Genomic DNA, 57,214 nt, shown 5'->3' on the forward strand with positions numbered 1-57,214 from the left:
GAAGAAAACAACCCAAACCTCGCCTCAAAACCCCCGCCGTGCCTACAAACCACTCAACCCGTCCGGCAGACACCACGAAAGAGACGCGCATTATAGAGACCCAGAAAAAACCGTCAACAACAACGAACAATAGAAATATTGATCCGCTCATCGGGCTGCAGAATGCCGGGCATACCACCACTACTCCACTACTCCACTACTCCACTACTCCACTACTCCACTACTCCACTACTCCACTACTCCACTACTCCAACACGGGCAGTCGAGCACGGCCTACGAAACTGCCCTCCTGTCCTGCTGCGCCAGGAGCAAGCGCCTTTCGCGTCATGCGATCCGCCAAACACACGGACAGGACACGGGCGCCCCCCATGCTGCTTACCGCCACCAGAGCCACGAAGAGGATGATGGAGGTGATGTACCATCTCCATTTACTTGCCTCCCCTCAAACATGCGACAGTACCTTGACCTCATGCGCCACGTGCTCGAACACGGGGACCACAAAACCGACCGCACCGGCACCGGCACCCTGTCCGTCTTCGGCTGGCAGATGCGTATTCCCCTGAGCGAAGGCTTTCCGCTGCTGACGACCAAGAAGCTCCACACACGCTCGATCATCCACGAGCTGCTGTGGTTTCTGCAGGGCGACACCAACATCCGCTACCTGAAGGACAACGGCGTCTCGATCTGGGACGAGTGGGCGGACGAGAACGGCGACCTCGGCCCGGTCTACGGCAAGCAATGGCGGCGCTGGGAGAACAAGGATGGCACGACCGTCGACCAGATCGCGAAACTGATCGACGCCATCAAGCGCAATCCGGATTCGCGCCGCCACATCGTTTCGGCCTGGAACCCCGGCGAGGTCGACACTATGGCCTTGCCGCCCTGCCATGCGCTGTTCCAGTTCTACGTGGCCAATGGCCGCCTGTCCTGCCAGCTCTACCAGCGCAGCGCGGACATTTTCCTTGGCGTGCCCTTCAACATTGCCTCCTACGCGCTGCTCACACACATGGTGGCGCAGGTGTGCGGGCTGAAAGCCGGCGACTTCATCTGGACCGGCGGTGACTGCCATCTGTACCTGAATCACCTCGAGCAGGCGCACGAACAGCTTTCACGCACGCCGCGCACCCTGCCGACCCTGAAGATGAATCCTGCGGTGAAGGATATCCTCTCCTTCCGTTTCGAAGATTTCGATATCGAAGGCTACGATCCGCACCCTCACATCAAGGCACCCGTGGCGGTATGAGCACTCTCCCCGAAATCACCCTCATCGCAGCCGTGGCGCGCAACGGCGTGATCGGCCGCGACAACGGACTGCCATGGAAGCTCAAGGCCGACATGCAGCATTTCCGCACCCTGACCATGGGCCATCCGGTGATCATGGGGCGCAAGACCTGGGACTCGTTGGGCCGTCCCCTGCCGGGGCGCCGCAACCTGGTCGTCACCCGCGACGTGCACTTCCGGACGGAAGGCGCCGAGATCTTCAACACCCCGGCCGCGGCAGTTTCCGCCGCAGCGAGCGGCGAGCGCATCTTCGTGATCGGTGGTGCACAGCTCTACACCACCCTGCTCCCTCTCGCGGAGCGACTCGAGCTGACCGAGGTCTGGGCCGACGTCGATGGGGATGCCCACTTTCCGCTGTTCGACCGTTCGGATTTCATCGAGGAGCGGCGCGATGCGCGCGTCGCCGACGCCGACAACGACTTCGATTTCGATTTCGTCAGCTACCGACGGCGCTGAAAACGCGAATCCGACTTCATGTGACGAGGGCCGCTTACCGCGGCCCTCGTCGTTTCTCATGCCGGTGACGGCATGTCTACCGCGTCAGTCCTTCACGCAATCCACGTGGTAGCGCCCGTCCTCGCCCTTGACCAGGCCATGGATGTCGGTCTCGAAGCCGGGGAAGCGGGCATTGAAGTCACGCGCGAACTTCAGGTAGCGCACGATCGTGGCGTTGAAGCGCTCCCCCGGGATGAGCAGCGGGATGCCCGGCGGGTAAGGCGTGACCAGCATGGCCGTGACCCGGCCTTCGAGCTCATCCAGCACCACGCGCTCGATCTCCCTGTGCGCCATCTTGGCGAACGCATCGGCCGGCTTCATCGCCGGCACCATGTCCGACAGATACATCTCGGTCGTCAGGCGGGCAATGTCGTGGGCCTTGTAGAAGCTGTGAATCTGATCGCACAGATCCTTCAGCCCGACACGTTCGTAACGCGGGTGCTTGGCGATGAACTCGGGCATCACACGCCACAGCGGCTGGTTGCGATCGTAGTCGTCCTTGAACTGCTGCAGCTCGGTCACCATCGTATTCCAACGGCCCTTGGTGATGCCGATGGTGAACATGATGAAGAACGAGTACAGCCCCGTCTTCTCGACGATGATGCCGTGCTCGGCCAGGTACTTGGTGACGATCGCCGCCGGAATGCCGGTATGTTCGGCAAAGTCGCCGTCCATGTTCAGGCCCGGGGTGATGATCGTGCCCTTGATCGGGTCGAGGATGTTGAAACCCTCCGCGAGATCGCCAAAACCATGCCAGCGCTCGCCGGCCTTCAGCGTCCAGTCCTCGCGGCTGCCGATACCTTCTTCGGCCAGGAACTCCGGCCCCCAGACCTTGAACCACCATTCGTCATCGCCGAACTCGGCATCGACCTTGCGCATTGCCCGGCGGAATTCGACCGCCTCGGACAGCGATTCATTGACAAGTGCCGTTCCGCCCGGTGCCTCCATCATCGCCGCCGCCACGTCGCACGAGGCGATGATCGAGTACTGCGGCGACGTCGAGGTGTGCATCAGATAGGCTTCGTTGAAGATGTCGCGATCAAGCCTGCGCGTCTGCGAATCCTGCACGAGGATCTGCGACGCCTGGCTCAGGCCGGCCAGCAGCTTGTGCGTCGATTGCGTCGAGAAAACCATCGACTCGCGGCAGCGCGGACGGTCGGCGCCAATCGCATGGTAGTCGCCATAGAAATCGTGAAAGGCCGCGTGCGGCAGCCATGCCTCGTCGAAGTGCAGGGTATCGATCTGGCCGTCGAGCATGTCCTTGATCGTCTCGACGTTGTACACCACGCCGTCGTAGGTCGACTGGGTGATGGTCAGGATGCGCGGCTTCTTGCTCTTCGCATTGCGTGCGAAGGGGTTGGCCTCGATCTTTTTCTGGATGTTCTCCATCGAGAACTCTTCCAGCGGGATCGGGCCGATGATGCCGTAGTGGTTGCGTGTCGGCGTCAGGAACACCGGCACCGCACCGGTCATGATGATGGAGTGGAGGATGGACTTGTGGCAGTTGCGGTCGACGACGACGATGTCGCCGGGCGCAACCGTGGTATGCCACACCATCTTGTTCGAGGTCGACGTCCCGTTGGTGACGAAATACAGGTGATCGCAGTTGAAGATGCGTGCCGCATTGCGTTCGCTCGCCGCCACCGGGCCGGTGTGGTCGAGCAACTGCCCCAGCTCATCGACCGCGTTGCAGACGTCGGCACGCAGCATGTTCTCGCCGAAGAACTGATGGAACATCTGCCCCACCGGGCTCTTCAGGAAGGCGACGCCGCCCGAGTGCCCCGGGCAGTGCCAGGAATACGAGCTGTCCGCCGCGTAGTGCACCAGCGCGCGGAAGAACGGCGGCGGCAGCGACTCGAGATAGTTCTTCGCCTCGCGCACGACGTAGCGGGCGATGAACTCGGGCGTGTCCTCGAACATGTGGATGAAGCCGTGCATCTCGCGCAGCACGTCGTTGGGGATGTGGCGCGTGGTGCGCGTCTCGCCGTGCAGGAAGATCGGGATGTCCGCATTGCGGAAGCGGATCTGCTCGACGAAGGCACGCAGATCGGCGATCGCCTTGGCCGAGGCCTCGGGCGACGAAAACTCCTCGTCGTCGATCGACAGGATGAAGGTCGAGCCGCGGCTCTGCTGCTGGGCGAAGGACGTCAGATCGCCATAGCTGGTGACGCCGAGCACTTCCATGCCTTCCTCTTCGATCGCCTTCGCAAGCGCGCGAATCCCCAGGCCCGAGGTGTTTTCCGAGCGGAAATCCTCGTCGATGATGATGATGGGGAAGTGAAATCTCATCCTGGTCGTCTCCAGCGAAGTCCTTGCGGGACGGGAAAAAAAGAAAGTGTAAGCCCCGAATCTTTGCGCGGGCGTTAATGCGATGAAACGGATCGGAAAAAGGACAAGGGGCCGTCAGGCGGCCCCATCATTGCGGTCACGGCGTCAGCGCGATCAGATCTTCGGCAAGGTCACGCCGGTCTGGCCAAGATACTTGCCACCGCGGTCCTTGTACGAGGTCTCGCACACTTCGTCCGACTCGAAGAACAGCATCTGCGCCACGCCTTCGTTGGCATAGATCTTCGCCGGCAGGGGCGTCGTGTTGGAAAACTCCAGTGTCACGTGTCCCTCCCACTCGGGCTCAAGCGGCGTGACATTGACGATGATGCCGCAGCGCGCATAGGTGCTCTTGCCCAGGCACACCGTCAGCACACTGCGCGGGATGCGGAAATACTCGACCGTGCGCGCCAGCGCGAAGGAGTTGGGCGGGATGATGCAGACTTCGCCGGTGAAATCGACGAAGTTGCGCGCATCGAAGTCCTTCGGATCGACGATGGTCGAGTTGATGTTGGTGAAGATCTTGAATTCGTTCGCCACGCGCACGTCGTAGCCGTAGCTCGACGTGCCGTAGGACACGATGCGGCCGCTGTCGTTGCTGCGCACCAGTTCCGGCGCGAACGGCTCGATCATGCCGGCCTCTTGGGCCATGCGGCGGATCCACTTGTCGGACTTGATGGACATGGGCGCGGGTTCCAGCGGGTGCGTTGCGACCGTTGCCGGTCGGAAAAGCCGCGTAGTGTAGGGCAAGCGCCGCAAGGGGAAAAGCCTCTGCCGCACAGTTTCTGCGGCAGTGCAAGATCCCCTCGTGCCCACCCCGCACCGGGCCGGCAGAAACGGGCGGCGCTCAGCTGTTCTTGATGACGATGTTCGGGAACTTGTGCGTCATGTCCTTGGACTTCTCCGCGATGCGCACCGCCACTTTGCGCGCAATCTGCTTGTAGATCGAGGCAATGCGTCCGTCGGGATCGGCGGCCACGGTCGGCGCCCCGCTGTCCGCCTCCGAGCGGATCTGGATGTCCAGCGGCAGCGCGCCGAGGAAGGGGATGTTGTAGTCGCTGCACATCCTCTCGCCGCCGCCCTGGCCGAAGATGTGCTCCTCGTGGCCGCACTTCGAACAGATGTGGATGCTCATGTTCTCCACCACGCCGAGGATGGGCACGCCGACCTTCTCGAACATCTTCAGGCCCTTGCGCGCATCCAGCAGCGCGATGTCCTGCGGTGTGGTGACGATGACCGCCCCCGTCACCGGCACGCTCTGCGACAGCGTCAACTGGATGTCGCCGGTTCCCGGCGGCATGTCGATCAGCAGGTAGTCGAGATCGTTCCAGGCAGTGTCCTTCAGCATCTGGTTCAGCGCCTGTGTCGCCATCGGCCCGCGCCACACCATCGGCGTATCCTGCTCGATCAGGAAGCCGATCGACATCGCCTGGATGCCGTGGGCTTCGAGTGGAATCATCGTCTTGCCGTCCTCCGACACCGGGCGCTGGTTGCCGATGCCCAGCATCTGCGGCTGCGACGGCCCGTAGATGTCGGCATCCAGGATGCCGACGCGCGCGCCCTCGGCCGCCAGCGCCAGCGCCAGGTTCACTGCGGTCGTGCTCTTGCCCACGCCGCCCTTGCCTGACGCCACGGCAATGATGTTGCGCACCCCCGGCAGCAGCTTCACGCCGTGCTGCACCGCATGCGCCACCACCTTGCTGTTCACCTTGATATCGATCCGGCCGATGCCCGGCACCGACGCCAGCGCGTCCGCCAGCAAGGCGCGCACCGGCTCGTGCTGGCTCCTCGCCGGGTAGCCCAGTTCGACCTCGAAGGCGACGTCGGCCCCGTGCACCACCAGATTGCGAATGCTGCGGGCGGACACGAAATCCTTGCCGGTATTCGGGTCGATCACCGACTTGAGCGCCTCGGTTACGGTTTGCTGGTCAAGACTCATTGCGTTTTCCTCGATAATCGGAACGCCCGTCGCGGGGCGGAGACGAGCGAATGATACCGGAGCCTCCGCAAACGCTCACCCGCGCTACCATTGAGGTTTCTCGCCAGAACAGGCCCACAGCGGCGCTGCACGCGCACCGCGACCGCACGCATCCCGCGCCACCACCTGCCTGGACATGGCCCGCCCGATGGCCATGCCGGCCTTCCCGACGTTTATCCAGCACCGCAATGAACACCCGCCCGATCACGACACTCCTCCTCCCTGTGGCCGCCGCCGCGCTGCTCGCGGCCTGCGCCACGCCAGGCACGCCCGATGCGCCGCCCCCCGCCGCAGACGATCCGATCCACCGCCACGCCCTCGTCCGCCAGGCCTCGCCCGCCCCGGACTGGCCACGCCTGCGCCAGGCGCTGGATGACGCCACGCGCGGCACCCATGGCATCACCATCGGTGCGGGCGACGCGCAAGGCTTCAGGATCGAGATTCCCGTCGCCGACGGCTTCGCGTCGGGCAGCACCGCGATCCGCCCCTCGCTCGCCGCCGCCCTCGACGCCATCGCCTCCTCGCTCGCAGCGGAGCCGGGCCTTGCGATCAAGGTCGTCGGCCATACCGACAGCCAGGGCAGCGAAATGGTCAATCTACGCCTGTCGATCGAACGCGCCGAAGCCGTCGTCGCCCATCTCGCCGAGCGCGGCCTGGCTCTCGAGCGGCTGAGCGCCGACGGCCACGGCGAAGCCGACCCGCTCGTCAGCAACGCCACCGAGGAAGGCCGCGCGCGCAACCGGCGCGTCGAACTGCTGCTGCGCGCAGTACGCTGAAGGCCGCGCCGCGCAAGTGGCGGCGCGGCACCCCTCGGGCTTTGTTAAACTTCCATACTTTGATTCACGTTCGACAGACCATGCCCCGCAAGCTTCTCGTCACCAACGCCCTGCCCTACGCCAACGGCGATATCCACCTCGGCCACCTGGTGGGCTACATCCAGGCCGACATCTGGGTGCGCTACCAGCGCATGCGGGGCCATTCGGCGCATTACGTCTGTGCGGACGACACCCACGGCACGCCCGTCATGCTGCGTGCCGAAAAGGAAGGCCTGACGCCCGAGCAACTCATCGACCGCGTGCATGGCGAGCACCTGCGCGACTTCACCGCCTTCGGCGTCGCCTTCGACAACTACCATTCCACGCACAGCCCCGAAAACCGCGACTACGCCGCGGACATCTACGGCAAGCTCCAGGCCGGCGGCCTGATCGACACGCGCGACATCGAGCAGTACTACGACCCGGTCAAGGAAATGTTCCTGCCCGATCGTTTCATCAAGGGCGAATGCCCCAAATGCGGCGTCGCGGACCAGTACGGCGACAACTGCGAAGCCTGTGGCGCCGCCTACGCGCCGACCGAGCTCAAGAACCCCTACTCGGCGGTATCCGGCGCCAAGCCCGTGCTGCGCACTTCCACACACTACTTCTTCCGCCTGTCGGACGAGCGCGCGGTCGCCTTCCTGCGCGAATGGACGCGCGGCACCAACGCCGGCGGCACGCGCCGCCTGCAGACCGAAGCCGCCAACAAGATGAAGGAATGGCTGGGCGAACAAGGCGAGAACAAGCTGTCCGACTGGGACATCTCGCGCGACGCACCCTATTTCGGCTTCGAGATCCCCGGCGCCCCCGGCAAGTACTTCTACGTCTGGCTCGACGCCCCGATCGGCTACCTGGCCAGCTTCCGCAATCTCGCCGCCAAGCGCGGCGACATCGTCGTCGAAGACTACACCGACGGCGAGCGCGCCGCGGCCGCCGGCACCGAGATGGTGCACTTCATCGGCAAGGACATCCTCTACTTCCACGCCCTGTTCTGGCCCGCGATGCTCAAGTTCGCCGGCTATGCCACGCCCAGCCAGCTGTGCGTCAATGGTTTCCTGACCGTCGACGGCGCCAAGATGAGCAAGAGCCGCGGCACCTTCATCACCGCGCACTCCTACATCGCACAGAAGCTCAACCCCGAGTGGCTGCGCTACTACTTTGCCGGCAAGTCGAACGGCACCATGGAAGACGTCGACCTCAACCTCGACGACATGATCGCCAAGGTCAACGCCGACCTCGTCGGCAAGTTCGTCAACATCGCCAGCCGCTGCGCCGGCTTCATCGGCAAGCGCTTCGACGGCAAGCTGGGTGCGGCCGACCCCCAGGCCTGCGCCGAATTCGCCGCCGCCTGGGCCGACGGCGGCATCGCCGCCGCCTACGACGAACGCGACTACAGCCGCGCGCTGCGCGAGATCATGCGCCTGGCCGACGCAGCCAACCAGTACGTCAACGACCACAAACCCTGGGAACTCGCCAGGCAGGACGGCCAGGAGGCCCGCCTGCACACTGTGTGCAGCACCGCGCTAACCATGTTCCGCGACCTCGCCCGCCTGCTGAAACCCGTGCTGCCGGCACTGGCCGCACGGGTCGAAGCCTTCCTGTCGATTCCCGCCATGGACTGGCAGGGCGACTGGGCTCCCTTGCCCGCCGGCCATGCCATCCAGCCCTACGACCACCTGATGACGCGCATCGAGCGCAAGCAGATCGACGCCCTGATCGAAGCCAACCGCGAGTCCCTCGCGCCCATCACCAGCGCCCCCCCGGCCGCGGACGCCAAGGTCGCGTCCTCGCAGCAGCGCCATGCCGAAAAGCAGCAGCATGCCGCGCAAGCCGCGGAGACAGCCTCGCCGCACATCTCCATCGACGACTTCTCCAAGGTCGACCTGCGCATCGCGAAGATCGTCGATGCGCAGCACGTCGAAGGCGCCGACAAGCTGATCCGCCTGCTGCTCGACATCGGCGAGACCGATGAAACCGGCAGCCCCAGGCCGCGCCAGGTCTTTGCTGGCATCAAGTCGGCCTATGACCCGGCTGCGCTGGTCGGCCGCCATACCGTCATGGTCGCCAACCTCGCGCCACGCAAGATGAAGTTCGGCATGAGCGAAGGCATGGTGCTCGCGGCCTCCGGCCCCGAGGGCGGGGCGGGCGGGCTCTACATCCTGTCGCCCGATGCCGGCGCCACGCCCGGCATGCGCGTCAAGTGAAGCGCGCACGCATGTCCTCACGGTAGAGGCAGAACCATGCCGCTGACGCCCTCGAAACGCTGGATCATCCTGCATCACGCAGGTCGAGGGCGCCTGTCTCCGTAATGCCGTCCAAGCGGACGGCCTCGCAAGCCTCGTGCACATTCGAAGCGGAGACGACATGAAGATCCAGTTCCACCCCAAACTCCTCGACACCCTGTCCGGCTACGGCCGCGCGGGGTTCGCACAGGACCTTTCCGCCGGCATCACCGTCGGCGTGCTCGCCCTGCCGCTGGCCATGGCCTTCGCCATCGCCTCCGGCATGTCCCCGGCGGCCGGCATCTGGACCGCGATCGTCGCCGGCCTGCTGATCGCGCTGCTGGGCGGCTCGCGCGTGCAGATCGGCGGCCCGACCGGCGCCTTCATCCCGATCATCTACGCCATCGTCGTCGATCACGGCGTGCAGAACCTGCTCATCGCAACGATGATGTCGGGCATCCTGCTGTTCGCCATGGGCGCGCTGCGGCTCGGCAACATGATCCGCTTCATTCCGCTGTCGGTCGTCATCGGCTTCACCAACGGCATCGCGATCGTCATCTTCATCTCGCAGATCAAGGATTTCCTCGGCCTGAAGATCGACAACCTGCCCGGCGAGTTCTTCGCCAAGATGAGCGCCCTGTGGGCAGCCCTGCCGACCATCGACGGAGCGACCGTCACCGTCGCCGTACTGTCGCTGGTCGTGCTGGTCGCCTGGAACCGCCAGGCGAGGAAAGTCGCCTGGATGGCGCGCCTGCCCGGGCCGCTGGCAGTGCTGATCGTGATGACGGCGGTCAACGCCTTGTTCGCGCTGCCGGTCGACACCATCGGCAGCCGCTTCGGCGGCATCCCGCAGGAGCTGCCCGCCATCGGCCTGCCGGAGCTGAGCCTCGGCACGCTGGGCAAGCTGGTGACGCCCGCCATCACCATCGCCCTGCTCGGCGCCATCGAATCGCTGCTGTCCGCACGCGTCGCCGACAGCCAGATCGACGACCGCCACGACCCCAACCAGGAACTGATGGCCCAGGGCATCGCCAACGTCGCCGCGCCGCTGTTCGGCGGTTTCGCCGCCACCGGCGCCATCGCCCGCACCGCGACCAACATCCGCACCGGCGGCCGCACCCCGGTGGCCGGCATCCTGCATGCGCTGGTGCTGCTGGCGATCGTGCTGGCGCTGGCGCCGCTCGCCAGCCACATCCCGCTCGCCACGCTGTCGGCCATCGTCGTCATGGTGTCGATCAACATGGGCGAATGGCACGCCTTCGCCCCAAAGGAACTCGCACGCTATTCGCTGAACTACCGCACCATCCTGCTCGCCACCTTCTTCGTCACCGTGGTGTTCGACCTGACGCTGGCGGTGGAACTGGGCATGGTGCTGGCCAGCCTGTTCTTCATCTACCGCATGTCGGACCTGACCCGCATCGAACGCGTGCCGCTGGAGGAGTATTACGGCACCGAGGCAATGCAGCGCGAGGACGGCAGCCCACGCATCCTGGCCTACAAGATGTTCGGCAGCCTGTTCTTCGGCGCCGCCAACAAGCTCGAGAACCTGCTGCTGATGCAGCACGGCCATCCGGACGTGGTGATCCTGGATCTGGACAAGGTCATCAACCTGGACACCACCGGGCTGGACATCCTGCAGACCCTGCACCGCAACCTGCAAAAACGCGGCGCACACCTGATCCTGTGCGGGCTGAACTCGCAGCCCGGCTCGCTGGTCTTCCGCTCCGGCTTCATGGAAAGCCTCGGTGACGAAAACGTCACCACCAATATCACCGACGCCCTGCTGCGCGCCCAGTGGCTCAGCGGCAAGGGCCCGGAAGTGGCCTATGCCTGACCGCAAGCGGCCGCGGCCCGGCGACTGAAGCCTGCCGCGGCCCGAATGCCGCAGGTTCACGTTTTCTGCACATTTCGCTGACGTTTCGGCGACGCCGTCCGGCCCATAGTGCCGGCCGATGAACGCCGCCAGCGCCTCCCCCGTGCCCTCCTCCATCGCCGCTTTCCGCCGCCCGGCCCGCTTCGCCGTGGCCGGCGGGGCGGCGACGCTCGTCCATTGGCTGTGCATGAGCGTAATGCTCGCCGCCGGCAGCGGCGCCCATGTCGCCACCACGGCGGGGGCGATGGCGGGCGCCGCGGCCAACTATCCGCTGCAGCATCGCCATGCCTTCGCCAGCAATGCGGCCCACCGCCGTGCCCTGCCGCGCTACCTGGCGAGCTGCGCGCTCGCCTGGCTGGCCAACCTGCTGCTCTTCGCCGTGCTGCACGGCCCCGCCGACTGGCCCCCCGCCCTCGCCCAGGCGGGCACCAGCGGCGCAGTCGCCGCGCTCAACTACCTGCTCTACGCGAGGATGGTCTTCGATGAAGCCACAGATGCTCAAACGCCTGCCTGAACGGTACGCCGAACGGCATGCCCTGCCCACGCTCAGCATCGTCGTGCCGTTCTACAATGAACGCGAGGTGTTGCCAGCCTGCCTGGCGCGGCTGGAACAAATCCTCAATACGCTCGAGCTGGACGCCGAACTGGTGTTCGTCGACGACGGCAGCCACGACGGCTCCGCCGATCTACTGGCCGCCATGCAGCCGCACCGCGCCGATCTCCGCCTGCTCCGCCTGAGCCGCAACTTCGGCAAGGAAGCGGCGATGAGCGCCGGCCTCGCGCATGCGCGCGGCGCAGCGGTAATCGTGCTCGACGCCGATCTGCAGGACCCGCCGGAACTGATCCCCGCCATGCTGGCCGAGTGGCGCGCCGGCGCCGACGTGGTGCAGATGCAGCGCCGCAGCCGTGCCGGCGAAAGCTGGCTCAAGCGCAGCAGCGCCCACGCCTTCTATCGCCTGCTGGCACGGCTGAGCCCGGCGCCGATTCCGCTCGACACCGGCGACTTCCGCCTGATGAGCCGCCGCGCAGTGGATGCGCTGCTGCGCCTGCCCGAGCGCAACCGCTACATGAAGGGCCTGTACGCCTGGATCGGCCTGCCCGCCGCCGTGCTGCAATATGATCGCGCGCCGCGCCAGGCCGGGCGCAGCAAGTGGCGCTACACCGCGCTGGCCGGCCTGGCGCTGGAAGGCATCACCTCGTTCTCCACCGCGCCGCTGCGCCTGGCCACCCTGGCCGGCGCGCTGACCGCGCTGGCCGGCGGGCTCTACTGTCTCTGGATCGTCGCCAAGGCGCTGCTGTTCGGCGATCCTGTGGCCGGCTATCCCTCGCTGGTGGCGCTGCTCGCCTTGCTGGGCGGCATGCAGTTGCTGGGCATCGGCATCGTCGGCGAATACGTCGGCAAGGCCTATCTGGAAGCCAAGCAGCGGCCGCTGTACCTGATACAGGACGAGCGCCTGATCCTCGCCGGCGCCCGGGTGGCCGAATGGAAGACGCGCCGCCATGCCTGATCCGACCCGCCGGCCGACGGCCGGATTCGGCTTGTTCTGGCTGCTGTGCGCGATACTCGGCCTGCGCCTGCTGAGCATGGCGGTACTGCCGATGAGCGACACCACCGAGCCGCGCTATGCCGAAACCGCCCGCCTGATGGCCGAGCGCGGCGACTGGATCACGCCCTGGTTCACCCCGGAGCTGCCCTTCTGGGGCAAGCCGCCGCTCGCGTTCTGGACCCAGGCGGCATCCTTGAAGCTGTTCGGCGTGCATGACTTCGCCGCCCGCCTGCCGAGCTGGCTGGCCATGATCGGCATCCTGTGGCTCACGCAGAAGCTCGCGCGGCAGCAAGGCAACGAACGCCTGGCCTCGTGGTCCGGCCTGGTGCTGGCCAGCATGGCACTGGCCTTCATCAGTGCCGGCGCAGTGCTCACCGACCCGTTCCTGGCCCTCGGCACCACCCTCAGCCTGGTTTCGCTGGCGCTCGCCAGCCGCGGCCGGCGTGTACCGTGGGGCTGGCTGTTCTTCGCCGGCCTGGCGATCGGCCTGCTCGCCAAGGGGCCGCTGGCCCTAGTGCTGGTCGGCCTGCCGGTCGCGCTCTGGCTGCCCGGCGATGGCCGCGCGCGCCATGCGCTGCGGGCCCTGCCGTGGCGGAGCGGCAGCCTGCTGGTGGCCGCGCTGGCGCTGCCCTGGTACGTGGCGGCGGAACTGAAGACGCCCGGATTCCTGGACTACTTCCTGCTCGGCGAACATTTCCGCCGCTTCGTCGATCCGGGCTGGGCCGGCGACCTGTACGGCAACGCCCACCGCGAGACACACGGCACGATCTGGCTGTTCCTGCTGTGGGCGAGCTTTCCCTGGGGCATCGCCGGCCTGGCCCTGCTGGTCCACCGCCTGTGCAGCCGTGCCGGCCGCGCCACGCTGCGCAAGGCACTGGCCGACGACGACGTGCGTCTGCTGCTGGCGGCCGGCTTCGCCCCGGCGGTGTTCTTCAGCTTTGCCGGCAACATCCTGTGGACCTACCTGCTGCCGGGCTTGCCCTTTCTCGCCATCCTGATCACGCGCGGCCTGCTGCCGCTGCTAGATGCGACACCCGTGCGGCGGACGGCACTGGCGTTGGTGCTGGCGGTCCCGCTGATGCTCAGCGTGGCGGGCGCCCATCTTGCCCTGCATCCGCACAAGCTGAAATCTGCCGCGCCGCTGATCGCCGCGCTCGAAGCATTGCCGGGCGGCAGCGTGGAGCGCCTGTACTACCTCGAGGACATGCCGTTTTCCGCACGCTATTATTCGCGCGACGCCGCCCGCCGCATCGGACGCACCGAGCTGCTGGCGGCGCTGGCGCAGGCGGCCGACGGCTCCCCTCCTCTGTTCATCGCCGTCCGTCGACGCGATCTGGACTGGCTGGAACAAGCCGCCGGAACGCAACTGGCGGTACGCTACCGTGGCGCGCAACACATCCTGCTGCAGCACAACCCGCCGACGCCGCGCTGACGGCCAGGCCACTTTTACGAGACTGCCGATGCGTCTGCTGGTCATCGAGGACAACGCCGACATGCTGGCCAACCTGGTCGACTACCTGGGCATGAAAGGCTATGTCGTGGATTGCGCCGCCGACGGCCTCACCGGCCTGCACCTCGCCGCCACCCAGCACTACGACCTCATCGTGCTCGACGTCATGCTGCCCGGCGTGGACGGTTTCAGCCTGTGCGAACGCCTGCGCAGCGGGGAACGCAAGCACGTGCCGGTGATCATGCTGACCGCGCGCGACGCGCTGAACGACCGCCTGCAGGGTTTTCACAGCGGTGCGGACGATTATCTGACCAAGCCTTTCGCCCTGCCGGAGCTGGCCGCGCGCATCGAGGCCGTGCTCAAGCGCAGCCACGGCGGCATGCGCCGCGACTTGTGCGTGGGCGATCTGCGCTACGACCTCGACACGCTGGAAGTCAGCCGCGCCGGTCAGGGCCTGCATCCCGGCCCGATCGGGCTCAAGCTGCTCGCGGTGCTGATGCGCAGGAGTCCGGCGGTCGTCCCCCGCGAAGTGCTGGAGGAAGCCCTGTGGGGGGACAATCCGCCCGACAGCGATGCGCTTCGCAGCCACATCCATGCGTTGCGCCAGCAGATCGACAAGCCATTCTCCCGGCCACTACTGCACACCGTCCACGGCATCGGCTACCGCCTGGCCGATACCTGACCCCCTTTCACATCTTTCTCACTTTCTGCGCACCTTTTCTTGACCGCCGCCTGATTATCTTGCGTGGGCTCTGCACCGAATGGAGTCCACCATGTTCCGCAACACCGCTCCGGCCGACGTCGAACTGCCGTTCAGCGCCAAATACGACGCTGGGCATTCCGAGGCCTACCACGACAAGCACCGCAGCAGCCTGCGCCGCAGGCTGTCGAACCGCCGCGACCTGCAACTGGCGCGCAACGCCCTCGCACTGGCCGGCGATCCGCAATGGGTGCTGGACCTGCCATGCGGCGCGGGCCGCTTCTGGGAAGTGCTGGGCGAGCACCCTGCGCGCCAGATCATCGCGGCCGACAACTCCGCCGCGATGCTGGAAGTCGCGCTGCGCCACTGCCCCGCCGGCCTGGGCGGACGCCTGCGTCCGCTGCATACCTCGGCCTTCGCCATCGACCTGCCCGACCGTTCGGTCGACAGCATCTTCTGCATGCGTCTGCTGCACCATATCGGCGAACCCGGGCACCGCCTGGCCATCCTGCGCGAATTCCACCGCGTCACCCGCGATACGGTGATCCTGTCGCTGTGGGTTGATGGCAATTACCTGGCCTGGCGGCGCAGACGGCAGGAGGCACGGCGCCAGCGGCGCGGCAACACGGCTTACCAGAACCGCTACGTGCTGCCGCGCGCCACTGCGGAAGCCGAATTCGCCGCTGCCGGCTTCGAGATCATCGAGCACCTCGATTTCCTGCCCCTGCATTCAATGTGGCGCATCTATGTTCTGCGCCGCATCTGAACGGCCGACCGGTCCCGAGGCCGCCGGAAAGGATGACTACGACTACTGGTGGACGCTGCCGGGAAGCTGGGTGGAAGAACCCAACGAACGGCGGAGCGGCTGGAGCGGCGTGATCCGCGCCGCAACCGGAAACGGCGTCGCCTACGTCAAGCGCCAGCGCAACCACCTGTTCCGCAGCCTGCGCCACCCGCTGGGCTGGCCCACGGCCAGCCGAGAATGGCATTTCCTGCTGCGGCTGCGCGCGCTGGGCATCGCCGCGCCCACCCCGCTCTTCCATGCAGTCCGGCATACGGCGGCCGGCATCGAAGCAGTGCTGGCAACCGCCGCACTGGAGGACTACCATCCGCTACACGAACTGCAGGCATTGCCGGCGGCCCGGCGCGCCGCCGTCGCCCAGGCGCTGGGCCAGGTACTTGGCCGCCTGCACCGCGCACGCCTGCAACACGGCTGCCTGTATGACAAGCACGTCATGATCCGCCTGCACCACGATGCGCCACCCGATGTCGCGCTGCTGGACCTGGAAAAGATGCACCGCCGCCTGACGCCGGCCCAGGCGGCACGCCACGACCTCACCCAACTGCGCCGCCATCAGGGCCTGTTCGACGATCAGGACTGGACGCGGCTCCTCGCCAGCCACGCGCATGCCCTGGCCCATCACGCCGCTCCATGATCGAACGCTGCCCCATCGATGAAAACATCGCTCTCGCGCCGGCTGTTCCGCACCTTCTTCGCCATCGGCCTGATCAACGTCGCGGTCACGCTGATCGTCATCGAGAGCGTCTACGACGACATGGAAGACAGCATTTTGCAGCACGAACTGGTGCTGGAGCGTGCCTTCCTGGTGCAGCACATCAGCGGCGCACAGGTGCAGTCCCGCGACACGGCGCTGCTGACCACGCTGTATGTGCCCGACGGTGAGTCCGCGACCGAACTGCCGGAAGTCTTCCGCAACCGCCCGGTGCCGTTCTCGGCCGAAGTGGAAATGGCGGACAAGACCTATCTGATCTCCATCGAGCGCACTGCGGAACCGCCCGGCGTGCTCTACCTCGCCCAGGACATCACCTTGCTGGAAAGCCGCGAAGCGGCGCTGCGGACCGGCTGGGGAGCGTTCGCCCTGCTGGCGCTCGGCGTGGTGGCGCTGCTGACGCGCATCGGCACCCGCCGCATCCTCGGTCCGCTCGACGACCTCACCCGCCACATCGCGCGCCTGCAGCCCGGCTCGCCGGTCGCCCGCATCGACACCCGTTACGAGGACCTGGAACTGGCCGACATCGCCGCCACCCTGAACCAGTTGCTCGATGCGCTGGACGCCTACGTGCAGCGCGAGAAATCGCTGGTCAGCCTGGCCAGCCACGAATTGCGCACGCCAGTGGCGGTGATCTCGGGCGCGCTGGACGTGCTAGCGCAGCGTAATTCGCTCAGCGACGCCGACCGCCGCACGGTGGCCCGTATCCGGCGCGCCGCCGACGAGATGCATGCCGACGTGGACTCCTTGCTCAAGCTCGCCCGCCGCTCGGGTGACAGCGACCAGCCGGAAGACGTCGATCTGGCCGACAGCGTGCGCGCGGTCGTGGCAGAGCTGGAAGATGGCGCGCCACAGCAGGCGGGGCGCATCATCTGCAGCCTGTCGAAATCCGCCCCCGTCGTGCGGGCCGATCCGACCCTGGTGCGCATGCTGCTGCGCAACCTGGTGCAGAACGCGGTACGCCACACCTCCGGCAAGGTGCATATCGAACTCGGTGCCAGCAGTATCGGCATCAGCGATGCCGGCGCGGGACTGCCGGAGCACATCCGCAGCCGCCTGAATGCGCCTGCGGGCCGCCTCGTGCCTGAAGACGGGCTCGGCCTGTTCATCGTCCGCCTGATCTGCGAGCGGCTGGGCTGGCTGCTGCGGGTGCGGCGCAGCGATGCCGGCGGCACCGTGCTGGACCTGCTGTTCCTGCCCGATGCCGCGCGCCACGCGCGGGCATGAAACGCGGCGCCGGCGGCCACGGCACCGACGGCCACCGCGCACTCAGTTCGGATACACGACCTCCACCGCCTCGGGCGCCAGCCATTCGCGCAGGCTCTCCAGCAACGCATCGTCCAGCCTCACGCGCCAGCCGTCGCCGAAAGGCAGCTCCGCCTCGGCGGCGGCGTTGCGGTAGTTGACCCGCACCGGGCAGCCGCCCTCGCGGAAAGGTTCGATCAGCGCCTGGAGCTTGCCCGCAGCGGCAAGCGCGCCGCCGCCGGCCTCGGCCCCGCCATCGATGCGCAGTTGCAGGGCGCGCGCGAAACGGCCGCGCGCCTCGCCCAGCGTCAGCAGGCGGTCGGCGATGATGCGCAGGCCGCCGGAGAAATCGTCGTTGCTGACCTTGCCCTCCACCACCAGCACTTCGTCGGTGACGATCTTGCCGCGGCTGGCGTCGAGCACTTCCGAATACACCATGATCTCGCGCGGCTGCGTGCCGTCGTCGAGCTGGACGAAGGCCATCTTGCCCCGGCTGCCCATCTTGGTGCGTGTTTCCATCACCACACCGGCCAGCATCGTGATATCGCGCGAAGGCTCGATCTGGGCGAGCGTGCGGCGCACGAAGCGACGCACCTCGGCCTTGAAGGCATTGAACGGATGGCCGGAGAGGAAGAAGCCGATCGCCAGCTTTTCTTCCTTCAGGCGTTCGCGCTCGGTCCACGGGCGGATCTTCGCGAACTCGGGGGCCGCGCCGGCGGCCTCGGGCATCATGTCGAACAGACCGCCCTGCATGGCGTTGGCCGCCGCCTGCTCGGCCGCCTCCATCGCCAGCGCCACGGTGGCCATCAGTTGCGCGCGGTCCAGCCCGGCATGACCGGCGAGCGTGTCCATCGCCCCGGCACGGATCAGCGCCTCGATGACGCGGCGGTTGACCAAGCGCCGGTCCACCCGGTCGCAGAAATCGAACAGGTCGTGGAAGGCGCCGGCACCATTCTTCTCGCGCGCGGCGATGATCGCCCGCACCGCGGGCTCGCCCACGCCCTTCACCGCACCGAGGCCGTAGCGGATGGTTTTGCGGTCCACCGGCACGAAACGGTAGTCGGAGGCGTTCACGTCCGGCGGCAGCACGGCGATGCCGTTGGCCACCGTGTCTTCGTAGAAGATCTTGACGGTGTCGGTGTTGTCCATGTCCGCCGACATGGTTGCCGCCATGAAGGCCGCGCAGTGGTGCGCCTTGAGCCACGCGGTGTGATAGGTCACCACCGCGTAGGCCGCGGTGTGCGACTTGTTGAAGCCGTACTCCGCGAACTTGGTCATCAGGTCGAACAGCTGTTCGGCCAGGGCCGGATCGTAACCCTTCTGCTTCGCCCCTTCGGCGATGGTGGCGCGGTGCTTGGCCATCTCCTCGGGCTTCTTCTTGCCCATCGCACGGCGCAGCATGTCGGCGCCGCCCAGGGTGTAGCCGCCGATGATCTGGCTGATCTGCATCACCTGTTCCTGGTACACGATCACGCCGTAGGTCGGCTCCAGGCAGGCTTTCAGGTCGGGGTGGAAGTAGTCGATCTCCTGCTGGCCCTTCTTGCGCAGGATGAAGTCGTCCACCATGCCGGAGCCGAGCGGACCGGGGCGGTACAGCGCGAGCACCGCGATGATGTCCTCGAAGCGGTCGGGCGCGAGCTTCTTCAGGAGCTTCTTCATCCCGTCCGATTCCACCTGGAAGATCGCCGTGGTGTTGGCGTCCTTCAGGATCTGGTAGGCGGCGGGGTCCTCGAAGCCCAGGCTCATCAAGTCGACGCGCTCGCCGGTGAGGCGCTGCACGTAGTCCAGGGCAAGCTCGATGATGGTCAGGTTGCGCAGGCCGAGGAAGTCGAACTTGACCAGGCCGACGGCCTCCACGTCGTCCTTATCGAACTGCGACACCGGCGTGGCGTCGTCGCCGTCGGCGATGTACAGCGGGCAGAAATCGGTGAGCCTGCCCGGCGCGATCAGCACGCCGCCGGCATGCATGCCGACGTTGCGCGACAGGCCCTCCAGCGGTTGTGCCAGCCCCCACAGGGTCTGGATGGCCTCGCCGTCGTTGCCGTCCTTCATCATCTCGCCGATCTGCGGCTCCATCTCGTAGGCCTTGTTCAGCGAGACGGGCTTGGCGCCTTCGATCGGAATCAGCTTGGACAGGCGGTCGCACAGGCCGTAGGGCAGGTCGAGCACACGGCCGACGTCGCGCACCACGGCCTTCGAGGCCATGGTGCCGAAAGTGGCGATCTGGCTGACCGCATCCTTGCCATAGCGCTCGCGCACGTATTCGATGACGCGGTAGCGGTTGTCCTGGCAGAAGTCGATGTCGAAGTCGGGCATCGATACCCGCTCCGGGTTCAGGAAGCGCTCGAACAGCAATGCGTATTCCAGCGGGTCGAGGTCGGTGATGTCGAGCGAATAGGCGACCAGCGAACCCGCGCCCGAGCCCCGCCCCGGCCCCACCGGCACGCCGTTGCGCTTGCCCCAGCGGATGAAGTCGGCCACGATCAGGAAGTAGCCGGGGAAGCCCATCTGGATGATCGTGTCGGTTTCGAACTTGAGGCGTTCCTCGTAGCGCGGGCGCTGCTGCTCGCGCTCCGCGGCGTCGGGGTAGAGCTGCGCCAGGCGGCGCTCGAGGCCCTCCTTCGCCTCCTGGACGAGGAAGTCGTCCAGCGTCATGCCCTCGGGCGTCGGGAACTGGGGCAGGAAGTTCTTGCCCAGTTGCACCGTCAGCGAACAGCGGCGCGCGATCTCGACCGCATTTTCCAACGCCTCGGGGATGTCGGCGAACAGTTCGCACATCTCCGCCTGGCTCTTGAGGTACTGCTCTTCGGTGAAGTCGCGCGGCCGGCGCTTGTCCGCCAGCACGTAGCCTTGCGCGATGCACACGCGCGCCTCGTGGGCCTGGAAGTCCTCGCGCTTCAGGAACTCCACCGGGTGCGTCGCCACCACCGGCAGACCGAGCGCGCCGGCGATATCGAGCGCGTGGCGGATGTAGCCCTCGGTGCCGGGATGGCCCGCGCGCTGGATCTCGACATAGAAGGCATCGGGAAACAGCCTTGCCCACTCCGCCGCCAGCAGCGAGGCCTGCTCGGTATTGCCGGCGGCGATCGCCGCGCCGATGTCGCCCTGCATCGCACCCGACAGGCACAGCAGTTCGCTCGCCGCGCCGTTCTCGAACCATTCGCGCCGCATCTCGGCACGGCCACGGTACTTGTTGTCGAGATAGGCGCGCGTCAGCAGCTCGCTCAGCTGGCCGTAGCCCGCGCGGTTCTTGCAGATCAGCAGGACGCGGTGGGGCTTGTCGCGCTCGGCCTCGTTCTGGATCCAGGCATCGACGCCGACGATCGGCTTGATGCCCTTGCCGCGCGCCGTCTTGTAGAACTTGACCATGCCGAACAGGTTGGCGAGGTCGGAAATGCCGAGCGCCGGCATGCCGTCGGCGGCAGCGGCGGCAACCGCCTGGTCGATCTGGACGATGCCGTCGGTGATCGAGTATTCGGTATGGAGGCGAAGATGGACGAAGCGCGGCTGGCGCGGCGAGGCGGGAAGGGTGTTCTGGGCGGCAGTCATGGACCGAATTTTACCCGAGCCTGCCCGCCTCCACCCCCTTCCCCCTCATCTGGCGCCCGGCCCCGCCCTCACGGCAGCAGGATGGTCGAGCCCGTGGTTCGCCGTTCTTCCAGATCGCGATGGGCCTGCGCCGCGTCCCTGAGCGCGTAGCGCTGGTTGATCCCGATCCTGAGTCTGCCGGAGCCGACCGCGTCGAACAGCGCGGCGCAACGCGCCTGCAGTTCCTCGCGCGTGGCGATGTAGTCCAGCAGCCCCGGACGGGTGACGTAGACCGAGCCGGAGCGTGCCAGCAGGCCGCAGTCGAAGGGCGCGACCGGTCCGGTCGCGTTGCCGAAGCTCACCATCGTGCCGCGCCTTTGCAGGCAGGAGACGGAATCGAGGAAAGTGTCGCGGCCGACCGAATCGTAGACCACCGCCACGCCCGCGCCCCCGGTCAGTTCGCGCACCCGCTCGGCGAAGCGTTCGCGCGAATAGATGATCACATGGTCGCAGCCCAGCGCCTTCGCACGCACCGCCTTGTCGTCGTTGCCGACCGTGCCGATCACCGCCGCGCCGAGCAGCTTCGCCCACTGCACCAGGATGGAGCCGACGCCGCCGGCCGCCGCATGCACCAGGATGGTCTCGCCCGCCTTGACCGGGTAGGTGCTGTGCAGCAGGTAGTGCGCGGTGACGCCCTGCAGCATCATGGCGGCGCCCTGCTCGAAGGAAATGGCCTCGGGCAGGCGTACCAGGTGGCGCGCCTCGATGTTGCGCGCTTCGGCATAGGCGCCGAGCGGCCCGCTGGTATAGGCCACGCGATCGCCCGCCTGCAGGCCGGCCACGCCCTCGCCGACGGCTTCGACCACACCGGCCGCCTCCATGCCCAGCCCGGACGGCAGGGGCAGCGGATACAGGCCACTGCGATGGTAGGTGTCGATGAAGTTGAGGCCCACCGCATGGTGCCGGACGCGGACCTCTCCGGCATCCGGCGCGGGCAGATCCACCGCCTCCCACTGCAGCACCTCGGGTCCGCCGGTACGGTGAAAACGAATCGCATGGCTCATGTCCATCTCCTGTATTGCCGGGTGCGAGGCCGGCGATGTCTCAGCGCACGAGCGAAATGCCGATGCGCCACTGGCCGTCCTTGTGTTTGTCGTAGTCGAGCAGGGTTTCTCCGTAGCCGCCCAAGTACTGCAGGTGGATGAAGGCGCCGACGCCGGAGAAGATGCTTCGCCGCAACGGGTAGGAGAGGTCGAACTGACGCCGCATCTTGCCCGCCGTTCCCCTGCGCAGCAGCGAGGTGAGCATCAGGCCATCCTCTTTGCCGTAGCGCAACCCCAACTCCGCATAGCCGCGATAGCGGGCGATGTCGGGATTGTCGTCGCGGTCGAGATAGGTCCAGACCTTGGGCTCGAGGCCGAAATAGGTCAGCCCGTCGTCGAGGTAGTAGCGTCCCTCGGCCTTCAGGAACAGGGTGTCGATGCTGCGCGAGTCCTCGTCGTCCTCGCCGTTGGATTCGTGCTCGTAGCCGCCGGACAGGGCGAAAAAGCCCCCCCGCTCGGGGTCGGACACGTGCCAGCGGTAGAACAGCGAAGGCCGGAAGCTCGTATCCCGGAAGGGTTTCGAGTCCGACTCCAGATCCCACAGCGAGGTCTGCGTGAAGCCGAAGTAGAGGCCGCGCGCCACCGGGAAATGCTCGGCCACGACGCCATGGTCGTCGAACACGCGATAGCGGAAGCTGAACTGGAAACGCGCGGAAACCGGGTCTTCGCCGCCGACGAGGAAGTACATCGGCTCATGGGCGCCCAGCGCCGAAGGCGCCACCGCCGCGCTCGCCGTTGCCGCGGCCGGGATGACGGTATCGCCTCCGGAGGCCGCCGCCGCTTGCGCGGTCTGCACCGGCGTCCGCACCGCCGCACCGGCATCCATGACGATGCGGGCCGAGGCCGCATCCTGCAGCGACAGGGTGGCAAAACCGACCACCTCGTCGGGCCAGCGCCCGAGATAACGCCGCTGGCGCGAGCGCTCATCGGCAGGCGCGGCCGCGACCAGTTCGAGCGCGATGCGCGGACCGCCGTCGGGCAGTTCGATCTGGGCGGGCAGGCGCTCGGGCAGATCCGCCCCGTCCGGCAGGCCGATGACGACGACGCCGAAGCTCTGGCCCGGCACCACGCGCGGCTCGGGCGACGCCAGCAGCCAGCCGGAAGCCAGGGCCGGCAGGCTCGTGAATCCAAGCACGCACGCAAGTACGCAGCGGAAAAGCGGGGAGCGAGACATTTTCGAACCAGGAAAAAACGAAACGGACAGCGTCCGACTCACGCTGCCCGTTCGATGCTTTGACAATGGCCGCACCGGGCTCCCCTTCCGGCTGGAGCCCGGCGGCGAGCTCAGCGTACCCGCTTGGCCCGCGAGGCCTGCGCATCCACCACCGCCAGCGCAGTGATGTTGACCAGCCGCCTCACCGTGGCCGAGGGCGTCAGGATATGCACCGGCTTGGCCGCACCGAGCAGGATCGGGCCAACCGACACACCGTCGCCATTGGCCATCTTCATCAGGTTGAACGAGATGTTGGCGGCATCGAGGTTGGGCATCACCAGCAGGTTGGCCTCGCCCTTGAGGCGCGAATCCGGGTGCAGGTGATCGCGGATCTCCGCGGACAGCGCGGCATCGCCGTGCATTTCGCCATCGACGTTCAGCTCCGGCGCGGTCTCGTGCAGGATCTCGCAGGCACGGCGCATCTTGCGCGCCGACGCCGAGTTGGAGCTGCCGAAGCTGGAATGCGACAGCAGCGCCACGCCGGGCTCGATGCCGAACCGGCGCAGTTCCTCGGCAGCCATCAGCGTGATGTCGGCCACTTCTTCCGCGCTCGGGTTCTCATTCACGTAGGTATCGGTCACCGCGAGCATGCGCTTGCTCAGCATCAGCAGGTTCATCGCGGCGAACTGCTTGGCGCCGGGCGCCAGGCCGATCACGTCCTCGACCTGCTTCAGATGGTATTCGTAGGTGCCGAAGGTACCGCACACCAGCGCATCCGCATCCCCGCGGCGCAGCAGCATGGCGCCGATCAGCGTGGTGTCGCGGCGGATCTTGGCCTTGGCCAGTTCGGGCGTGACGCCGTCGCGGCCCATCAACTGGTAGTACTCGGTCCACAGCTCGCGATAGCGCGGATCGGACTCCGGATTGACGATCTCGAAGTCGCGGCCGGGCACGAGGTTGAGGCCGATCTTCTTGATCCGCATCTCGATCACCTCGGGACGGCCGATCAGGATCGGCCGCGCCAGGCCTTCGTCGAGCACGACGCGGACCGTGTGCAGCACGCGTTCTTCCTCACCCTCGGCGTAGAGCACACGCTTCTGCTCGGCCGGAACCTCCTTCGCTGCGGAGAACACCGGCTTCATGACCATGCCCGATTGATACACGAAGGCATTCAGGCTCGAAACGTAGGCGTTGAAGTCCTCGATCGGCTTGGTGGCCACGCCCGAGTCCATCGCCGCCCTGGCCACCGCCGGCGCGATCTTGACGATCAGGCGCGGATCGAAGGGCTTGGGAATGATGTATTCCGGACCGAAGCTCAGCTCCTGGCCGCCGTAGGCGCTGGCGACGACGTCGCTCGCCTCGGCTTCGGCCAGTTCGGCGATCGCCTTGACGCAGGCCAGCTTCATCTCCTCGTTGATCGTCGTCGCGCCGACGTCGAGCGCGCCGCGGAAGATGAACGGGAAGCACAGCACATTGTTGACCTGGTTCGGGAAGTCCGAACGGCCGGTGGCGACGATGCAGTCGGGGCGCACGGCCTTGGCATCGGCCGGCAGGATCTCGGGGTTCGGGTTGGCGAGCGCGAAGATCAGCGGCTGGTCGGCCATCTTCGCCACCATCTCCGGCTTCAGCACGCCGGCCGTCGACAGGCCGAGGAACACGTCGGCGCCTTCGATCACGTCGCCCAGCGTGCGCGCCTCGGTCTTCTGTGCGTAGCGCGCCTTGGTCGGCTCCATGTTGGCCTCGCGGCCCTCGTAGATCACGCCCTTGGAGTCGCAGACGTAGATGTTCTCGCGCCTGAGGCCGACGCTCACCATCAGGTCGAGGCAGGCGATCGCCGCCGCGCCGGCGCCGGAGCACACCAGCTTGACCTCGGCGATGTTCTTGCCGACCACTTTCAGGCCGTTGATCAGGCCCGAGGACGAGATGATCGCAGTGCCGTGCTGGTCGTCATGGAAGACCGGGATCTTCATGCGTTCGCGCAGCTTCTTCTCGATGTAGAAGCATTCCGGCGCCTTGATGTCCTCGAGGTTGACGCCGCCCAGCGTGGGTTCGAGCGCGGCGATGATCTCGATCAGCTTGTCGGGGTCGTTCTCGGCCAGCTCGATGTCGAACACGTCGATGTTGGCGAACTTCTTGAACAGGCAACCCTTGCCTTCCATGACCGGCTTCGACGCCAGCGGGCCGATGTTGCCCAGGCCGAGCACCGCCGTGCCATTGGTGACCACGGCGACCAGATTGCCGCGGCTGGTGAGTTCGAAGGCTTCGGCGGGGTCGGCGACGATCGCGTCGCAGGCCGCGGCCACACCGGGCGAATAGGCGAGTGCCAAGTCGCGCTGGTTGGTCAGCCCCTTGGTCGGGACGACCGAAATCTTTCCTCGCGTCGGCGAACGGTGATAGTCGAGCGCGGCGGCGATGAAATCCTGATCCATGTGTGCTCCCTCGTGCAAATGGAGGTGTTCTATGAGTTGGAACGGGCCCGATCGCCCGTTTGAGCGCACCGCCCGGGAAAGGCGCACGCAGTTCCGTCGCTCGGGCAGGCCTGTTGTTGTCGTTTGGCTCGCCTTGCCCGCGGCCCTTGGCGGCTGCGGGATACCCAAGATTGTTGACGTCACGGAAGTTTAGCGCAGCAGGCGAGCCTTTTGCACGGCGCTTCACTGATATCCACTATCCGCAAAACCCCTTCACCAGCCGCTTTTTGGCAGAATGCGGGCTCGGACGGAGGGAGTGAAGAATGCGACGCGTGGTGTTCAATCAGAAAGGCGGCGTGGGCAAATCCACGATTACCTGCAACCTTGCGGCAATCAGCGCACAGCAGGGCAAGCGCACGCTGGTCGTCGATCTCGACCCGCAGGGCAATTCCACCCAGTACCTGCTCGGCGCCTCCAGCGACAGCCTGGACATCACGCTGGCCGACTTCTTCGACCAGACGCTGAACTTCAAGCTCAACCCGCGCGCCACCACCGCCTTCGTCGTGGCAACGCCGTTCGAGCGGCTGCACGTGATGCCCTCGCATCCGCTGCTCGAGGAACTGCAGGGCAAGCTGGAGTCACGCTACAAGATCTACAAGCTGCGCGACGCGCTGGACGAGCTCGCGGAAGATTTCGACCACGTTTTCATCGATACGCCACCCGCGCTGAATTTCTTCACCCGTTCGGCGCTGATCGCCGCGGATGCCTGCCTGATTCCGTTCGATTGCGACGAATTTTCACGCAAGGCGCTGTATTCGCTGCTGGAGAACGTGCAGGAGATCAAATCCGACCACAACCGCGCGCTGCAGGTGGAAGGCATCGTCGTCAACCAGTTCCAGCCGCGCGCCAGCCTGCCGCAGAAGGTGGTGCAGGAACTGATCGACGAGGGCCTGCCGGTGCTGCAGCCTTATCTGTCGGCCTCGGTCAAGATCAAGGAATCGCACGAACAGGCGAAGCCGATGATCCACCTCGACCCGAAGCACAAGCTGTCGCAGGAATTCGTCGCCCTTCACGACACGCTGGCACGCAAGTACGGCGCCTGAAGGCGCGACGAGGCGAAGCCCTGCCCGGCGCCACGCGGCCCGGACTCAGGCTCCGGGGTCGGGAATCTGCGGCCCCAGGCGCTCTGCCATCCAGTCGATGAACAACCGCACCCGGGGCGACAGCAGCCGCGAATGCGGGTACACCATCTGCACGGGAACGTCGGCCGGCTCGAATGCCTGCAGCAGGCGAACCAGCCGGCCATCGGCCAGTTCGCCGGCGATCTGGTAATGCAGCAGACGGGCGATGCCCACACCCTGCAGGCAGGCCAGTCTGGCGACATGCACCTGGTTGGTTGCGAGACGGACGGGGACGGCTTCGCTGATGGCCCTGCCCCGATCGAGGAAATGCCACTCCCGGCAATGCGGCACCAGGACGATGCAGGCGTGCCGATGCAGCGCGGACGGGGACTGGAGCACCTCCTGGTGGCGCAGATAGTCCGGGCTGGCACACACCACGTAGCGCGTCCGCCCGAGCGGCGTCGCCACCATCGAAGAGTCGGGTAGCTGTCCGATACGGATCGCCAGATCCAAGCCTTCTTCCAGCAGGTCGGCCATGCGGTCGAGCAGGATCAGTTCGATCCGCATCGCCGGATGCTGCGCCAGGAACGCGTTCACCAGCGGCGCGACGTAGCGCCGGCCGAACTCCACCGGCGCCGTCAGGCGCAGCAGGCCGCCCGGGCTGTGGCGGCGGGCATCGAAGCTGTGTTCGATCTCGTCGAATTCGGACAGCATACGGCGGCTCCAGGCAAGGAACTCCAGTCCCTCGTCGGTCAGCGCCAGGCGCCGCGTGTTGCGGTTGAGCAAGCGCACGCCCAGGTGCTTTTCCAGCGCCGCCAAGCTGCGCACGACCGATGCGGCGGACTGGCCCGAGGCCTCGGCCGCCGCGCTCAGGCTCCCCGTATCGACGATGCGCACGAAAGTCGCCATGGCTTTCAGTCGGTCCATCCGCCGGCTCCCATCTGTGCAGCAACTGCAATGGTGTTGTCAGCTCCGCGGCATTGATGCGCCGCCGCGGGCCACGGACACTTTGTCCATCCCGCCACTGTGATCCCGCACATGGATACCGCCCCTGCCCTTTCCGTTCGCCCCACGGCACCTCCCGCATTCCCGGACACGGCCGGCAACCCTGCCCGCATCATGGCCTATGACCACGTCGGCATCCGCGTCAGCGACCGCCGCCGCGCGCTCGACTTCTACGAGGCCCTGGGCTTCGCCGAAAGCGCGCACTTTCCCGGCCACGAAGCCAACGAGATGCTGAGCCCGGACGGCGTGCGCATCAACCTGATCTTCAATGCCGCACGCCGCTCCGGCGCGCGCAACATCCTGCTGGACGAGCCCGTCAAGCTGCCGGGCATGACCCACCCCGCCTTCGTCGTGGATGATCTGGAGGGCCTGCAGGCATGGCTCCGACGGCGAAACATCGCGATCACCGAAGGGCCGCATCGGATCGGCCCCCGCCGCATCGCGCTCTTCATCCGCGACCCCGACGGCAACGTCCTTGAATTCAACCAGTTGATCGACCACCACACAGGAGACAAGGCATGAAACTCTACGACCTGGAACTGTCCGGCAATTGCTACAAGGTCCGGCTGTTCGCGGCGCTGGCGAACATCGACCTGGAAATCGCAGCGGTCGACTTTCTCGGCGGCGAACACAAGCGCCCGCCGCTGACCGACCTCAATCCCTGGGGCGAGCTGCCCATCCTCGTCGATGGCGACCTCGTGCTGCGCGACTCGCAGGCGATCCTGGTCCATCTGGCCGGCACGCATGGCGGCGCCGCATGGTGGCCGGCCGAACCCCAGCTCCAGGCCGAAATCGTGCAATGGCTATCCACTGCGGCGAACGAAATCCAGCATGGTCCGGCCTCGGCGCGGCTGGTGGACAAGTTCGGCTACGCCATCGACAAGGCCGGCACCCTCGCCCGCGCCGCCCGCATCCTGCCGCTGCTGGACGCCCATCTCGCCCAACGGGAATGGCTGGCGCTGTCGCGCCCCACCATCGCCGACTGCGCCATGTTCCCGTATGTCGCGCTGGCACCGGAGGGCGGCATCGATCTGTCGCCCTATCCGAACATCGTGCGCTGGATCGACCGGGTCAAACGCCTGCCCGGCTATGTTGCGATGCCCGGCACCTGAGGGCATGGCGGGGCAGGTGCGCCCCGCCCTCGCTCACAGCGGCTCCAGCTTCGCCACCGCCAAGAGCAGCCACTTCACGCCCGCCGGACCGAAGTTGATCTGCAGCTTGGCGTCGGTGCCGCTGCCCTCCGCGGCGACGATCACGCCCTGGCCGAACTTGGCGTGACTGACCGCCTGCCCGATGCGCAGTCCGTTGGGCAGCGCCACGGCCGTCGGCCGCGGCGCGCGCGCCTGGGAGGACGATGCCGCGGAAGGCTTGAAGTAGCCTCCGCCCACGCCCCCCGTCGCCCCTCCCTGGGCGGCACGCGGGCTCGGCGGCGTCAGCCATTTCGTCAGTTCAGCGGGGATTTCCTCCAGGAAGCGCGACCGCAGGTTGTAGCGCGTCTGCCCGTGCAGCATGCGGCTCTGCGCGAAGGACAGGTAAAGCCGCTCGCGCGCCCGTGTCACCGCCACGTACATCAGCCTTCGCTCTTCCTCCAGGCCGTCGGTCTCGAGGATGCTGTTCTCGTGCGGAAACAGCCCCTCCTCCAGCCCGGACAGGAAGACGGCGTTGAACTCCAGGCCCTTGGCCGAATGCACGGTCATCAACTGCACCGCATCCGCCCCCTGGTCAGCCTGATGGTCGCCCGCCTCCAGCGAGGCATGGGCGAGGAAATCCGCCAGCAGCGCATGGGGCTGCGCCAAGGCCTCGGCATCCCCCGTCTCGGCAAGGAAGTTGGCCGTGGCATTGATCAGCTCATCGAGGTTCTCCAGGCGCTCGCGGCCTTCCTTGTCCGCCTTGTAGTGCGCGCGCAGGCCGCTGATGTCCAGCACATGGTCGACCAACTCCGGCAGCGGCAGGCCTGCGGTATCCCGCCGCATGTCCTCGGCCAGGCGCACGAACTGCCCGAGCACCGTTCCCGGCTTGCCGGAAAGATGGGGCACGGTGGCATACAGGCTGGTGCCGTACGTGCGTGCGGCATCGCCCAGCACTTCCAGCGTGCGTGCGCCAATGCCGCGCGCGGGGAAGTTGACGACACGCGCGAACGAGGTGTCGTCGTCCGGGTTGGCGATCAGGCGCAGGTAGGCGAGCGCGTGCTTGATCTCCTGGCGCTCGAAGAAGCGCAGGCCGCCATACACCCGGTAGGGGATGCCGGCCGAGAAGAGCTGGTGTTCGAGCACGCGCGACTGCGCGTTCGAGCGGTAGAGCAGGGCAACCTCGCTGCGCAGCGCACCGTCGCGCACCAGCGACTGGATCTCCTCGACGATCCAGCGCGCCTCGTCGCCGTCCGAAAAGGCCTCGAACACCCGGATCGGCTCGCCCGCCCCCTGGTCGGTCCACAGATTTTTGCCGAGCCGGTTGCTGTTGTGGCGGATGATGGCGTTGGCGGCATCGAGGATGTTGCTGTGCGAACGGTAGTTCTGTTCCAGGCGGATCACGTTGTGCACGCCGAACTCACGCTCGAAGTCGCGCATGTTGCCCACTTCGGCGCCCCGGAAGCGGTAGATGCTCTGGTCGTCGTCGCCGACGCAGAACATTGCCGCCCCGCCCTCGCGCCCCTCGTCGGCGAACAGCTTCAGCCAGCGGTACTGCAGGCGGTTGGTGTCCTGGAACTCATCGACGAGGATGTGGCGGAAGCGGCGCTGGTAGTGGCGGCGCAATGGCTCGTTGCGCTCGAGTAACTCATAACTGCGCAGCAGCAACTCCGCAAAATCCACAACAGACTCGCGCTGGCATTGCGCCTCATACTCCTGATAGAGCTGGACGCGCTGGCGGGTGTAGTCGTCCCAGGCCTCGACCGCGTGCGGACGATGCCCCGCCTCCTTCTGGCCGTTGATGAAATGCTGCAGTTCGCGCGGCGGGAACTTTTCGTCGTCGACGTTGAGCGACTTCAGCAGGCGTTTGATGGCGGCGAGCTGGTCGCCCGAGTCCAGGATCTGGAACAACTGGGGCAGCCCGGCATCGCGATGATGGGTGCGAAGCAGCCGGTTCGCCAGGCCGTGGAAAGTGCCGATCCACATGCCGCGGGTGTTGACCGGCAGCATCGCCGACAGGCGGGCGAGCATTTCCTTGGCCGCTTTGTTGGTAAATGTAACCGCCAGGACGCCGGCCGGATCGACCTGCCCGGACTGGATCAGCCAGGCGATACGGGTCGTCAGCACGCGTGTCTTGCCCGATCCAGCACCTGCCAGGATCAGCGCATGCTGCGGCGGCAGGCTTACGGCCTGCAGTTGTTCGGTATTGAGATTGGCGAGCAGGTTGGACATCGGCATTCCTTCGGAGGCCGTGCATTGTAATGCGGACAGCGGGAGGAACGATTTGCCTTGCGCCCATGCAAGGCTCCGGGCCCCGGCATGCGGATGTTGCAATGCAACAACAAGAGACTTGTCAAGCAAGCCCGCGGGGGCTATTTTGAAATTGTGCAAAGCAGCAAATTAATTCAGCCAAAGCGGAACCATTTCACACTTCATCCGCCTGACTGACCATAAAATCAACCCCCACAGAGACGCCGCGCCAAGATGTTGCGGCACAACACAAGCCCACAAGACACGGTCCAAAAGACCTGCAAGGGCATTGCGCCAAGACCTGGCGCACAGGAGAACACATCATGAAAACACCCAAACTGCTTCCGTGGTACGCCCGCAAAGCGGGCGTGTCGACCGAACGTGCCGAAGCGCTATGGCACAAGGCCGTGCGCGAAGCCACCGCCGAAACCGGCTGGGTCGGCAACTCGGAGTACTGGGGCGCCTGCATGGATACCTTCGTCGCCCTGCTCGAGCAAGAACGCAACACCCTGTGTGCGCCGCAGGTCGTGCCTTTCGTGCGCAGCCACAACCGCATGTGGCGCCTGCCCCTGCTGGCCATGGAAGACGTCTTCTCGGCCTTCCACGCCAACTGGCAGCGCCACACCGGCGTCCCGCGCAAGGCCGCCTGACGGACTGAATCGCGACGTCCGGTTCCGGCCGGGCGTCAATGTCTCCCTCCCTCTCCTTCAATGGAGATTTGGCATCCCGCTCCGGCGGGGTGCCATTTTTTTGCTCGCCGCCGGCTTCGCGGTCCGCCCTGGCTTCGCGGTATACTCGCGCGTTTTCAACGCTTTTCAGGCCGCACGCATTCCATGCAGGACAAATACCAGCCCGCCGCCGTCGAGACGGCCGCCCAGCAGCACTGGGACTCCACCGACGCCTTCCGCGTGACGGAAGACGCGAGCAAGCCCAAGTACTACTGCCTGTCGATGTTCCCCTACCCTTCGGGCAAGCTGCACATGGGGCACGTGCGCAACTACACCATCGGCGACGTGCTCGCGCGCTTCCACCGCATGAAGGGCTTCAACGTGCTGCAGCCGATGGGCTGGGACGCCTTCGGCCTGCCGGCCGAGAACGCGGCGATCAAGAACAAGGTGCCGCCGGCGAAGTGGACCTACGACAACATCGCCTACATGAAGCAGCAGCTGCAGTCGCTCGGCTTCGCCATCGACTGGAGCCGCGAACTGGCCACCTGCCAGCCCGCCTACTACAAGTGGAACCAGTGGCTGTTCCTGCGCATGCTGGAAAAAGGCATCGCCTACAAGAAGACCCAGGTCGTCAACTGGGACCCGGTCGACCAGACCGTGCTCGCCAACGAGCAGGTCATCGACGGCCGCGGCTGGCGCACCGGCGCCGTGATCGAGAAGCGTGAAATCCCCGGCTACTACCTCGGCATCACGCAGTACGCCGACGAACTGCTGAACGATCTCGACCTGCTCGACGGCTGGCCCGAGCGGGTGAAGACCATGCAGGCGAACTGGATCGGCAAGAGCACCGGCGTGCGCTTCGCCTTCAAGCACGACATCCGCGACGAATCCGGCGCGCTCATCGACGACGGCAGGCTATGGGTATTCACCACCCGCGCCGACACCATCATGGGCGTCACCTTCTGCGCGGTTGCCGCCGAACACCCGCTGGCCACGCGCGCTGCGCGCGACAACCCCGAACTGGCCGCCTTCATCGACAAGTGCAAGCACGGCTCGGTGATGGAAGCCGACATGGCGACGATGGAAAAGGAAGGCCTGCCGACCGGCCTGAGCGTGGTGCACCCGCTGACCGGCGAGAGCGTGCCGCTGTGGGTCGGCAACTACGTGCTGATGAGCTACGGTGACGGCGCGGTGATGGGCGTGCCGGCACACGACGAGCGCGATTTCGGCTTCGCGCTGAAGTACAAGCTGCCGATCGAGCAGGTCATCGCGGTCGGCGACAACGCCTTCTCGAGCACCGCTTGGGCCGACTGGTACGGCGCCAAGGATGGCGTGTGCGTCAATAGCGGCCGCTACGACGGCCTCGGCCACGCCGCCGCGGTCGATGCGGTCGCCGCCGACCTCGCGGCCGGAGGCGGCGAGAAGAAAGTGCAATGGCGCCTGCGCGACTGGGGCGTGTCGCGCCAGCGCTACTGGGGCTGCCCGATTCCCATCATCCACTGCGAACACTGCGGCGACGTGCCGGTGCCGGACGAGCAGTTGCCGGTGGTACTGCCGGAAGACTGCATCCCGGACGGCTCGGGCAATCCGCTGCTCAAGCGCGACGACTTCATCGACGTGGCCTGCCCGAAATGCGGCGCGGCCGCGAAGCGTGAAACCGACACGATGGACACCTTCGTCGATTCGAGCTGGTACTACGCCCGCTACTGCTCGGCCGGCAACGACGGCGCCATGGTGGATGAGCGCGCCGGCTACTGGATGCCGGTAGACCAGTACATCGGCGGCATCGAGCACGCCATCCTGCACCTGCTGTATTCGCGCTTCTGGACCAAGGTGATGCGCGACATGGGCCTGACGACGGCCAGGGAGCCCTTCGCCCGCCTGCTCACGCAGGGCATGGTGCTGAACGACGCCTGGCTGCACAAGCCGGAAGGCGGCGGCAAGGACTATTACTGGGAAAGCGAAGTCGAGGTCGTCCGCGACGCCAAGGGCCAGATCATCAGCGGCCGGCTCAAGTCGGACGGCACCGTGCTCGAGCACGAACTGACGACGATGTCCAAGTCGAAGAACAATGGCGTGGACCCGCAGGCGCTGATCGAGCAGTACGGCGCCGACACCGCGCGCTTCTTCATGATGTTCGCCAGCCCGCCGGAACAGACGCTGGAATGGAACGACGCCGGCGTCGAGGGCGCGCACCGCTTCCTGAAGCGGGTATGGGCCTTCGCGCACGGCTACTGCGCAGAACTGCGCGCGGCGCGGCCGGCCAGCCCGACCCTGGGCAAGGCCAAGCTGCCGGCGGCACTGGCCGGGCTGCGCCGCGAACTGCATCTGGTGCTCAAGCAGGCCGGCTACGACCTGGGCAAACAGCAGTTCAACACCGTCGCATCCGCCGCCATGAAGATGCTCAACGCCCTGGAGAAGGCACCGCGCGACGGTGCCGACGCCGCCGAAGTGGTCGGCGAGGGCCTGTCCATCCTGCTGCGCGTGCTGTCGCCGATCTGCCCGCACATCACCCACGTGCTGTGGCGCCACTGCGGCTTCGGCGACGACATCCTGGACGCGCCGTGGCCGGAGCCGGCCGGGTCGGCGCTGGAGCAGGACGAAGTGGAGCTGATGCTGCAGGTCAACGGCAAGCTGCGCGGCAGCGTGCGCGTGGCGGCCGATGTGCCGAAGGAAGCCATCGAAGCCATTGCGCTGGCCTCCGAAGCGGCACAGAAGTTCATGGAAGGCCGGCCGCCGAAGAAAGTCATCGTCGTGCCCGGCCGCCTGGTCAACATCGTCGCCTGAGGACAACGCCATGCACCGCCGCCCGCACGCCGCGACGCCCCCCCATGCAGCAAGCCCGGCCACGATCTGCCCGCCCGCCCGGCGGCGCCTGCTGCTCGGCACGGCCGGCCTCGCCGGCCTGCTGCTGACGGGCTGCGGCTTCAAGCTGCGCGGCCCGCAGCGGCTGGACTTCGCCACGGTGCACATCAACACCAGCGAGCTTTCCGAGCTGGGCGCCAGCCTGCGCCGGCTGATCGCCACCAGCGGCAGCACCACCGTCGTAGACGACCCCGCGCAGGCCGATGCCCGCCTGCAGATCCTCGCCGACAATCGCGGCCGCGAGATCCTCAGCCTGACCGGCGCGGGCAAGGTACGCGAGTACCAGCTCACGCAGATATTGCGCTTCCAGTTGCTCGACAAAGGCGGCAAGGCGCTGATTCCGCCCACCACCATTTCCGCATCGCGCGAGTTCACCTTCGACGACTCCCAGGTGCTGGGCAAGGAACAGGAAGAAACCCTGCTCTACAACGACATGCAGCAAGATCTGCTGCAACAGTTGATGCGCCGCCTCGCCAGCGTCCAGCGCACGGACTGACCCCATCCCCGCCGGCACATCCGGAAGGCCGTGAACCTGCGCCCCGACCAACTGCCCGACCTGCTCGGCAAGCCGCTTGCCCCGCTGTGGCTGCTGCACGGCGACGAACCGCTGCTGGTGCTCGAAGCGGCGGATGCGATCCGTGCCGCGGCAAAGCGCCAGGGCTTCGAGGAACGCGAGACCCTGGTTGTCGGCCAGGGCTTCAAGTGGGACGCGCTGGCGCTCGCCGCCGGCAACCTGTCGCTGTTCGGCGGCGCCAAGCTGATCGACCTGCGCATTCCCGGCGGCAAACCCGGACGCGACGGCGGCGAGGCCCTGCAACGCTACGTCGCCAGCCTGCCCGCCCAGACGCTGACCCTGATCACGCTGCCCGAACTCGACTGGCAGGCACGCAAGACGAGCTGGTTCAAGGCCGTTTCCGAGGCAGGCAACTGCCTCGAGCTCAAGGCGCCCGAGCGCGAGCGCCTGCCCGACTGGGTCGGCCGCCGCCTTGCCGTGCAAGGGCAGACCGCCAGCGCCGACGCGCTCGCCTTCATCGCCGACCACGTCGAAGGCAACCTGCTCGCCGCTCACCAGGAAATCCTCAAGCTCGGCCTGCTGCACCCGGAAGGCCAGCTGAGCCTGGAGCAGGTGCGGGACGCGGTGCTCAACGTCGCCCGCTACGACATCGACAAGCTGCGCCAGGCCATCATCGAAGGCGAGCCCGCGCGCTGCGCCCGCCTGCTCGAAGGCCTCAAGGGCGAAGGCGCCGCGCCGCCGCTGGTGCTGTGGACGCTGGCCAACGAAACCCGCACGCTGGCCAGCCTGTGCGCGGGCCGCGACGCCGGTCAGCCGCTCCCGGCCCTGTTCAAGGCCGAACGCATCTTCGATCCGCGCCGCCAACAGGCCCTCGGCCGCGCGCTGGGACGCCTCAACCAGGGCAGGCTGCGTGCTGCGCTGATGCATGCCGCGCGCATCGACCGCATGATCAAGGGCCTGGTGGCCGGCGACGTGTGGGACGAATTCCTGCAGCTCGCGCTGCGGCTGGCGCGCCACGCATAGCCCTGGCGCGATGTTCGGTGTTTTAATTGCGGCTTGGCCCATTCAGCCCTGACACCCGGACACCGCGATGGACATCCAGAACTACATGCAGACCCTCGGCCGCCAGGCCCGCGCCGCCTCGCGCGTACTGGCTGCCGCCTCCACCGCCACCAAGAACGCCGCGCTGCTGGCAATGGCCGCCGAGATCCGCGCCCGCAGCGGCGAACTGCTCGCCGCCAATGCCCAGGATCTCGACGGAGCACGCGCCGCCGGCCTCGAACCCGCGCTCATCGACCGCCTGACGCTGACCGAGAAGGGCGTCGAGGCCATGGCAATCGGCCTCGAACAGGTCGCCGCGCTGCCCGATCCCATCGGCGAGATGACCGACATCAAGCGCCGCCCGTCGGGCATCCAGCTCGGCAAGATGCGCGTGCCGCTGGGGGTGATCGGCATCATCTACGAGGCGCGCCCCAACGTCACCGCCGACGCCGCCGCCCTGTGCCTGAAATCCGGCAACGCCGCGATCCTGCGCGGCGGCAGGGAAGCCATCAACGCCAACCGCGCGATCGCCGCCTGCGTGCGGGCGGGCCTTGCCGCCGCCGGCCTGCCCGAAGCCGCAGTACAGGTGGTCGAAACCACCGACCGCGAGGCAGTGGGGGCGCTCATCACCATGCCGGAGTTCGTCGACGTCATCGTGCCGCGCGGCGGCAAGGGCCTGATCGAGCGCATCTCGAAGGATGCGCGGGTACCGGTCATCAAGCACCTCGACGGCAACTGCCACGTTTATATCGACGACGAAGCCGACCCGGCCAAGGTCGTGCCCATCGTCGAAAATGCCAAGACCCAGCGCTACGGCACCTGCAACACTGCCGAGTCGCTGCTCGTCGCGCGCGGCGTGGCCGACATCTACCTGCCCGAAATCGGCCGCATGCTGGCCGGCAAGGGCGTGGAGATGCGCTGCTGCGCCGAGTCGCTGGCGCTGCTGCGCGAGGCCGGCATCGACGCCGGCAGGCTGGCCGCGGCAACCGAAGCGGACTGGCGCGAGGAATACCTCGCCCCGGTCATCGCGGTGAAGATGGTGGACGGCCTCGACGAGGCGATCACCCACATCAACGCCTACAGTTCCGGCCATACCGAAGCCATCGTCACCGAAAACCATACGCATGCCATGCGCTTCCTGCGCGAAGTGGATTCGTCCTCGGTCATGGTCAATGCCTCGACGCGCTTCGCCGACGGCTTCGAATACGGACTGGGCGCGGAAATCGGCATTTCCACCGACAAGATCCATGCGCGCGGCCCGGTTGGCCTGGAAGGCCTGACCAGCCAGAAGTGGATCGTGTTCGGCAATGGCGAGATTCGCGCCTGACCCGGCATCCGGAGCACACGCCCATGAAAGCACTCGCCCCGACCTTGCTGGCCGCCGCCTTGCTGTCGGCCAGCCTTGCCCAAGCCGCGGAAGTGGCCGGCATCGGCTTCGCACCGCAGGCAAGCGTCGACAACAGCACGCTGACACTGAACGGTGCCGGCCTGCGCACGCGCCTGACCTTCAAGGTGTATGCGATGGGCCTCTACCTGCGCAATCCGGCTACGGGCAGCACCGAAATCCTGCAGGACGCGGGCGAGAAACGCATCCGCATCGTCATGATCCGCGACCTGGACGGTAAGCAGTTCGCCGATGCGCTGCTCGACGGACTGCGGCGCAACCATGACGAGGCCACGCTGGCGGCGCTGAAACCCGCCACCGACGCCCTGCTCGCCGCAGTGCTGGACAGTGGCGAAGCGAAATCGGGCACTGAGGTGATTCTCGACCGGCTTGCCAACGGCGCAACCCGGCTGCTGATCAACGGCCAGCCGCGCGGCAGCGACATTTCCGATCCGGCCTTCTATCCTGCCTTGCTGCGCATCTGGCTGGGCGAGCGCCCGGCCGACGCCGGGCTCAAGGCAAGCCTGCTCGAGTCTGCGCGATGAGCAGCCAGTGATGCGCGGATCGGCTACTCCAGCGGCCAGCGGCTTCGATGCGGTGATCGCCCTGCCGTTCGGGCCGTTCGGCATCCGCAGCGCCGGCGGGGCGGTCGCCGAGCTGGTGTTCCTGCCGCCGGATACCGCACTGCATGCACCCGCGAATGAGACCGCCCGCCTGGCGGCCGAAGCGCTGCACGGCTGGATCGACGATCCCGAGCGCCCCTTTCCGCTTCCGCTCCTCGAGTGCGGCACCGCCTTCCAGCGCCGCGTCTGGGCCGAGATCAGCGCCATCCCCACGGGGCAGACCCGCAGCTATGGCGAGCTGTCGGCCCGGCTAGGGAGCGCGGCGCGCGCGGTCGGCCAGGCCTGCGGCGCCAACCCCTATCCGCTCGTCGTGCCCTGCCACCGCGTCACGTCCTCCAGCGGCCTCGGCGGTTTCGCCAATGCCAGCGGCGGCTGGCTGCTCGACGTCAAGCGATGGCTGCTGCGGCACGAAGGCGCCGCATGACGACGCGCCCGACCGCCGCCGAGGCCGGTCTGCCCGCGGAAACCCGCACGGAACTCGATCGCTTCACCGACAGCCTGTGGCTGGAACACGGCCTTGCGCGCAACACGCTGAACGGCTACCGCAGCGATCTCGCCTTGTTTGCCGCCTGGCTGGCGAAACGCGAAGTGCCGCTGCGATGCGCGCGGGCGGGCGACCTGGCCGCCTATCTGGCCGAATTCAGCCTGCGCGCACGCCCCGCCAGCCAGCGCCGCCTGCTGTCCGCCTGGCGGCGCTATTACCGCCACCTGCTCGCCAACCGCGAGATATCGGAAGACCCGACCCTGACGCTGGACCCGCCCCTGCCCGGCCAGCGCTTTCCGAAGACTTTGAGCGAAGCCCAGGTCGAGGCCCTGCTCGCGGCTCCCGACACCGGCACGCCGCAAGGCCTGCGCGACCGCTGCATGCTCGAAGTCCTGTATGCCGCCGGGCTGCGCGTGTCCGAATTGATCGGGCTGAAGCTTTTTGCCGTCAGCCTCGACCAGGGCGTGCTGCGCGTAATGGGCAAGGGCAGCAAGGAACGGCTCGTGCCGCTCGGCGAAGTCGCGGCCGACTGGATCGTCCGCTACGTGCGTGAAGCGCGTCCCGTCCTGCTTGGCGGCCGCCATTGCGACGAAGTCTTCGTCACGCGCTTGGGCAGCGGCATGACACGCCAGATGTTCTGGCGCATCATAAAACAAAATGCGATGGTGGCCGGCATCCCTGCGGAACGCATTTCCCCCCATACGCTGCGCCACGCATTCGCGACCCATCTACTGAACCACGGTGCAGATTTGCGCGTCGTCCAGTTGCTGCTCGGACATGCCGACATTTCGACGACTCAGGTCTATACCCATGTCGCGCGTGAAAGGCTCAAGCAATTGCATGCGAATCATCACCCCCGCGCCTGATCTCGCTACATGCCGGTACCGCATCCGCCTCCCCTTTCCCTCAGCCCGCCTCTCCAGTCTCCCCCGGATTCCGATCATGAGCCGACACGATACCCACGCGCCGGAAACCCCGGCGACACGTTTCCTGCGACAGCATGGCCTGGCCTATTCGAGCCATCTCTACGAATATGAAGAGCACGGCGGCACCGCGGTCTCTTCACGCGAATTGAACGTAGACGAACACGCCGTGATCAAGACGCTGATCATGGAGGATGAAAGCGCCAAACCACTGATCGTGCTGATGCACGGCGATCGCAAGGTTTCGACCAAAGAACTCGCCCGCCAGATCGGCCGCAAGCACATCGAGCCATGCAAACCCGAGGTCGCCAATCGCCATACAGGCTATCTCGTCGGGGGCACATCGCCCTTCGGCACCCGAAAGGCGATGCCGGTCTATATGGAAAGGACCATTCTCGATCTGCCGCTCATCTATATCAATGGCGGCCGCCGCGGCTATCTCGTCGGGGTCCATCCCCACGACATTCTCAGGGCTCTGCAGGCCCAGTTGGTCGAAGTCGCGAATTGAGGATTCGGAATGAAAGCGATACCGTACCCAAGTATTGCAAGAACCGAAAACCGTCGTATTGCGGCGCGATTACTGGCAGAATCCATGCTGCAACTGCTTGGCCATCAATAGCCGAGCAATTCTGCTCAAAATCTATAGAGAACCAACTCGCGCAACCACTGAGGAAACACCATGGATCTTTCGAGTTATTCGCTTCCCGATCTCCGCCGCCTGCAAACGAAAGTCGAATCCGAGATTCGCCGCCGCAGCGATACCACGCGTCGCGCGCTGCTGAAGCAGGTGCAGAAACTGGTTGCAGAGCAAGGCCTCACGCTCGACGATCTGATCGATGCGCCGGCCGCCGCGGCCCAGCCCCAGGCAAAGGCCACCGCCGCCGCGAAGGCCAAGCGCGGCAGCGCCAAGAAAACCAAGGCGCCGTCCGTCATCAAGTACCGCAACCCGGCCAATCCCGAGCAAGGCTGGAGCGGCCATGGCCGCCGCCCCCAATGGGTTCTCGACTGGCTCGGGCAAGGCAAGCCCCTCGAAGAACTGGCGGCATAAGCATCTGCCTGTTCTGCAAGACAAGCCGGCTTCGGACACGCTCTGGATCCGGCTCGTTTCATTCGTGCCCACAATGCGGAACGGCCATCGGCGGTGCTTTCGCAAACGCCGCACCGACACGCGTGATGAATGCGCACCGCGGCATCGGATATCCCGCCCGCGATCAGACCCCGAAAGGCGGTGGTGCAGCGCCGTCCCGGCCGCGCTGGATGAAGACGCCAACACGGCGCACATCCTTCATCACCCCGATCTTTGCCACGCGCAGCTTTACCCACGGTGCGCCGAATTCGTCGAACAGCAGCTTGACGACGAATTCACCCAGGCTCTCGATCAAATTGAAGTGGCGCTGCCCGAGTTCCTCGCGAATACGCTGGGTGACAACGGCATAATCGATGGTATCGGCGATATCGTCATGCTCGGCTGCGGCATCCGGGACACCGAAAGTGAGATTGAGCTCGACGGTCTGCTGGCCGGTCTTCTCCCGAGCGTAAACGCCAACCCAGGCCTTGACCCGCAACTCCTCGATGAAGATGAAATCCATGCTGGTTCCCGTTTAGAATCGCTGCGATTCTATCCTGTGCGCGACCACCGGCCGCAGCCGGACACATGGTTCCCGCACCTTCCGCTGAACGTTTGATGCATTCGTCGCCCGCCCCGGCGGAAGACGTGGAGCAAAGATGTCCCTGATTGCCCTGCTCCTCGGAGCCTATCTGCTCGGCTCGATTCCCTTCGCCATCGTCACCAGCAAGCTGTTCGGCCTGGAAGACCCCCGCCGCTACGGCTCGGGCAATCCGGGCGCAACCAATGTGCTGCGCAGCGGGAACAAGGGTGCGGCGGCGCTGACGCTGATCGGCGACTGCCTGAAAGGCTGGCTGGCCGTATGGGCAGCCAGCCGGCTCGGCTTCAGCCCGCTGGAGGCTTCGCTTGCGGGCCTGGCGGCCTTTCTGGGCCACGTCTTCACCGTCTTCCTGCGCTTCAACGGCGGCAAGGGTGTCGCAACTGCGCTCGGCGTGCTTGCCAGCGTGGACGGCCAGGTCGCAATCCTGTGCGCATTGGTCTGGCTGGCCGTGGCCTTCACCTCCCGCTACTCGTCGGCCGCGGCCTTGTCCGCGGCGGCGGCGGCCCCCGTTGCCGGGCTGATTTTCCTGGGGCCGCAGCCGAGCGTGCTGGTATTGGCGGCCATGGCCGGGGTGCTGATCTGGCGCCATGCCGCCAACATCCGGCGCCTGTTGGCAGGCACCGAAGGCCGGATCGGTGGCAGCAAGAAACCGAAGGCGGACTGACCCCCCTGGCCGGGGGGGGCCGAGGGTCAGGCAGTTGCCCGCTGCGGCGGTCGCAGTTCGGCGAGCGGCCAGCGCGGCCGGATCCGCACCGCGGGTTCGCCGCCGGCTTCGTCCCCGGCGGCAAGACGCATCGCGCCGGCAAACGCGATCATGGCGCCGTTGTCGGTGCATAGTGCCGGCTCCGGATAATGGACACGCCCACCCCGTTTTTGCAGCGCGGCATCCAGCACCGCCCGCAGATGCAGGTTGGCACCGACCCCGCCCGCCACGACGAGCGTCCTCAGCCCGGTTTTCTTCAGCGCAGCCAGCGCCTTTGCGCACAGCACCTCGACCACCGCCTGCTGGAACTCGGCGGCGAGGTCAGCCATGCGCGCGGGCTCCCAATCGGAGCCGGACACGACGTTGAGCACCGCGGTCTTCAAGCCGCTGAAACTGAAATCCAGATCGCCCGAATGCAGCATCGGCCGCGGCAGGCGGAAGCGCCCGGCGACACCCCTGGCCGCGAGCTGAGCGAGCTGGGGCCCGCCCGGGTAGCCGAGGCCGAGCAGTTTCGCGGTCTTGTCGAAGGCCTCCCCCGCCGCGTCATCGACGGATTCGCCCAGCAACGCGTAATCCCCCACGCCGCGCACCCGCATCAATTGCGTGTGCCCACCGGACACCAGCAGCGCAACGAAGGGAAACCGCGGCGGATCGGCCGACAGCAGCGGCGATAGCAGATGGCCTTCGAGATGGTGGACCGGCAGGGCTGGAATGCCGCGTGCCAGCGCGAAGGACTCGGCCACGCTGGCCCCGACGAGCAGGGCACCCGCCAGCCCCGGACCCGCGGTATAGGCCACGGCATCGAGGTCGCGGGCTTCCAGCCCCGCAGCCGCCAGGGCCTGCTTCAGGAGCACCGGCAGGCGGCGGATGTGGTCGCGCGAGGCGAGTTCGGGCACCACGCCGCCGTAGGCCGCATGGAGATCGATCTGTGAATGAAGGCAATGCGCCAGCAGCCCGGCTTCGGTGTCATACACCGCGACGCCGGTTTCGTCGCACGAGCTTTCGATCCCCAGCACTTTCATGACTTGCATCCATTTGATTCGGTGCGGCATTCTAATCCCCAAAGCCGATTTTCCGTGCATCTGGCACTTGCCATCGACTCGGACGTGGTTTATATTCGCGGTCTTTCTGCCCACCAGACACCCAAGGAAGTCCGCAATGCCCGGTATCCGCGTCAAGGAAAACGAGCCGTTTGAGGTTGCGATCCGCCGCTTCAAGCGCACCATCGAAAAGACCGGTGTGCTGACCGAGCTGCGCTCGCGTGAGTTCTACGAGAAGCCCACCGCCGAGCGCAAGCGCAAGCTGGCCGCCGCAGTGAAGCGCAACCACAAGCGCCTGCGCAGCCAGACCCTGCCGCCGAAGCTGTACTGATTCTCTCCGCACCCGGTATTTCCGGCTGCCCGCACGCCGGGCGAAGGCCAAATGGCCTTCGCCCGGCGTGATGCTTTTTCCGTCGATGCACTCCACACGCGAAAAAGCAGCACATTTGTCCGGGCTACGAGCCTCGATCCGCTGCGCACGATGATCCCTCAGTCCTTCGTTCAGGAACTGTTGTCGCGCGTCGACATCGTCGACGTCATCGAACGCTTCATACCGCTGAAGAAGAGCGGGGCGAACTACTTCGCCTGCTGCCCTTTCCACGGCGAGAAGTCCGCCTCTTTCTCGGTCAGCCCTTCCAAGCAGTTCTATCACTGCTTCGGCTGCGGGGTTCATGGCAGTGCGCTCGGCTTCCTGATGGAATACAGCGGACTCGGCTTCGTCGATGCCGTCAAGGAACTCGCCGGGCAAGTCGGCCTGCAGGTGCCCGACGATGGCCGCAGCGCCAACCCGCAGGACGACACCAGCGAACGCCTCCACGAGGTGATGGGCCTCGCGGCGCGCTTTTATCGCGAGCAGCTCAAGCCCTCGCGCCGCGCCATCGATTACCTGAAGCGCCGCGGCCTGTCCGGCGAGATCGCCGCACGCTTCGGCCTGGGCTACGCGCCTGATGAGTGGCAGGCCCTGCAGAAGATCTTTCCCGACTACCAGGCGAAGACGCTGGCCGACGCCGGGCTCGTCATCGACAACGATCAGGGGCGACGCTACGACCGCTTCCGCGATCGCATCGTCTTCCCGATTCATGATCGCCGCGGCCGCATCATCGCCTTCGGCGGCCGGATACTGGACAAGGGCGAACCGAAGTACCTGAATTCGCCCGAGACGCCGCTGTTCGAGAAAGGGCGCGAACTCTATGGCCTCTACCTGGCGCAGAAACCGATCCGCGACGAAGGCTGCGCCATCGTCGTCGAGGGCTACATGGACGTCGTCGCGCTGGCGCAGTTCGGCATTTCCAACGCCGTCGCCACACTCGGCACGGCCACGACGCCGCAACACGTCCACACGCTGCTGCGCCAGACCGACCGCATCGTGTTCTGTTTCGACGGCGACGCAGCCGGCCGCCGCGCCGCCTGGCGAGCCCTCGAGAACGCACTTGAATCGCTGCGCGACGACGCGACCCTGGCCTTCCTGTTCCTGCCGGCCGAGCATGACCCCGACTCCTTCGTGCGCGCCGAAGGCACCGAGGCATTTCGCAAGGCGGCAGGCAACGCCAAGCCCTTGGCACGCTTCCTCATCGAGGAGCTTCGCGGCCACCACGACATGGACGCCGCCGAAGGCCGCGCCGCATTCGTGCACGAAGCGGCACCGCTCGTCACGCGCATCGCCGCCCCGCTGCTGCGCCTTCAGGTGATCAAGTCGGTGGCGGAAGAAAGCGGCTTGACACAGGCCGAAGTGGAGCACGCATTCGGCATCATCGCCGCCAGCCCGAAGCACGCACGCCCGCGTGCACCGCAGCCGGAAACCGCCCTCGCAGGCGCCCCGCGCCCCGCCTTCAAGGGCAGGCAACAGCAGGTCGGCACCCGCTCCGGCACCCGTCCCTTCGGCAGGCGCAAGCCGCCCTCCACTGCCGGCACCTTGCTGCGGCTCGTCATGCAGCACCCGACCTGGGCCGCGCGCATGCCGGTCGACCTCGTGCCGTCGGACAGCCCCGAAGGCCTTGCCCTGATCGCCATCATCGACCTGCTGAGCCTGGGCGAGCCGGTCCCCGCCGGCGGCCTCGGTGCACTGATCGAACGCTTTCGCGACACTCCACACGGCGAGACACTTTCACGCGTCGCAGCGGAACTCGTCGACGCCGAATTCGACGAAAGCATTGTCGAAACCCTGTTCGAGGACAGCCTGCGCAAGCTCCACGCCGACAGCCTCGCCGCCGAGATAGCCTCTTTGCTTCGGCATGACCGCGAGCACGGCCTCGACCCAAGCGGGCGCCACCGCCTGGCAGAACTGCTGCTGGAGAAGCGCGAGCTGGCAAATGCATCGAAAGTCTCGGATTTATAGTACAATTTACGGTTTCCCATTTTCTTACACCCTCACCTGAGGAGTGCTATGGCACGCGAAACAGCCAAGGATTCGCCGCGCAAGGCCAGCCCGAAGGGCCGGACCTCCAAAGCGAAGGACAAGGCCGCACAGGTCGTCGAAAGCCCCGTCGCAGCACCGCTGGACGCCGAGGTGCGCCGCACGCGGCTGAAGACGCTGATCACGCTCGGCAAGGAGCGCGGCTATCTCACTTACGCCGAAATCAGCGACCACCTGCCCGACGATGTCGCAGATGCCGAGCAGATCGAAGGCATCATTGCCACGTTCAACAACATGGGCATCCAGGTCTACGACGAGGCACCTGCCGCCGAAGACCTGCTCATGTCGGACAGCGTGGCGAGCAACGTCGATGAGGACGTCGCCGAGGAAGAGGCCGAGCAGGCCTTGTCGTCGGTCGATTCGGAGTTCGGTCGCACCACCGATCCCGTGCGCATGTACATGCGAGAAATGGGCACGGTCGAGCTGCTGACCCGCGAAGGCGAGATCGAAATCGCCAAGCGCATCGAGGACGGCCTCAAGCACATGGTCCAGGCCATCTCGGCCTGCCCCACGACGATCGCCGAGATGCTCGAGATCGTCGACCGCGTCGCGGCCGACGAAGCGAAGATCGACGAACTGGTCGACGGCCTGATCGACCCGAACGCGGGCAACGAAGAAGCCTCCGGCAACGACGCCAGCGACGACACGGATGCGGACGAGGGCGAAAACGACGCGGACGAGGACGGCGACGGCGACGAGGAGAGCGACGAAGACAGCGCCGACAGCGCGGAACGCGCCAACGCGGCCTCTCTGCTGCAGCTCAAGAACGATGCGCTGGCACGCTTCTCGGTGATCCGCGAGCTTTACGCCAAGAAGATGGAAACACTGCAGAAGCGCGGCTCGCAGGATACCCACTACCTGCTGCTCCAGCAGCAGATCTCGGACGAACTGCTCAACATCCGCTTCACCGCCAAGGCCATCGAGCGGCTATGCGACTCGGTACGCCACATGGTTGAACAGGTGCGCGGCCACGAGCGCCAGATCCTGCGCCTGTGCGTGGATCGCGCCGGGATGCCGCGCACGCACTTCATCAAGGCCTTCCCGGGCCACGAGACCGACCTCGACTGGTTGAAGAACGAAATCGCGGTAGGCAAGAACTACGCCGAGAACCTGCTGCGCGCCCATCCTGCCGTACTCGAAGAGCAGCAGAAACTCATCGACCTGCAGGACAAGCTCGGTATCCCGCTCAAGGAGCTCAAGGACATCAATCGCCAGATGTCCACCGGCGAAGCCAAGATGCGCCGCGCCAAGCGCGAGATGACCGAGGCCAACTTGCGCCTGGTGATCTCGATCGCCAAGAAGTACACCAACCGCGGCCTGCAGTTCCTCGACCTGATCCAGGAAGGCAATATCGGCCTGATGAAGGCGGTGGACAAATTCGAGTATCGCCGCGGCTACAAATTCTCGACGTATGCGACGTGGTGGATCCGCCAGGCCATCACCCGTTCCATCGCCGACCAGGCACGCACGATCCGCATCCCGGTTCACATGATCGAGACGATCAACAAGATGAACCGCATCAGCCGCCAGATTCTGCAGGAAACCGGCGCCGAGCCGGACCCCGCGACGCTGGCCGAGAAGATGGAGATGCCCGAGGAGAAGATCCGCAAGATCATGAAGATCTCCAAGGAACCGATCTCCATGGAAACCCCGATCGGCGACGACGACGACTCGCACCTCGGCGACTTCATCGAGGACACCGCCACCCTGGCCCCGGCCGAGGCGGCGATGTACTCCGGTCTGCGCGACGCCACCGGCGAAGTGCTCGACTCGCTCACGCCGCGCGAGGCCAAGGTCCTGCGCATGCGCTTCGGCATCGAGATGAACACCGATCACACGCTCGAGGAAGTCGGCAAGCAGTTCGACGTCACCCGTGAGCGCATCCGCCAGATCGAGGCCAAGGCCCTGCGCAAGCTGCGCCACCCGAGCCGCTCCGAAAAGCTGCGCAGCTTCCTCGACAGCGACCAGTAAGAAGCCTTCGGGCCTCTAGCTCATGCCTGGTTAGAGCAGCGGACTCATAATCCGTTGGTGCTGGGTTCGACTCCCAGGGGGCCCACCAAAAGCAGGAAGCCGCCAATTCGAAAGGATTGGCGGTTTTTTTCAGGCAGCCCGAACGGAAAGGAAAAGGAAGCACGCCTGCCGGGACTGCAGACGTGACGATGGGGACCGAAGTCCCCATCGGCTGTCTTGGGTTACAAGGCTTCAGCGGCCCCGGCAGTGCTTATGCAGCGACTGCGAAACGCTCATCGTTGGCGTTTGTGGTTTTGCGCGGATTACGTCCGTCGCCTCTCGGGTTGCCTGCGCACCTTTGCCCGCCCTGTCGAAACCAGTACACCCCCACCCAAACACACTAGCGACAGCATGAAATGCACTTGGGTGGAGGTGAGGGGAATCGAACCCCTGTCCAGAACGCCTCCGGGTTGCCGGAATTACAACCATGGGCGCTATGGTACGCAGACAGGCGGCGGCATTCAATAGCCCCGACCTGCCCTGTCCCGACAATTTGTAAGCGGGTCTGTCGCTTTCTGCCCCGCTTAAGCAAAGCCCGGGGCTGGGCCGAAGGGGCGACTCGGGTGATAATGTCGGACTGCCGATTTAACGGACCGTATGCAATGAAGTGTGTTGACGACTTTCGCCTGAAGCTGGGATCCCGGGAACTGGTGCCGATCATGGTGGGCGGCATGGGTGTCGATATCTCGACCGCAGATCTCGCCCTCGAGGTAGCCCGCCTGGGCGGCGTCGGCCACATCTCGGATGCGATGCTGCCAACGGTTTCCGACCGCCGCTACAACACGAAGTACGTCAAGAACAAACTCCAGCAGTACAAGTTCAACGTCGCCAATTCCGACAAATCCGTCGTGCAGTTCGATCTGGGCCTGATCGCCGAAGCCACTGCAACCCATGTCAGCCGGACGATGGAGCGCAAGCGCGGGACAGGCGAGATCTTCATCAACTGCATGGAGAAGCTGACCATGAACGCCCCGAAGGACACGCTTCGGGCGCGCTTGCGCGCAGCGATGGATAACGGCATCGACGGCGTGACGCTGGCGGCCGGCCTGCACCTGGGGTCCTTCGCGCTGATCGAGGACCATCCGCGCTTTCACGACGTCAAGCTCGGCATCATCGTCAGTTCGCTGCGCGCGCTGCAGCTGTTTCTCAAGAAAAGCGCCCGCACCGGCCGCATGCCCGACTACGTCGTGGTCGAAGGCCCGCTCGCCGGCGGCCACCTCGGCTTCGGCCTCGACTGGGCGCAGTACGATCTCGCCACCATCCTCGTCGAGATCCGCGACTGGCTGAAGGAGCAGCAGCTCGACATCCCGCTGATTCCCGCCGGCGGCATCTTCACCGGCACCGACGCGGTGAATTTCCTCGAAATGGGTGCGGCGGCCGTGCAGGTCGCGACGCGCTTCACCGTGACCCAGGAATGCGGCCTGCCGGAAGACGTCCAGCAGCATTACTTCAAGGCCAGCGAGGACGAGATCGAGGTCAACCAGATATCTCCCACCGGCTACCCGATGCGCATGCTCAAGAGCAGCCCGGCGATCGGCAACGGCATCCGCCCCAATTGCGAGGCCTACGGCTACCTGCTCGACTCCACCGGCAACTGTCAGTACATCGAGGCCTACAACCGCGAAATCGCCGCCCATCCGGAGGCGAAGAAGATCCGGGTCTTCGACAAGACCTGTCTATGCACGCACATGCGCAATTTCGACTGCTGGACGTGCGGCCACTACACCTATCGGCTCAAGGACACGACGGTGCGCGAGGAAGACGGCGGCTACCGCATCCTGTCTGCCGAACACGTCTTCCAGGATTACCAGTTCAGCACCGGCAACAGGATCGCGCTGCCCGCCTGATCCTCTCGCCGGCATGGCAGCCGGACCGAAGCGGCTGCCATGCCGGCGCGCCGCTCAACAGGCCTTGCCTTCGATCAGCTCGACCTTGTAGCCATCCGGGTCCTCCACGAAGGCAATGACCGTCGTGCCGTGCTTCATCGGCCCCGCCTCGCGTACCACCTTGCCACCACGGGCACGGATTTCGTCACAGGCCTTCTTCGCATCCGGAACCTCCAGCGCGATGTGGCCATAGGCCGTCCCCTGTTCGTAGCTGTCCACGCCCCAGTTATAGGTCAGTTCGAGCACGGCGCCATCCTTCTCGTCCTGGTAGCCGACGAAGGCGAGGGTGAACTTTCCGTCCGGATATTCGTGCTTGCGCAGCAGGCGCATTCCGAGCACTTCGGTATAGAAAGCGATGGAGCGGTCGAGGTTGCCGACGCGCAGCATGGTATGCAGCATTCTCATGTTCAGTCTTCCTTCAATGTTGGATTCGCCGGATCCAGCGAATCCTGACCATCCACAGAGGCCCTTCAGCCTTCGTCGATCGTACCGGCATGCGCCGCGCCGCTGCCACCGATCACCGGCAGAGCCGCCGCAGCCTCGCGCAAACGCGCTCGCCTATTGCGCCAGTCGGGGCAGACGGATTCAACCACGGCCCAGAAGCGGGGCGAGTGGTTCATCTCCCGCAGATGCGCGACCTCATGCGCGACCACGTAGTCGATGAGTTCGGGCGGCAGATGCACCAGCCGCCAGTGCAGGCGAATCCCCGACAGGCTGCTGCAACTGCCCCAGCGCGTGCGCGCGTTCGACAGCCGCACCGGCGGCAGCGGCAACGCCAGGCGTTGGCAATATTCCTCGACACGCCCCCGATACCATGCCAGCGCGCGGGCCTGCAATGCACGATGCAAGGCGCGCACCGCATCGACCTGCCCGGGGAGGTGGAGTTCCTCCATCCCATCGCCCCCCATCCGCCATTGCGTGCGGCGCACACTGCCGATGCGCAACCTCAGGGAGCGGCCGAAAAAGGCCAGCTCACAGCCATCCACCGGCATCATGACCGGCGCGACGGAAGGCACCCGCGCGCGCGCCAGCCGATCGAGCAACCACGCACCATGGCCGCGCACGAAGTCCTCGACTTCGGCCAAGGGGGCACGCAGGGGAACCGATACCCGCGCACCACGGTGATCGACCTGCAGCGCAAAGGAGCGCCGCGCCGAACGCCGCAGCGTCAGATGAACGCATTGTCCGCCGATGTCGATATCGTGCGGCTCTTCACTAGCCACAGCGGGCCGCGCGCACAAGCGCTTCAAGCCTTGTCCTGCCACTCCAACCCACGCGCATCCATGTCGGCCTTGATCAGGGCCATCGCCGCCGCCACGCGTTCCGCCGGACCTTTCATGCCCAGTTCGAGCGAACGGCGCTGCCCTTCCGCCGCCAGCGTAGGCAGGCTGAACAGGGTGGCATCGGGAAACTTGCCGGTGATCTGCCGCATCAAGCCGATCAACTGCCCCTCGTAGGCATCCCAGACGGTGATGGCCTGCTCGACGTAATCCTCGGCATGGTGCAGATGGGCATACTTCGTATCGAGCACCCATTCGACCATCGGCCAGGCCATGACCGGAAAGCCCGGCGTGAAATAGTGCTGGCGGATGGAAAAACCCGGAATGCGGTTGTAGGGGTTGGGGATGATCTCGCTGCCACGTGGATAGACCCCCATCTGCAGACGCTCGGGCGTGATCTCGTCGCCGAAACGGACACGGATCTCCGCCTCGGCTTCAGGGTGCAGGGCGAGTTCCAGCCCAAGTGCCGCGCCCGCAGCCTCGCGCGTACGGTCGTCGGGCGTGGCGCCGATGCCCCCAAAACTGAAAACGACGTCGCCGCTGGCGAAGGTCTGGCTCAAGGTCTCGGTGAGGCGTTCGAAATCGTCGCTGCAGTAGCGTGCCCACGACAGCTTGAGGCCGCGCGCGCCAAGCAACTCGATCAGTCTGGCCAGATGCTTGTCGCTGCGACGTCCGGACAGGATCTCGTCGCCGATGATCAGGGCCCCGAAGTTCATGGCATGGCCTGTGGCAGGTTGGAAGGCTCCGCATCGAGCAGCGTCACGCCACGCGCATGGCGATCCTGGCGCAGGCGATCGAGCAGGTAGTGGACGAAGGCCAGGCCGGCATAGGCCGGCGCGACGAGATTGACCACCGGCACATAGGCAAGCAAGGCACAGCCCCCGCCCAGCAGCAGCATCTGCGGCCGCCAGTCGCGGCGAAGGCGATTCAGTTCCTCGCCATCGGCATGCAGCATCAGGGCGTCATAGCCGAAGGCGCGCTGGTTGAGCCATCCCGTCAGGAAGACGGAAGCCAGCAAACCCACCCCCGGAATCAGCCAGAAGGGCAGCGACACGATCAGCGCGGCGAGGAAAAGCACACCAGCGACAATCGAATTCCACGCACTGCCGAGGTTCGAACCGCCCCTCCTTTGCTCGATATCGGCGTAATCGCGACGGCCGACGCGTTCCAGCATCAAGGGAAGGGCGATCGCTGCGACGATCAGGGCCGCCGTCACGTAGACCAGGGGGACGAAGGCCAGGGCCACCGCGATCTTGATCAACACCAGGGTCACGGCCGCCGCCGCGTCGGACGCCGAAACCCAGCTCCCGACGAAACTCCACCCGCCCACCCAGGCGAAGATCCAGTCCGTCACGGGCACCCAGGCAAGCACCGCGACCACCGTCCACACCAGCATCGATACCAACCCCGGCCACAGCAGGTGCCAGAAGATGTTGCGCTGGAACAGGCTGCGGGTGGCGCGGCCGAAAGCGATCAGGATGTCCTTCATGTATCCCCCGTGCCAGACGTGTTCAACGCGGCATGCCCGGCAGGCCGCCCGGCATCATGCCCTTCATGGCACGCATCATCTTGTGCATGCCGCCCTTGGAGAACTGCTTCATGACCTTCTGCGTCTGCTCGAACTGGTTCAGCAGACGATTGACCTCCTGCACCGTCACCCCGGCCCCCGCGGCGATCCGCCGCTTGCGGCTGGCCTTGAGCAGTTCGGGCTTGGCGCGTTCGAGCGGCGTCATCGAATTGATGATGCCCTCGATACGGCCGATCGCCTTCTCCTCCGCCCCGCCCTGCAACTGCCCCGCCGCCTGCGCGAACTGGGCCGGCAGCTTGTCCATCATCGATGCCAGGCCGCCCATCTTGCGCATCTGGGCGATCTGCTCCTTGAAATCGTTGAGATCGAAGCCCTTGCCGCTCTTGAGCTTCTGCGCGAATACGCGCGCCTTTTCCTCATCGACGCCGCGGCGCGCCTCTTCGACCAGGCCGAGGATGTCGCCCATGCCGAGGATCCGGCTGGCCATGCGGTCCGGGTGGAAGGGCTCGAATCCGGAGAGTTTTTCGCCGACCCCGGCAAACTTCAGCGGTTTGCCGGTGACGTGGCGCACCGACAGCGCTGCGCCGCCGCGCGAGTCACCATCCAGCTTGGTCAGCACCACGCCGGTCAGCGGCAGCGCCTCGTTGAAGGCCCGCGCCGTATTGACCGCATCCTGGCCGAGCATCGCATCGACGACGAACAGCGTCTCGATCGGTTCGACGGCGGCGTGCAGCGCCTTGATCTCGGCCATCATCGCCTCATCGATGGCGAGACGGCCGGCCGTATCGACCAGCAGCACGTCGGCATGGTGCTTGCGTGCGTAATCCAGCGCCGCCAGCGCGATGTCGACCGGTTTCTGGCCTACGGCCGACGGAAAGAAATCGACCCCCGCCTGGCCCGCCACCGTCTTCAACTGCTCGATCGCCGCCGGTCGATACACGTCGGTGGACACCACCAGCACTTTCTTCTTCTGCTGCTCATGCAACAACTTGGCGAGCTTGCCGGTGGTGGTGGTCTTGCCCGCCCCCTGGAGGCCGGCCATCAACACCACCGCCGGCGGCTGGGTGGCGAGATTCAGCCCCTCGTGGGCCGTCCCCATCAGCGTACGCAATTCGTCATGCACCACGCCGACCAGCGCCTGACCCGGCGTCAGGGAGCCGACGACCTCCTGGCCGACCGCCTTTTCCTTGATTCTGGCGATGAAATCCTTGACCACCGGCAGGGCGACGTCCGCCTCGAGCAGCGCCATGCGCACCTCGCGCAGTGCCTCCTGGATGTTGTCTTCCGTCAGGCGCGCCTGACCGCGCAGGGTCTTGACGACTTTTGACAGGCGCTGGGTGAGATTGTCGAGCATGTGCGAGTAAGCCTTCGTCAGGGGATGACTTGGAGTAAACTTCTGTTCTGTATGCGCTCAATTCTACTTCATCTGATTCCCGCCTCGCTTTATGCCGGTGTCGGCATCGCGTTCTGGCGCAGTTGCATCGCCGCCCGCGCCCCTGCCGGAAGGGGGTCTGCGTGCATGTCGATGCGCGAGCGCCTTTTTCTGCTGGTCGCCCTGATGGCGCACGGCGTGGCCCTGCACACGGCGATCTTCCCCGGGGAGCAGATGCGCTTCGGTTTCGGCGTCGCGATGTCGCTGATGGTGTGGCTGGCGATATGCTTCTACTGGGTGGAAAGCCTCTACACCCGGCTCGACGGCCTGCATGCGGTGATCATGCCGGCAGGCGTGGCGGCAAGCGTCGTTCCCATGCTCTTTCCCGGAGAACACGTGCTCACGAACGCGGCCTCGCCCACGTTCCGGGCACACTTCGTCATTGCGATGCTTGCCTACAGCCTGTTTACGCTGGCGGCCCTGCACGCGATGCTGATGTCGATCGCCGGGCGCCAGTTGCACAACGCCCGCTTCAGCCGCCTGCTTGCCGCCCTGCCTCCCCTGCTGACGATGGAGGCGCTGCTCTTCCGCCTGATCTCGATCGCCTTCGTGCTGCTGACACTGACGCTCGTGAGCGGCGTGATGTTTTCGGAATCGCTGTTCGGCCAGGCGGTCCGCATCGACCACAAGACCGTTTTCGCCTTCATCTCCTGGCTGCTGTTCGGCGGCCTGCTGCTGGGGCGCCGCCTGTGGGGCTGGCGCGGACGGATTGCGCTACGGTGGACCCTGGCCGGCTTCGTCGCCCTGATGCTCGCCTATGTGGGCAGCCGCTTCGTCATCGAAGTCGTGCTGCAACGCGTCGGCTAGCGCGAGACCGGCAAGTGTCCGCAGCAGCAGGCATGCCTTGCCTCCTCTACGGCGGCGGGGTCTTTACAAGGGCTGGGCCGGCGTGCAACATCGATCGCACTTCAGTCCAGGGCAAGGCATGGCGGCAAATCCTCAACCAGCCCTGAGCGGCTTCGCTCGGGCCCTCATCCAGCATGGGCGCCTGTCCGAATCCGATGCGGTTGCCTGCACGCGGCAGGGCGCCGAAGGCGCCAATGCCTTCTTGCTCGAAGTAGCGCAGCGCGGCCTGCTTTCCGCCTCGGCCATGGCCCGCTTTGCGGCCGATACCTTCGGCTATCCCCTGCTCGACATCACGACCTTCGACAAGTCGATGTTCTCCGCCGATGCGGTCGATCGCAAGCTGATGCAGAAGCATCAGGTCGTGGCCCTTGCCAAGCGCCAGAACCGCATCACGCTCGCGCTGGCCGACCCATCCAACATGCGCGTGCTGGACGAGATCCGCTTCCAGACCGGCATGCAGCTCGACCTCGTCGTCGCCGAGGCCGACAAGCTCAAGCGCGTGGTGGACGGGCTCTCCGAATCCGCCTCCGAAACACTGAAGGAACTCACCGGCGACGAGTTCGACATGGATCTCCTGAAGCAGGATGCTCCGGGAGAGCCGCGTGAAGAAGAGGATACGAGCGAAGTCGACGATGCGCCGGTCGTCAGGTTCATCCAGAAGGTGCTGATCGACGCGATCAACGAGGGCGCCTCCGACGTCCACTTCGAGCCCTATGAAAAGTATTACCGCATCCGCGTACGTACCGATGGCGTGCTGCGCGAGATCGCCCAGCCGCCCTTGGTGCTGAAGGAGAAGATCGCCGCCCGCATCAAGGTCATCTCGCGCCTCGACATCTCCGAGAAGCGCGTTCCGCAGGACGGGCGCATGAAACTCGTGCTGTCGAAGAACAAGGCGATCGATTTTCGCGTGTCGACGCTGCCGACCCTGCACGGCGAGAAGATCGTGATGCGTATCCTCGATCCGAGCTCGGCGATGCTCGGCATCGACGCGCTCGGCTACGAGCCCGACCAGCGCAAGGCCCTGCTCGACGCCATCGAGCGGCCCTACGGCATGATTCTCGTCACCGGCCCGACCGGCTCGGGCAAGACCGTATCGCTGTACACCTGCCTGAACCTGCTGAACAAGGCCGGCGTCAATATCTCGACCGCGGAGGATCCGGCTGAAATCAACCTGCCCGGCATCAACCAGGTCAACGTCAACGAGAAGGCGGGACTCACCTTCGCCACGTCCTTGCGCGCCTTCCTGCGCCAGGATCCGGACGTGATCATGGTCGGCGAGATCCGCGACCTCGAAACCGCCGAGATCTCGGTCAAGGCTGCGCAGACCGGCCACCTCGTGCTCTCCACGCTGCATACCAACGACGCCCCCACCACGCTCGAACGCCTCAAGAACATGGGCGTGGCGCCATTCAATATCGCATCCTCGGTGATCCTGATCACGGCACAGCGCCTCGCCCGGCGGTTATGCTCCTGCAAGAAACCGGCTGACATACCGCTAGAAGCAATGCTGGAGGCAGGCTTCACGGTCGAGGATCTGGACGGAAGCTGGCAGCCGTATGCGCCGGCCGGCTGCGAGCGCTGCAAGGGCAGCGGCTACAAGGGGCGCGTGGGCATCTATCAGGTCATGCCGGTCAGCGAAGACATTGCCCACATCATCATGACCGGCGGCAATTCGATGGACATCGCAGCGCAGGCGGAGCGCGAGGGCGTGCGCGACCTGCGCAAGTCCGGCCTGCTGAAGGTCAGGCAGGGCGTCACCTCGCTCGAAGAAGTGCTGGCCACGACCAACGAATAAGGCATAGGAAGTTCGATCACATGGCAACCGCGAGCCGGGCAGCGCGTCACGCAGATCCGAAAGAGCATCTGTACAACTGGGAAGGCAAGGACAAGACCGGCAAGATCGTCCGCGGAGAGATCCGGAGCACCGGTGATACCGTCGTGCGTGCCATGCTGCGCCGCCAGGGCATCCTGGTCACCAAAGTCCAGAAGCAGAAAATGTCGCGCGGCGGCAAGATCTCCGACAAGGACATCGCCCTCTTCACCCGCCAACTGGCAACGATGATGAAATCGGGCGTGCCGCTGCTGCAGGCCTTCGACATCGGCATCAAGGGCTCGAGCAACCCGGCGCTGGCCCGACTGCTCAACGACGTGCGCACCGACGTCGAGACCGGATCCAATCTGTCGCAGGCCTTCGCCAGGCACCCGGCGCATTTCGACAAGCTGTTCTGCAATCTCGTCGCCGCCGGCGAACAGGCGGGCATCCTCGACAGCCTGCTCGACCGCATCGCCACGTACAAAGAGAAGATTCTCGCCATCAAGGGCAAGATCAAGTCGGCCCTGTTCTACCCGATCGCCGTCATGGTCGTGGCCGGACTCGTCATCTCGGTGATGATGCTGTTCGTCATTCCGGAGTTCAAGAGCGTTTTCGCCGGCTTCGGCGCCGACCTCCCCGCACCGACGATGATCGTCATCGCGATGTCCGACTTCTTCGTTGAGTTCTGGTACATCGTGCTCGGCATACCGCTTCTCGCCCTCTTCGCCATCGGCTGGCTCTACAAGCGCTCACCGGCGATGCAGATCGCCGTGGACCGCATGGTGCTCAAGCTGCCGGTCGTCGGCGCGATCATCCGCAAGGCCACGGTCGCACGCTGGACCCGCACGCTGTCAACCATGTTCGCCGCCGGTGTTCCGCTGGTCGAAGCGCTCGACTCGGTCGGCGGCGCCTCCGGGAACCACGTCTACCTGACCGCGACGCGCGAGATCCAGAGCG

Annotated in this window: 49 protein-coding genes, 1 tRNA gene and 1 other RNA gene (1 of these 51 cut by a window edge); 34 read left to right on the plus strand and 17 right to left on the minus strand. The window is 65.9% G+C overall.

Going from position 1 to position 57,214, the window contains the following annotated elements; all coding sequences use genetic code 11:
* Positions 1 to 448 precede the first annotated feature (448 nt).
* Entirely contained in the window at positions 449 to 1,243 is a 795-nt protein-coding gene (locus C666_RS04725) for a thymidylate synthase (RefSeq protein WP_004334486.1), read from the plus strand.
* The gene (locus tag C666_RS04730) at positions 1,240 to 1,737 is read left to right on the plus strand and encodes a dihydrofolate reductase (protein WP_004334488.1); all 498 of its coding nucleotides are present in this window, start codon (positions 1,240 to 1,242) and stop codon (positions 1,735 to 1,737) included. Before C666_RS04725 ends, C666_RS04730 begins: the two co-directional genes overlap by 4 nt.
* 84 nt (positions 1,738 to 1,821) lie before the next feature.
* Here the strand turns inward: C666_RS04730 and C666_RS04735 are convergent, their stop codons facing one another.
* The 3 genes from C666_RS04735 to apbC form a co-directional block, all read right to left on the minus strand.
* Complete coding sequence (locus C666_RS04735; protein ID WP_004334490.1) at positions 1,822 to 4,065, minus strand: arginine/lysine/ornithine decarboxylase; 2,244 nt, start codon at positions 4,063 to 4,065, stop codon at positions 1,822 to 1,824.
* Between the two features lie 153 nt (positions 4,066 to 4,218).
* Positions 4,219 to 4,785 (minus strand): dCTP deaminase, encoded by a 567-nt coding sequence (gene dcd / locus C666_RS04740; protein WP_004334493.1) that lies wholly within the window; start codon positions 4,783 to 4,785, stop codon positions 4,219 to 4,221.
* Positions 4,786 to 4,948: 163 nt separating this feature from the next.
* The gene (apbC, locus tag C666_RS04745) at positions 4,949 to 6,040 is read right to left on the minus strand and encodes an iron-sulfur cluster carrier protein ApbC (RefSeq protein WP_004334495.1); all 1,092 of its coding nucleotides are present in this window, start codon (positions 6,038 to 6,040) and stop codon (positions 4,949 to 4,951) included.
* A 227-nt stretch (positions 6,041 to 6,267) separates the two neighbouring features.
* On the opposite strand from apbC, the gene C666_RS04750 reads away from it, so the two are divergent.
* The 10 genes from C666_RS04750 (at position 6,268) to C666_RS04795 (ending at position 17,424) form a co-directional block, all read left to right on the plus strand.
* A complete protein-coding gene (locus C666_RS04750) occupies positions 6,268 to 6,855 on the plus strand; it encodes an OmpA family protein (RefSeq protein WP_051019873.1) in 588 nt (195 codons plus the stop codon).
* 62 nt (positions 6,856 to 6,917) lie between these two features.
* Positions 6,918 to 9,098, plus strand: coding sequence for a methionine--tRNA ligase (metG, locus tag C666_RS04755; RefSeq protein WP_342665797.1), 2,181 nt, complete (start codon positions 6,918 to 6,920; stop codon positions 9,096 to 9,098).
* Positions 9,099 to 9,258: 160 nt separating this feature from the next.
* Positions 9,259 to 10,950, plus strand: a complete 1,692-nt coding sequence (locus C666_RS04760; RefSeq protein WP_004334503.1) for a SulP family inorganic anion transporter — start codon at positions 9,259 to 9,261, stop codon at positions 10,948 to 10,950.
* A 118-nt stretch (positions 10,951 to 11,068) separates the two neighbouring features.
* Positions 11,069 to 11,503 carry a GtrA family protein gene (locus C666_RS19285; protein WP_004334506.1) on the plus strand — a complete coding sequence of 145 codons (435 nt, stop codon included), beginning with the start codon at positions 11,069 to 11,071 and terminating at the stop codon, positions 11,501 to 11,503.
* Positions 11,472 to 12,497 (plus strand): glycosyltransferase family 2 protein, encoded by a 1,026-nt coding sequence (locus tag C666_RS04770; RefSeq protein WP_028792173.1) that lies wholly within the window; start codon positions 11,472 to 11,474, stop codon positions 12,495 to 12,497. Before C666_RS19285 ends, C666_RS04770 begins: the two co-directional genes overlap by 32 nt.
* Entirely contained in the window at positions 12,490 to 13,968 is a 1,479-nt protein-coding gene (locus tag C666_RS04775) for an ArnT family glycosyltransferase (protein ID WP_004334511.1), read from the plus strand. Before C666_RS04770 ends, C666_RS04775 begins: the two co-directional genes overlap by 8 nt.
* Before the next feature lie 28 nt (positions 13,969 to 13,996).
* Positions 13,997 to 14,668, plus strand: a complete 672-nt coding sequence (locus C666_RS04780) for a response regulator transcription factor (protein WP_004334514.1) — start codon at positions 13,997 to 13,999, stop codon at positions 14,666 to 14,668.
* 91 nt (positions 14,669 to 14,759) lie between these two features.
* Positions 14,760 to 15,452, plus strand: coding sequence for a class I SAM-dependent methyltransferase (locus C666_RS04785; RefSeq protein ID WP_004334517.1), 693 nt, complete (start codon positions 14,760 to 14,762; stop codon positions 15,450 to 15,452).
* Positions 15,433 to 16,122 carry a lipopolysaccharide kinase InaA family protein gene (locus C666_RS04790; RefSeq protein ID WP_004334520.1) on the plus strand — a complete coding sequence of 230 codons (690 nt, stop codon included), beginning with the start codon at positions 15,433 to 15,435 and terminating at the stop codon, positions 16,120 to 16,122. The genes C666_RS04785 and C666_RS04790 overlap by 20 nt, the downstream gene beginning before the upstream one ends.
* Positions 16,123 to 16,140: 18 nt before the next feature.
* A complete protein-coding gene (locus tag C666_RS04795; RefSeq protein ID WP_004334523.1) occupies positions 16,141 to 17,424 on the plus strand; it encodes a HAMP domain-containing sensor histidine kinase in 1,284 nt (427 codons plus the stop codon).
* Between the two features lie 42 nt (positions 17,425 to 17,466).
* Here the strand turns inward: C666_RS04795 and dnaE are convergent, their stop codons facing one another.
* The 4 genes from dnaE to C666_RS04815 form a co-directional block, all read right to left on the minus strand.
* Entirely contained in the window at positions 17,467 to 20,991 is a 3,525-nt protein-coding gene (gene dnaE, locus C666_RS04800) for a DNA polymerase III subunit alpha (protein ID WP_004334526.1), read from the minus strand.
* A gap of 68 nt (positions 20,992 to 21,059) precedes the next feature.
* Complete coding sequence (locus tag C666_RS04805; RefSeq protein ID WP_004334529.1) at positions 21,060 to 22,034, minus strand: quinone oxidoreductase family protein; 975 nt, start codon at positions 22,032 to 22,034, stop codon at positions 21,060 to 21,062.
* Between the two features lie 40 nt (positions 22,035 to 22,074).
* Entirely contained in the window at positions 22,075 to 23,208 is a 1,134-nt protein-coding gene (locus tag C666_RS04810) for a phospholipase A (protein ID WP_004334530.1), read from the minus strand.
* A gap of 149 nt (positions 23,209 to 23,357) precedes the next feature.
* A complete protein-coding gene (locus C666_RS04815; RefSeq protein ID WP_004334533.1) occupies positions 23,358 to 25,655 on the minus strand; it encodes an NADP-dependent malic enzyme in 2,298 nt (765 codons plus the stop codon).
* A 302-nt stretch (positions 25,656 to 25,957) separates the two neighbouring features.
* Between C666_RS04815 and C666_RS04820 the strand changes: the two genes are divergently transcribed.
* Positions 25,958 to 26,737, plus strand: a complete 780-nt coding sequence (locus tag C666_RS04820; RefSeq protein WP_004334536.1) for a ParA family protein — start codon at positions 25,958 to 25,960, stop codon at positions 26,735 to 26,737.
* Positions 26,738 to 26,782: 45 nt separating this feature from the next.
* Here C666_RS04820 and C666_RS04825 read toward each other — a convergent pair whose 3' ends face one another.
* Positions 26,783 to 27,682, minus strand: a complete 900-nt coding sequence (locus C666_RS04825; RefSeq protein WP_004334539.1) for a LysR family transcriptional regulator — start codon at positions 27,680 to 27,682, stop codon at positions 26,783 to 26,785.
* A gap of 111 nt (positions 27,683 to 27,793) precedes the next feature.
* Between C666_RS04825 and C666_RS04830 the strand changes: the two genes are divergently transcribed.
* Entirely contained in the window at positions 27,794 to 28,282 is a 489-nt protein-coding gene (locus C666_RS04830; protein WP_154666173.1) for a VOC family protein, read from the plus strand.
* A complete protein-coding gene (locus tag C666_RS04835; RefSeq protein WP_004334545.1) occupies positions 28,279 to 28,872 on the plus strand; it encodes a glutathione S-transferase family protein in 594 nt (197 codons plus the stop codon). The genes C666_RS04830 and C666_RS04835 overlap by 4 nt, the downstream gene beginning before the upstream one ends.
* Before the next feature lie 33 nt (positions 28,873 to 28,905).
* Here C666_RS04835 and C666_RS04840 read toward each other — a convergent pair whose 3' ends face one another.
* The gene (locus C666_RS04840) at positions 28,906 to 31,119 is read right to left on the minus strand and encodes a UvrD-helicase domain-containing protein (RefSeq protein ID WP_004334548.1); all 2,214 of its coding nucleotides are present in this window, start codon (positions 31,117 to 31,119) and stop codon (positions 28,906 to 28,908) included.
* A gap of 341 nt (positions 31,120 to 31,460) precedes the next feature.
* Between C666_RS04840 and C666_RS04845 the strand changes: the two genes are divergently transcribed.
* From C666_RS04845 to C666_RS04890, 10 genes are all read left to right on the plus strand, one after another.
* On the plus strand, positions 31,461 to 31,787 hold the full coding sequence (locus C666_RS04845; RefSeq protein WP_004334551.1) for a hypothetical protein: 327 nt from the start codon (positions 31,461 to 31,463) through the stop codon (positions 31,785 to 31,787).
* A 183-nt stretch (positions 31,788 to 31,970) separates the two neighbouring features.
* A complete protein-coding gene (leuS, locus tag C666_RS04850) occupies positions 31,971 to 34,592 on the plus strand; it encodes a leucine--tRNA ligase (protein ID WP_004334554.1) in 2,622 nt (873 codons plus the stop codon).
* 10 nt (positions 34,593 to 34,602) lie between these two features.
* A complete protein-coding gene (locus C666_RS04855; protein WP_004334557.1) occupies positions 34,603 to 35,166 on the plus strand; it encodes an LPS-assembly lipoprotein LptE in 564 nt (187 codons plus the stop codon).
* Positions 35,167 to 35,196: 30 nt separating this feature from the next.
* A complete protein-coding gene (gene holA / locus C666_RS04860) occupies positions 35,197 to 36,207 on the plus strand; it encodes a DNA polymerase III subunit delta (RefSeq protein WP_004334560.1) in 1,011 nt (336 codons plus the stop codon).
* A gap of 67 nt (positions 36,208 to 36,274) precedes the next feature.
* Positions 36,275 to 37,552 carry a glutamate-5-semialdehyde dehydrogenase gene (locus C666_RS04865; RefSeq protein WP_004334564.1) on the plus strand — a complete coding sequence of 426 codons (1,278 nt, stop codon included), beginning with the start codon at positions 36,275 to 36,277 and terminating at the stop codon, positions 37,550 to 37,552.
* Between the two features lie 23 nt (positions 37,553 to 37,575).
* The gene (locus C666_RS04870) at positions 37,576 to 38,154 is read left to right on the plus strand and encodes a chalcone isomerase family protein (protein WP_004334567.1); all 579 of its coding nucleotides are present in this window, start codon (positions 37,576 to 37,578) and stop codon (positions 38,152 to 38,154) included.
* Between the two features lie 10 nt (positions 38,155 to 38,164).
* Positions 38,165 to 38,656 carry a methylated-DNA--[protein]-cysteine S-methyltransferase gene (locus tag C666_RS04875; RefSeq protein WP_004334570.1) on the plus strand — a complete coding sequence of 164 codons (492 nt, stop codon included), beginning with the start codon at positions 38,165 to 38,167 and terminating at the stop codon, positions 38,654 to 38,656.
* Positions 38,653 to 39,582, plus strand: coding sequence for a site-specific tyrosine recombinase XerD (gene xerD, locus C666_RS04880; RefSeq protein WP_004334573.1), 930 nt, complete (start codon positions 38,653 to 38,655; stop codon positions 39,580 to 39,582). The genes C666_RS04875 and xerD overlap by 4 nt, the downstream gene beginning before the upstream one ends.
* Positions 39,583 to 39,658: 76 nt before the next feature.
* Positions 39,659 to 40,147, plus strand: a complete 489-nt coding sequence (gene ybaK / locus C666_RS04885; RefSeq protein WP_004334576.1) for a Cys-tRNA(Pro) deacylase — start codon at positions 39,659 to 39,661, stop codon at positions 40,145 to 40,147.
* 171 nt (positions 40,148 to 40,318) lie between these two features.
* Entirely contained in the window at positions 40,319 to 40,687 is a 369-nt protein-coding gene (locus C666_RS04890; RefSeq protein WP_004334578.1) for an H-NS histone family protein, read from the plus strand.
* A 163-nt stretch (positions 40,688 to 40,850) separates the two neighbouring features.
* Here C666_RS04890 and C666_RS04895 read toward each other — a convergent pair whose 3' ends face one another.
* Entirely contained in the window at positions 40,851 to 41,228 is a 378-nt protein-coding gene (locus C666_RS04895; RefSeq protein WP_004334581.1) for a dihydroneopterin aldolase, read from the minus strand.
* 136 nt (positions 41,229 to 41,364) lie between these two features.
* On the opposite strand from C666_RS04895, the gene plsY reads away from it, so the two are divergent.
* Entirely contained in the window at positions 41,365 to 41,970 is a 606-nt protein-coding gene (plsY, locus tag C666_RS04900; protein ID WP_004334585.1) for a glycerol-3-phosphate 1-O-acyltransferase PlsY, read from the plus strand.
* 26 nt (positions 41,971 to 41,996) lie between these two features.
* Here the strand turns inward: plsY and tsaD are convergent, their stop codons facing one another.
* Complete coding sequence (tsaD, locus tag C666_RS04905) at positions 41,997 to 43,031, minus strand: tRNA (adenosine(37)-N6)-threonylcarbamoyltransferase complex transferase subunit TsaD (protein ID WP_004334589.1); 1,035 nt, start codon at positions 43,029 to 43,031, stop codon at positions 41,997 to 41,999.
* A gap of 136 nt (positions 43,032 to 43,167) precedes the next feature.
* On the opposite strand from tsaD, the gene rpsU reads away from it, so the two are divergent.
* The 4 genes from rpsU (at position 43,168) to C666_RS04925 (ending at position 47,521) form a co-directional block, all read left to right on the plus strand.
* Positions 43,168 to 43,380, plus strand: coding sequence for a 30S ribosomal protein S21 (rpsU, locus tag C666_RS04910; protein ID WP_002924646.1), 213 nt, complete (start codon positions 43,168 to 43,170; stop codon positions 43,378 to 43,380).
* Positions 43,381 to 43,530: 150 nt separating this feature from the next.
* Entirely contained in the window at positions 43,531 to 45,384 is a 1,854-nt protein-coding gene (gene dnaG / locus C666_RS04915) for a DNA primase (protein WP_028792175.1), read from the plus strand.
* 48 nt (positions 45,385 to 45,432) lie between these two features.
* Positions 45,433 to 47,433, plus strand: coding sequence for an RNA polymerase sigma factor RpoD (rpoD, locus tag C666_RS04920; protein ID WP_004334595.1), 2,001 nt, complete (start codon positions 45,433 to 45,435; stop codon positions 47,431 to 47,433).
* A gap of 9 nt (positions 47,434 to 47,442) precedes the next feature.
* Positions 47,443 to 47,521: transfer RNA gene (locus C666_RS04925), tRNA-Ile, on the plus strand.
* Between the two features lie 95 nt (positions 47,522 to 47,616).
* Here the strand turns inward: C666_RS04925 and ssrA are convergent.
* Positions 47,617 to 47,950: a transfer-messenger RNA gene (gene ssrA, locus C666_RS19660) on the minus strand.
* Positions 47,951 to 48,074: 124 nt separating this feature from the next.
* Between ssrA and C666_RS04930 the strand changes: the two genes are divergently transcribed.
* Complete coding sequence (locus C666_RS04930) at positions 48,075 to 49,319, plus strand: nitronate monooxygenase (RefSeq protein WP_004334598.1); 1,245 nt, start codon at positions 48,075 to 48,077, stop codon at positions 49,317 to 49,319.
* A 54-nt stretch (positions 49,320 to 49,373) separates the two neighbouring features.
* On the opposite strand, the gene gloA is transcribed toward C666_RS04930, so the two are convergent.
* The 5 genes from gloA to ffh form a co-directional block, all read right to left on the minus strand.
* Complete coding sequence (gene gloA, locus C666_RS04935; protein ID WP_004334600.1) at positions 49,374 to 49,763, minus strand: lactoylglutathione lyase; 390 nt, start codon at positions 49,761 to 49,763, stop codon at positions 49,374 to 49,376.
* Between the two features lie 65 nt (positions 49,764 to 49,828).
* Entirely contained in the window at positions 49,829 to 50,608 is a 780-nt protein-coding gene (locus C666_RS04940) for a M48 family metallopeptidase (RefSeq protein WP_004334603.1), read from the minus strand.
* Positions 50,605 to 51,354, minus strand: coding sequence for a competence/damage-inducible protein A (locus tag C666_RS04945; protein WP_004334606.1), 750 nt, complete (start codon positions 51,352 to 51,354; stop codon positions 50,605 to 50,607). The genes C666_RS04940 and C666_RS04945 overlap by 4 nt, the downstream gene beginning before the upstream one ends.
* Positions 51,351 to 52,127 carry an EI24 domain-containing protein gene (locus C666_RS04950; protein WP_004334608.1) on the minus strand — a complete coding sequence of 259 codons (777 nt, stop codon included), beginning with the start codon at positions 52,125 to 52,127 and terminating at the stop codon, positions 51,351 to 51,353. The genes C666_RS04945 and C666_RS04950 overlap by 4 nt, the downstream gene beginning before the upstream one ends.
* Before the next feature lie 22 nt (positions 52,128 to 52,149).
* A complete protein-coding gene (ffh, locus tag C666_RS04955) occupies positions 52,150 to 53,520 on the minus strand; it encodes a signal recognition particle protein (protein ID WP_004334611.1) in 1,371 nt (456 codons plus the stop codon).
* 51 nt (positions 53,521 to 53,571) lie between these two features.
* Here ffh and C666_RS04960 point away from each other — a divergent pair, with 51 nt between their 5' ends.
* The 3 genes from C666_RS04960 to C666_RS04970 all read left to right on the plus strand — a co-directional run.
* Positions 53,572 to 54,405, plus strand: coding sequence for a cytochrome C assembly family protein (locus C666_RS04960; protein ID WP_028792176.1), 834 nt, complete (start codon positions 53,572 to 53,574; stop codon positions 54,403 to 54,405).
* Between the two features lie 118 nt (positions 54,406 to 54,523).
* Positions 54,524 to 56,239, plus strand: a complete 1,716-nt coding sequence (pilB, locus tag C666_RS04965; RefSeq protein WP_004334616.1) for a type IV-A pilus assembly ATPase PilB — start codon at positions 54,524 to 54,526, stop codon at positions 56,237 to 56,239.
* 20 nt (positions 56,240 to 56,259) lie between these two features.
* Positions 56,260 to 57,214 carry the 5' portion of a type II secretion system F family protein gene (locus C666_RS04970; RefSeq protein ID WP_004334619.1) on the plus strand. It continues 275 nt past the right edge of the window, so 955 of the gene's 1,230 nt are visible here — the first part of the coding sequence; it begins with the start codon at positions 56,260 to 56,262; the stop codon falls past the right edge of the window.

This window comes from Thauera linaloolentis 47Lol = DSM 12138, from assembly GCF_000310205.1.
Taxonomy (GTDB): Bacteria; Pseudomonadota; Gammaproteobacteria; order Burkholderiales; family Rhodocyclaceae; genus Thauera; species Thauera linaloolentis.

Bases quoted from the DNA above. Each gene is read 5' to 3' on its own strand.
- C666_RS04725 (WP_004334486.1), top strand. From the start codon at position 449: ATGCGACAGTACCTTGACCTCATGCGCCACGTGCTCGAACACGGGGAC.
- C666_RS04730 (WP_004334488.1), top strand. From the start codon at position 1,240: ATGAGCACTCTCCCCGAAATCACCCTCATCGCAGCCGTGGCGCGCAAC.
- C666_RS04735 (WP_004334490.1), bottom strand. From the start codon at position 4,065: ATGAGATTTCACTTCCCCATCATCATCATCGACGAGGATTTCCGCTCG.
- dcd (WP_004334493.1), bottom strand. From the start codon at position 4,785: ATGTCCATCAAGTCCGACAAGTGGATCCGCCGCATGGCCCAAGAGGCC.
- apbC (WP_004334495.1), bottom strand. From the start codon at position 6,040: ATGAGTCTTGACCAGCAAACCGTAACCGAGGCGCTCAAGTCGGTGATC.
- C666_RS04750 (WP_051019873.1), top strand. From the start codon at position 6,268: ATGAACACCCGCCCGATCACGACACTCCTCCTCCCTGTGGCCGCCGCC.
- C666_RS04760 (WP_004334503.1), top strand. From the start codon at position 9,259: ATGAAGATCCAGTTCCACCCCAAACTCCTCGACACCCTGTCCGGCTAC.
- C666_RS19285 (WP_004334506.1), top strand. From the start codon at position 11,069: ATGAACGCCGCCAGCGCCTCCCCCGTGCCCTCCTCCATCGCCGCTTTC.
- C666_RS04770 (WP_028792173.1), top strand. From the start codon at position 11,472: ATGAAGCCACAGATGCTCAAACGCCTGCCTGAACGGTACGCCGAACGG.
- C666_RS04775 (WP_004334511.1), top strand. From the start codon at position 12,490: ATGCCTGATCCGACCCGCCGGCCGACGGCCGGATTCGGCTTGTTCTGG.
- C666_RS04780 (WP_004334514.1), top strand. From the start codon at position 13,997: ATGCGTCTGCTGGTCATCGAGGACAACGCCGACATGCTGGCCAACCTG.
- C666_RS04785 (WP_004334517.1), top strand. From the start codon at position 14,760: ATGTTCCGCAACACCGCTCCGGCCGACGTCGAACTGCCGTTCAGCGCC.
- C666_RS04790 (WP_004334520.1), top strand. From the start codon at position 15,433: ATGTTCTGCGCCGCATCTGAACGGCCGACCGGTCCCGAGGCCGCCGGA.
- C666_RS04795 (WP_004334523.1), top strand. From the start codon at position 16,141: ATGAAAACATCGCTCTCGCGCCGGCTGTTCCGCACCTTCTTCGCCATC.
- dnaE (WP_004334526.1), bottom strand. From the start codon at position 20,991: ATGACTGCCGCCCAGAACACCCTTCCCGCCTCGCCGCGCCAGCCGCGC.
- C666_RS04805 (WP_004334529.1), bottom strand. From the start codon at position 22,034: ATGAGCCATGCGATTCGTTTTCACCGTACCGGCGGACCCGAGGTGCTG.
- C666_RS04815 (WP_004334533.1), bottom strand. From the start codon at position 25,655: ATGGATCAGGATTTCATCGCCGCCGCGCTCGACTATCACCGTTCGCCG.
- C666_RS04820 (WP_004334536.1), top strand. From the start codon at position 25,958: ATGCGACGCGTGGTGTTCAATCAGAAAGGCGGCGTGGGCAAATCCACG.
- C666_RS04825 (WP_004334539.1), bottom strand. From the start codon at position 27,682: ATGGACCGACTGAAAGCCATGGCGACTTTCGTGCGCATCGTCGATACG.
- C666_RS04830 (WP_154666173.1), top strand. From the start codon at position 27,794: ATGGATACCGCCCCTGCCCTTTCCGTTCGCCCCACGGCACCTCCCGCA.
- C666_RS04835 (WP_004334545.1), top strand. From the start codon at position 28,279: ATGAAACTCTACGACCTGGAACTGTCCGGCAATTGCTACAAGGTCCGG.
- C666_RS04840 (WP_004334548.1), bottom strand. From the start codon at position 31,119: ATGTCCAACCTGCTCGCCAATCTCAATACCGAACAACTGCAGGCCGTA.
- C666_RS04845 (WP_004334551.1), top strand. From the start codon at position 31,461: ATGAAAACACCCAAACTGCTTCCGTGGTACGCCCGCAAAGCGGGCGTG.
- leuS (WP_004334554.1), top strand. From the start codon at position 31,971: ATGCAGGACAAATACCAGCCCGCCGCCGTCGAGACGGCCGCCCAGCAG.
- C666_RS04855 (WP_004334557.1), top strand. From the start codon at position 34,603: ATGCACCGCCGCCCGCACGCCGCGACGCCCCCCCATGCAGCAAGCCCG.
- C666_RS04865 (WP_004334564.1), top strand. From the start codon at position 36,275: ATGGACATCCAGAACTACATGCAGACCCTCGGCCGCCAGGCCCGCGCC.
- C666_RS04870 (WP_004334567.1), top strand. From the start codon at position 37,576: ATGAAAGCACTCGCCCCGACCTTGCTGGCCGCCGCCTTGCTGTCGGCC.
- C666_RS04875 (WP_004334570.1), top strand. From the start codon at position 38,165: ATGCGCGGATCGGCTACTCCAGCGGCCAGCGGCTTCGATGCGGTGATC.
- xerD (WP_004334573.1), top strand. From the start codon at position 38,653: ATGACGACGCGCCCGACCGCCGCCGAGGCCGGTCTGCCCGCGGAAACC.
- ybaK (WP_004334576.1), top strand. From the start codon at position 39,659: ATGAGCCGACACGATACCCACGCGCCGGAAACCCCGGCGACACGTTTC.
- C666_RS04890 (WP_004334578.1), top strand. From the start codon at position 40,319: ATGGATCTTTCGAGTTATTCGCTTCCCGATCTCCGCCGCCTGCAAACG.
- C666_RS04895 (WP_004334581.1), bottom strand. From the start codon at position 41,228: ATGGATTTCATCTTCATCGAGGAGTTGCGGGTCAAGGCCTGGGTTGGC.
- plsY (WP_004334585.1), top strand. From the start codon at position 41,365: ATGTCCCTGATTGCCCTGCTCCTCGGAGCCTATCTGCTCGGCTCGATT.
- tsaD (WP_004334589.1), bottom strand. From the start codon at position 43,031: ATGAAAGTGCTGGGGATCGAAAGCTCGTGCGACGAAACCGGCGTCGCG.
- rpsU (WP_002924646.1), top strand. From the start codon at position 43,168: ATGCCCGGTATCCGCGTCAAGGAAAACGAGCCGTTTGAGGTTGCGATC.
- dnaG (WP_028792175.1), top strand. From the start codon at position 43,531: ATGATCCCTCAGTCCTTCGTTCAGGAACTGTTGTCGCGCGTCGACATC.
- rpoD (WP_004334595.1), top strand. From the start codon at position 45,433: ATGGCACGCGAAACAGCCAAGGATTCGCCGCGCAAGGCCAGCCCGAAG.
- C666_RS04930 (WP_004334598.1), top strand. From the start codon at position 48,075: ATGAAGTGTGTTGACGACTTTCGCCTGAAGCTGGGATCCCGGGAACTG.
- gloA (WP_004334600.1), bottom strand. From the start codon at position 49,763: ATGAGAATGCTGCATACCATGCTGCGCGTCGGCAACCTCGACCGCTCC.
- C666_RS04945 (WP_004334606.1), bottom strand. From the start codon at position 51,354: ATGAACTTCGGGGCCCTGATCATCGGCGACGAGATCCTGTCCGGACGT.
- C666_RS04950 (WP_004334608.1), bottom strand. From the start codon at position 52,127: ATGAAGGACATCCTGATCGCTTTCGGCCGCGCCACCCGCAGCCTGTTC.
- ffh (WP_004334611.1), bottom strand. From the start codon at position 53,520: ATGCTCGACAATCTCACCCAGCGCCTGTCAAAAGTCGTCAAGACCCTG.
- C666_RS04960 (WP_028792176.1), top strand. From the start codon at position 53,572: ATGCGCTCAATTCTACTTCATCTGATTCCCGCCTCGCTTTATGCCGGT.
- pilB (WP_004334616.1), top strand. From the start codon at position 54,524: ATGGCGGCAAATCCTCAACCAGCCCTGAGCGGCTTCGCTCGGGCCCTC.